This is a genomic window from Pseudacidovorax sp. RU35E (genome assembly GCF_900156165.1).
In the GTDB taxonomy this organism is placed as follows: Bacteria; Pseudomonadota; Gammaproteobacteria; order Burkholderiales; family Burkholderiaceae_C; genus Xenophilus.
The window spans coordinates 334278-388927 of record NZ_FTMY01000002.1 but is presented as its reverse complement, the minus strand read 5'-3'; the positions used below and the strand labels follow the sequence as shown (position 1 = coordinate 388927).

The 54650-nt window shown below is 69.6% G+C and carries 58 protein-coding genes and 1 riboswitch (2 of these 59 cut by a window edge); of the genes, 37 read left to right on the top strand and 21 right to left on the bottom strand.

Going from position 1 to position 54650, the window contains the following annotated elements; genetic code table 11:
- From BXA03_RS04715 to tolA, 18 genes are all read left to right on the top strand, one after another.
- Nucleotides 1-846: the 3' portion of a lytic transglycosylase domain-containing protein gene (locus BXA03_RS04715; RefSeq protein WP_076504406.1), read on the top strand. 48 nt of this gene lie to the left of the window's left edge; only the last 846 of its 894 coding nucleotides appear in the window; its start codon lies beyond the left edge, outside the window; the stop codon is at nt 844-846.
- Between the two features lie 114 nt (nt 847-960).
- Nucleotides 961-1093: riboswitch (ZMP/ZTP riboswitch) on the top strand.
- A gap of 44 nt (nt 1094-1137) precedes the next feature.
- The gene (glyA, locus tag BXA03_RS04710; RefSeq protein WP_076504403.1) at nt 1138-2382 is read left to right on the top strand and encodes a serine hydroxymethyltransferase; all 1245 of its coding nucleotides are present in this window, start codon (nt 1138-1140) and stop codon (nt 2380-2382) included.
- Between the two features lie 15 nt (nt 2383-2397).
- Nucleotides 2398-2841, top strand: a complete 444-nt coding sequence (nrdR, locus tag BXA03_RS04705) for a transcriptional regulator NrdR (protein WP_076504401.1) — start codon at nt 2398-2400, stop codon at nt 2839-2841.
- Between the two features lie 142 nt (nt 2842-2983).
- Nucleotides 2984-3550 carry a GspH/FimT family pseudopilin gene (locus BXA03_RS04700; RefSeq protein WP_083715881.1) on the top strand — a complete coding sequence of 189 codons (567 nt, stop codon included), beginning with the start codon at nt 2984-2986 and terminating at the stop codon, nt 3548-3550.
- A complete protein-coding gene (locus BXA03_RS04695; protein ID WP_076504397.1) occupies nt 3550-4101 on the top strand; it encodes a prepilin-type N-terminal cleavage/methylation domain-containing protein in 552 nt (183 codons plus the stop codon). The genes BXA03_RS04700 and BXA03_RS04695 overlap by 1 nt, the downstream gene beginning before the upstream one ends.
- Nucleotides 4098-5030, top strand: coding sequence for a PilW family protein (locus BXA03_RS04690; protein WP_143476207.1), 933 nt, complete (start codon nt 4098-4100; stop codon nt 5028-5030). The genes BXA03_RS04695 and BXA03_RS04690 overlap by 4 nt, the downstream gene beginning before the upstream one ends.
- Nucleotides 5031-5089: 59 nt before the next feature.
- Entirely contained in the window at nt 5090-5668 is a 579-nt protein-coding gene (locus BXA03_RS26500) for a hypothetical protein (RefSeq protein WP_076504391.1), read from the top strand.
- A complete protein-coding gene (locus BXA03_RS04680; RefSeq protein WP_083715879.1) occupies nt 5617-6111 on the top strand; it encodes a type IV pilin protein in 495 nt (164 codons plus the stop codon). The genes BXA03_RS26500 and BXA03_RS04680 overlap by 52 nt, the downstream gene beginning before the upstream one ends.
- Nucleotides 6108-7268 carry a bifunctional diaminohydroxyphosphoribosylaminopyrimidine deaminase/5-amino-6-(5-phosphoribosylamino)uracil reductase RibD gene (gene ribD / locus BXA03_RS04675; RefSeq protein WP_076504384.1) on the top strand — a complete coding sequence of 387 codons (1161 nt, stop codon included), beginning with the start codon at nt 6108-6110 and terminating at the stop codon, nt 7266-7268. The genes BXA03_RS04680 and ribD overlap by 4 nt, the downstream gene beginning before the upstream one ends.
- 46 nt (nt 7269-7314) lie before the next feature.
- Nucleotides 7315-7968, top strand: coding sequence for a riboflavin synthase (locus BXA03_RS04670; RefSeq protein WP_076504381.1), 654 nt, complete (start codon nt 7315-7317; stop codon nt 7966-7968).
- Complete coding sequence (gene ribBA, locus BXA03_RS04665) at nt 7965-9110, top strand: bifunctional 3,4-dihydroxy-2-butanone-4-phosphate synthase/GTP cyclohydrolase II (protein WP_076504378.1); 1146 nt, start codon at nt 7965-7967, stop codon at nt 9108-9110. Before BXA03_RS04670 ends, ribBA begins: the two co-directional genes overlap by 4 nt.
- Nucleotides 9111-9155: 45 nt before the next feature.
- Nucleotides 9156-9629 (top strand): 6,7-dimethyl-8-ribityllumazine synthase, encoded by a 474-nt coding sequence (gene ribH / locus BXA03_RS04660; RefSeq protein ID WP_076504375.1) that lies wholly within the window; start codon nt 9156-9158, stop codon nt 9627-9629.
- Complete coding sequence (gene nusB, locus BXA03_RS04655) at nt 9626-10207, top strand: transcription antitermination factor NusB (protein WP_076504372.1); 582 nt, start codon at nt 9626-9628, stop codon at nt 10205-10207. Before ribH ends, nusB begins: the two co-directional genes overlap by 4 nt.
- 59 nt (nt 10208-10266) lie before the next feature.
- Nucleotides 10267-11445 carry a pyridoxal phosphate-dependent aminotransferase gene (locus BXA03_RS04650; RefSeq protein ID WP_234983603.1) on the top strand — a complete coding sequence of 393 codons (1179 nt, stop codon included), beginning with the start codon at nt 10267-10269 and terminating at the stop codon, nt 11443-11445.
- Nucleotides 11442-11870 carry a tol-pal system-associated acyl-CoA thioesterase gene (gene ybgC / locus BXA03_RS04645; RefSeq protein ID WP_076504367.1) on the top strand — a complete coding sequence of 143 codons (429 nt, stop codon included), beginning with the start codon at nt 11442-11444 and terminating at the stop codon, nt 11868-11870. Before BXA03_RS04650 ends, ybgC begins: the two co-directional genes overlap by 4 nt.
- 14 nt (nt 11871-11884) lie before the next feature.
- Complete coding sequence (gene tolQ, locus BXA03_RS04640) at nt 11885-12592, top strand: protein TolQ (RefSeq protein WP_076504365.1); 708 nt, start codon at nt 11885-11887, stop codon at nt 12590-12592.
- 19 nt (nt 12593-12611) lie between these two features.
- Nucleotides 12612-13052, top strand: a complete 441-nt coding sequence (locus BXA03_RS04635; RefSeq protein ID WP_076504364.1) for an ExbD/TolR family protein — start codon at nt 12612-12614, stop codon at nt 13050-13052.
- Between the two features lie 27 nt (nt 13053-13079).
- The gene (gene tolA / locus BXA03_RS04630) at nt 13080-14108 is read left to right on the top strand and encodes a cell envelope integrity protein TolA (protein WP_076504363.1); all 1029 of its coding nucleotides are present in this window, start codon (nt 13080-13082) and stop codon (nt 14106-14108) included.
- An 18-nt stretch (nt 14109-14126) separates the two neighbouring features.
- Here the strand turns inward: tolA and BXA03_RS04625 are convergent, their stop codons facing one another.
- The 3 genes from BXA03_RS04625 to dnaE are packed head-to-tail and all read right to left on the bottom strand — an operon-like array spanning nt 14127 to nt 19752.
- Entirely contained in the window at nt 14127-15266 is a 1140-nt protein-coding gene (locus tag BXA03_RS04625; RefSeq protein ID WP_076504362.1) for a J domain-containing protein, read from the bottom strand.
- The gene (gene pip, locus BXA03_RS04620) at nt 15266-16228 is read right to left on the bottom strand and encodes a prolyl aminopeptidase (RefSeq protein ID WP_076504361.1); all 963 of its coding nucleotides are present in this window, start codon (nt 16226-16228) and stop codon (nt 15266-15268) included. The genes BXA03_RS04625 and pip overlap by 1 nt, the downstream gene beginning before the upstream one ends.
- 11 nt (nt 16229-16239) lie before the next feature.
- Nucleotides 16240-19752 carry a DNA polymerase III subunit alpha gene (gene dnaE / locus BXA03_RS04615; protein WP_076504360.1) on the bottom strand — a complete coding sequence of 1171 codons (3513 nt, stop codon included), beginning with the start codon at nt 19750-19752 and terminating at the stop codon, nt 16240-16242.
- Between the two features lie 112 nt (nt 19753-19864).
- Between dnaE and BXA03_RS04610 the strand changes: the two genes are divergently transcribed.
- From BXA03_RS04610 to BXA03_RS04595, 4 genes are all read left to right on the top strand, one after another.
- On the top strand, nt 19865-20032 hold the full coding sequence (locus tag BXA03_RS04610; protein WP_076504359.1) for a DUF2256 domain-containing protein: 168 nt from the start codon (nt 19865-19867) through the stop codon (nt 20030-20032).
- A 2-nt stretch (nt 20033-20034) separates the two neighbouring features.
- Nucleotides 20035-21576 carry a cryptochrome/photolyase family protein gene (locus BXA03_RS04605; protein WP_076504859.1) on the top strand — a complete coding sequence of 514 codons (1542 nt, stop codon included), beginning with the start codon at nt 20035-20037 and terminating at the stop codon, nt 21574-21576.
- A 55-nt stretch (nt 21577-21631) separates the two neighbouring features.
- Nucleotides 21632-22564: a TIGR01777 family oxidoreductase gene (locus BXA03_RS04600; RefSeq protein ID WP_076504358.1), complete on the top strand. Its 933-nt coding sequence runs from the start codon at nt 21632-21634 to the stop codon at nt 22562-22564.
- A gap of 64 nt (nt 22565-22628) precedes the next feature.
- A complete protein-coding gene (locus BXA03_RS04595) occupies nt 22629-23420 on the top strand; it encodes a sulfurtransferase (protein ID WP_076504357.1) in 792 nt (263 codons plus the stop codon).
- 13 nt (nt 23421-23433) lie between these two features.
- Here the strand turns inward: BXA03_RS04595 and BXA03_RS04590 are convergent, their stop codons facing one another.
- From BXA03_RS04590 to BXA03_RS04575, 4 genes are all read right to left on the bottom strand, one after another.
- On the bottom strand, nt 23434-24381 hold the full coding sequence (locus tag BXA03_RS04590; protein WP_076504356.1) for a pirin family protein: 948 nt from the start codon (nt 24379-24381) through the stop codon (nt 23434-23436).
- Between the two features lie 46 nt (nt 24382-24427).
- A complete protein-coding gene (locus BXA03_RS04585) occupies nt 24428-24979 on the bottom strand; it encodes a flavodoxin family protein (RefSeq protein WP_076504352.1) in 552 nt (183 codons plus the stop codon).
- Nucleotides 24980-25055: 76 nt separating this feature from the next.
- Entirely contained in the window at nt 25056-25478 is a 423-nt protein-coding gene (locus tag BXA03_RS04580) for a DoxX family protein (protein WP_076504349.1), read from the bottom strand.
- 137 nt (nt 25479-25615) lie between these two features.
- Entirely contained in the window at nt 25616-26317 is a 702-nt protein-coding gene (locus tag BXA03_RS04575) for a pirin family protein (protein WP_076504346.1), read from the bottom strand.
- On the opposite strand from BXA03_RS04575, the gene BXA03_RS26830 reads away from it, so the two are divergent.
- The 9 genes from BXA03_RS26830 to BXA03_RS04535 all read left to right on the top strand — a co-directional run bounded on the left by BXA03_RS26830 (nt 26316) and on the right by BXA03_RS04535 (nt 35077).
- Nucleotides 26316-26477, top strand: a complete 162-nt coding sequence (locus tag BXA03_RS26830; protein WP_159444703.1) for a hypothetical protein — start codon at nt 26316-26318, stop codon at nt 26475-26477. The genes BXA03_RS04575 and BXA03_RS26830 overlap by 2 nt on opposite strands.
- A 10-nt stretch (nt 26478-26487) precedes the next feature.
- Nucleotides 26488-27441: a LysR family transcriptional regulator gene (locus BXA03_RS04570; protein WP_076504343.1), complete on the top strand. Its 954-nt coding sequence runs from the start codon at nt 26488-26490 to the stop codon at nt 27439-27441.
- Between the two features lie 129 nt (nt 27442-27570).
- A complete protein-coding gene (locus BXA03_RS04565) occupies nt 27571-28629 on the top strand; it encodes an NAD(P)/FAD-dependent oxidoreductase (protein ID WP_076504341.1) in 1059 nt (352 codons plus the stop codon).
- Between the two features lie 4 nt (nt 28630-28633).
- Nucleotides 28634-29536: a tRNA glutamyl-Q(34) synthetase GluQRS gene (gluQRS, locus tag BXA03_RS04560; protein WP_076504338.1), complete on the top strand. Its 903-nt coding sequence runs from the start codon at nt 28634-28636 to the stop codon at nt 29534-29536.
- The gene (gene trmB / locus BXA03_RS04555) at nt 29533-30273 is read left to right on the top strand and encodes a tRNA (guanosine(46)-N7)-methyltransferase TrmB (protein ID WP_083715877.1); all 741 of its coding nucleotides are present in this window, start codon (nt 29533-29535) and stop codon (nt 30271-30273) included. Before gluQRS ends, trmB begins: the two co-directional genes overlap by 4 nt.
- Nucleotides 30274-30579: 306 nt before the next feature.
- A complete protein-coding gene (locus BXA03_RS04550) occupies nt 30580-31167 on the top strand; it encodes an HD domain-containing protein (RefSeq protein WP_076504332.1) in 588 nt (195 codons plus the stop codon).
- 76 nt (nt 31168-31243) lie between these two features.
- Nucleotides 31244-32017, top strand: coding sequence for a class II aldolase/adducin family protein (locus tag BXA03_RS04545; RefSeq protein ID WP_076504329.1), 774 nt, complete (start codon nt 31244-31246; stop codon nt 32015-32017).
- A gap of 255 nt (nt 32018-32272) precedes the next feature.
- Nucleotides 32273-34555 carry a glycoside hydrolase family 3 N-terminal domain-containing protein gene (locus BXA03_RS04540; protein ID WP_076504326.1) on the top strand — a complete coding sequence of 761 codons (2283 nt, stop codon included), beginning with the start codon at nt 32273-32275 and terminating at the stop codon, nt 34553-34555.
- Between the two features lie 159 nt (nt 34556-34714).
- Nucleotides 34715-35077, top strand: coding sequence for a hypothetical protein (locus tag BXA03_RS04535; protein WP_076504323.1), 363 nt, complete (start codon nt 34715-34717; stop codon nt 35075-35077).
- Nucleotides 35078-35205: 128 nt separating this feature from the next.
- Here BXA03_RS04535 and BXA03_RS04530 read toward each other — a convergent pair whose 3' ends face one another.
- From BXA03_RS04530 to BXA03_RS04495, 8 genes are all read right to left on the bottom strand, one after another.
- Complete coding sequence (locus BXA03_RS04530) at nt 35206-36156, bottom strand: Bug family tripartite tricarboxylate transporter substrate binding protein (RefSeq protein ID WP_076504320.1); 951 nt, start codon at nt 36154-36156, stop codon at nt 35206-35208.
- Nucleotides 36157-36458: 302 nt separating this feature from the next.
- A complete protein-coding gene (gene cynS / locus BXA03_RS04525) occupies nt 36459-36902 on the bottom strand; it encodes a cyanase (protein WP_076504319.1) in 444 nt (147 codons plus the stop codon).
- Nucleotides 36903-36951: 49 nt separating this feature from the next.
- Nucleotides 36952-37839 carry an ABC transporter ATP-binding protein gene (locus tag BXA03_RS04520; RefSeq protein ID WP_083715875.1) on the bottom strand — a complete coding sequence of 296 codons (888 nt, stop codon included), beginning with the start codon at nt 37837-37839 and terminating at the stop codon, nt 36952-36954.
- Nucleotides 37829-38710, bottom strand: a complete 882-nt coding sequence (gene ntrB / locus BXA03_RS04515) for a nitrate ABC transporter permease (RefSeq protein ID WP_369822393.1) — start codon at nt 38708-38710, stop codon at nt 37829-37831. Before ntrB ends, BXA03_RS04520 begins: the two co-directional genes overlap by 11 nt.
- A 13-nt stretch (nt 38711-38723) precedes the next feature.
- A complete protein-coding gene (locus BXA03_RS04510) occupies nt 38724-40100 on the bottom strand; it encodes a CmpA/NrtA family ABC transporter substrate-binding protein (RefSeq protein ID WP_076504316.1) in 1377 nt (458 codons plus the stop codon).
- Nucleotides 40101-40234: 134 nt separating this feature from the next.
- On the bottom strand, nt 40235-40933 hold the full coding sequence (locus BXA03_RS04505; RefSeq protein ID WP_234983591.1) for a response regulator transcription factor: 699 nt from the start codon (nt 40931-40933) through the stop codon (nt 40235-40237).
- Nucleotides 40930-42135, bottom strand: coding sequence for a sensor histidine kinase (locus BXA03_RS04500; protein WP_083715874.1), 1206 nt, complete (start codon nt 42133-42135; stop codon nt 40930-40932). Before BXA03_RS04500 ends, BXA03_RS04505 begins: the two co-directional genes overlap by 4 nt.
- 49 nt (nt 42136-42184) lie before the next feature.
- The gene (locus BXA03_RS04495) at nt 42185-42655 is read right to left on the bottom strand and encodes a nuclear transport factor 2 family protein (protein WP_076504314.1); all 471 of its coding nucleotides are present in this window, start codon (nt 42653-42655) and stop codon (nt 42185-42187) included.
- 112 nt (nt 42656-42767) lie between these two features.
- Here BXA03_RS04495 and BXA03_RS04490 point away from each other — a divergent pair, with 112 nt between their 5' ends.
- A complete protein-coding gene (locus tag BXA03_RS04490; protein WP_076504312.1) occupies nt 42768-43367 on the top strand; it encodes a TetR/AcrR family transcriptional regulator in 600 nt (199 codons plus the stop codon).
- A gap of 6 nt (nt 43368-43373) precedes the next feature.
- Here BXA03_RS04490 and BXA03_RS04485 read toward each other — a convergent pair whose 3' ends face one another.
- Nucleotides 43374-44411: a 2-dehydropantoate 2-reductase gene (locus BXA03_RS04485; protein WP_076504310.1), complete on the bottom strand. Its 1038-nt coding sequence runs from the start codon at nt 44409-44411 to the stop codon at nt 43374-43376.
- 43 nt (nt 44412-44454) lie between these two features.
- Entirely contained in the window at nt 44455-47079 is a 2625-nt protein-coding gene (gene alaS / locus BXA03_RS04480; protein ID WP_076504308.1) for an alanine--tRNA ligase, read from the bottom strand.
- Between the two features lie 293 nt (nt 47080-47372).
- Here alaS and BXA03_RS04475 point away from each other — a divergent pair, with 293 nt between their 5' ends.
- From BXA03_RS04475 to BXA03_RS04460, 4 genes are all read left to right on the top strand, one after another.
- On the top strand, nt 47373-48197 hold the full coding sequence (locus BXA03_RS04475; RefSeq protein ID WP_076504306.1) for a ferritin-like domain-containing protein: 825 nt from the start codon (nt 47373-47375) through the stop codon (nt 48195-48197).
- A 44-nt stretch (nt 48198-48241) separates the two neighbouring features.
- Entirely contained in the window at nt 48242-48889 is a 648-nt protein-coding gene (nth, locus tag BXA03_RS04470) for an endonuclease III (protein WP_076504304.1), read from the top strand.
- Between the two features lie 71 nt (nt 48890-48960).
- On the top strand, nt 48961-49716 hold the full coding sequence (locus tag BXA03_RS04465; RefSeq protein WP_076504302.1) for an alpha/beta fold hydrolase: 756 nt from the start codon (nt 48961-48963) through the stop codon (nt 49714-49716).
- Nucleotides 49713-50234: a nucleoside deaminase gene (locus BXA03_RS04460; RefSeq protein ID WP_076504299.1), complete on the top strand. Its 522-nt coding sequence runs from the start codon at nt 49713-49715 to the stop codon at nt 50232-50234. The genes BXA03_RS04465 and BXA03_RS04460 overlap by 4 nt, the downstream gene beginning before the upstream one ends.
- A gap of 10 nt (nt 50235-50244) precedes the next feature.
- Here BXA03_RS04460 and BXA03_RS04455 read toward each other — a convergent pair whose 3' ends face one another.
- The 4 genes from BXA03_RS04455 to BXA03_RS04440 form a co-directional block, all read right to left on the bottom strand.
- The gene (locus BXA03_RS04455) at nt 50245-50802 is read right to left on the bottom strand and encodes a histidine phosphatase family protein (RefSeq protein ID WP_076504850.1); all 558 of its coding nucleotides are present in this window, start codon (nt 50800-50802) and stop codon (nt 50245-50247) included.
- Nucleotides 50803-50816: 14 nt separating this feature from the next.
- On the bottom strand, nt 50817-51614 hold the full coding sequence (cobS, locus tag BXA03_RS04450) for an adenosylcobinamide-GDP ribazoletransferase (protein WP_076504298.1): 798 nt from the start codon (nt 51612-51614) through the stop codon (nt 50817-50819).
- Between the two features lie 7 nt (nt 51615-51621).
- Nucleotides 51622-52689, bottom strand: coding sequence for a nicotinate-nucleotide--dimethylbenzimidazole phosphoribosyltransferase (gene cobT, locus BXA03_RS04445; RefSeq protein WP_076504295.1), 1068 nt, complete (start codon nt 52687-52689; stop codon nt 51622-51624).
- A 90-nt stretch (nt 52690-52779) separates the two neighbouring features.
- The gene (locus BXA03_RS04440; protein WP_076504292.1) at nt 52780-54246 is read right to left on the bottom strand and encodes a cobyric acid synthase; all 1467 of its coding nucleotides are present in this window, start codon (nt 54244-54246) and stop codon (nt 52780-52782) included.
- 150 nt (nt 54247-54396) lie between these two features.
- Between BXA03_RS04440 and BXA03_RS04435 the strand changes: the two genes are divergently transcribed.
- Nucleotides 54397-54650: the start of a threo-3-hydroxy-L-aspartate ammonia-lyase gene (locus BXA03_RS04435; RefSeq protein WP_200803330.1), read on the top strand. Its footprint extends 730 nt past the window's final position; 254 of the gene's 984 nt are visible here — the first part of the coding sequence; its start codon is at nt 54397-54399; its stop codon lies off the right edge, out of view.

The window sequence follows — 54650 nt, the reverse complement described above, 5'->3', positions numbered from 1 at the left end:
AGCGACGTAGCCGATGGTTTCTTCGAGATCGTCCACAACGGCTTCGCGCTGATCGGGCTCGCGCTCGTGTTCGTCGTCGTAGCATTGGCCGCCCGCCCCGACCTGCAACAGGTTGGCGAAGAGCGGCTGGCCGCGTGGGTCGAATCTCGCAAGCCGGCGCCGGCCCCCACCGATCCGGCACCCAACGCCGTGGAGCGCGCCACCGCGGCACGCCCCGAAGAACTGCCCCGTCCCCAGGCGGCCGTGGCCTACTGGCTCAGCCGCAAATACAAGGTGGCCGCCGAGCCTCTGAGCGTGCTGGTGGCCGAGGCCTACGACATCGGGCGGCAGACTAAGCTCGATCCGACGCTGATCCTGGCCATCATGGCCGTCGAATCGAGCTTCAATCCCTTCGCACAGAGCCCGGTCGGCGCACAGGGCCTGATGCAGGTGATGACCCGCGTCCATGGTGACAAGTACGAGCCGGCGGGCGGCACGCTGGCAGCCTTCGACCCCATCACCAATCTGCGTGTCGGTGTGAAGGTTCTGCAGGAGTGCATCGCCCGTGCCGGCTCGCTCGAAGGCGGATTGCGCTATTACGTCGGCGCCGCCAATCTGGGCGACGACGGCGGCTACACCGTCAAGGTGATGGCCGAGCACGACCGGCTGCGCCAGGTCGCCAATGGTCGAAACGTACCCATCTTTACGCCGCCTGCGCCGGCCGCCAGCACACCGCCTCCGGCAGCGATGCCCACCCAGCCACCGCAGCGAACCCAGCCGATTCCGGTGGTTGCCCCCGCGGATGAGCCCAAGCCGACCACCCGCCCTCCGGCGACAGTGGCCCTGCTGGAACAGCCCGCCCTCTAATTGCTGCACTTCGGCATAGAAAAGGCGCCTCCTGCAAGAGGCGCCTTTTTCATTGGCGAACACCTCGCCCCGGCCTCCCTGATGCGAAAAGTGCTGCCAGGCCTCGGCTACACTCCGGCGGTGCGCGACTGGCGATAGGCGCGGCCCCTCCCCGCGAGGCGAGCCGGCGCTGACGTGGATGACCACTGGGAAGCGCACCGCCCGCGGTTCGCGCCGGGGCGATCAGCCGTTCGCCTGGGCAGCCCTTGCCGGATCCGAAGCCGCAAGGTCCCTCTTCTTCGAAGGACTGCCATGTACCAACGCAATATCCTGGTCCAAGAGACCGATCCCGAGCTGTACGCCGCCATCCTGGCCGAGACGCAGCGCCAGGAAGACCACATCGAGCTGATCGCCAGCGAGAACTACGCCTCGCCGGCCGTCATGGCCGCCCAGGGCTCGCAGCTCACCAACAAGTACGCAGAAGGCTACCCGGGCAAGCGCTACTACGGCGGCTGCGAATACGTCGACGTCGCCGAGCAGTTGGCCATCGACCGCATCAAGCAGCTCTTCGGCGCCGACGCCGCCAACGTGCAACCGCACTGCGGCGCCTCCGCCAACGAGGCCGTGTTCCTGGCCTTCCTCAAGCCCGGCGACACCATCATGGGCATGAGCCTGGCCGAAGGCGGCCACCTCACCCACGGCATGCCGCTGAACATGTCAGGCAAGTGGTTCAACGTCGTCTCGTACGGCCTGAACGACAAGGAAGAGATCGACTACGACGCGATGGAGCGCAAGGCCCACGAGTCCAAGCCCAAGCTGATCGTGGCCGGTGCCTCGGCTTATAGCCTGCGTATCGACTTCGAACGTTTCGCCAAGGTGGCCAAGGACGTCGGCGCCATCTTCATGGTCGACATGGCCCACTACGCCGGCCTGATCGCCGCGGGCGTGTACCCCAACCCGGTGCCGCATGCCGATGTGGTGACCTCCACCACCCACAAGAGCCTGCGCGGTCCGCGCGGCGGCTTCATCCTGATGAAGGCCGAGCATGAGAAGGCGATCAACAGCGCCATCTTCCCGGGCCTGCAGGGCGGCCCGCTGATGCACGTCATCGCCGCGAAGGCCGTCGCCTTCAAGGAAGCACTGACGCCCGAGTTTAAGGCCTACCAGCAGCAGGTGGTCAAGAACGCGCAGATCGTGGCCGAGACGCTGACCTCGCGCGGCCTGCGCATCGTGAGCGGCCGTACCGAGAGCCACGTCATGCTGGTCGACCTGCGCGCCAAAGGCATCACCGGCAAGGAAGCCGAGGCTGTGCTGGGCAGCGCCCACATGACCATCAACAAGAACGCGATCCCCAACGATCCCGAGAAGCCCTTCGTGACGAGCGGCGTGCGCGTCGGCACCCCGGCCATGACCACCCGCGGCTTCAAGGACGAGGAGGCCCGCGCCACGGCCCACCTGATCGCCGACGTGCTGGACAACCCTCGCGACGCCGCCAACATCGAGGCCGTGCGCGCCAAGGTGGCTGCGCTGACCAGCCGCTTCCCGGTCTACCGCTGAGACAGGCCAGGCCGCATGAAATGCCCCTTCTGCGGCCACGCCGAGACGCAGGTCGTCGAGACCCGCATCTCGGAAGACGGTGACTTCGTCCGCCGCCGCCGCCAGTGCGGCGGCTGCGAGAAGCGCTTCACCACCTACGAGCGGCCGGACGTCAACTTTCCCGCCGTCGTCAAGAAGGATGGCAGCCGCGCCGACTACGAGCCGGCCAAGGTGCGCGCATCGATGATGCTGGCGCTGCGCAAGCGGCCCGTGAGCGTGCAGCAGATCGACGAGGCCCTGATGCGCATCGAGCAGAAGCTGCTCTCTGGCGGGCTGCGCGAGATCGAGTCCAGCAAGCTTGGCGAACTCGTCATGCACGAGCTGCAGCGTCTGGACAAGGTGGCCTACGTGCGCTTCGCGTCGGTGTACCGCAGCTTCGAGGACGTCGAGGAATTCCGCCGCCTGCTGCGGGACATCTGACCCCCCGCCAACCGGGCTGCCGCCGCAGCGGCAATCCCCCTGCCCGAATCCGGCCGCTTTTCCGGAATTTTTTCGCCTTTGCACGCGCGATTCGGTGCGCCGCCGGCGGACAGCCGATTCGCGACGATTTCGCCTGCCTACCATGGCGCCCAGAACGGGCCGAGGGGGGCGCAACATGCAAAGAAAAAGAATCGCGCGAGCGGCGCGAACGCGGGGCTTCTCACTCGTCGAAGCGCTGATCTGCCTTGCCGTCATGACGATGGCGACCACGGTCGCCATGCCCAACGTGGCCAGGTGGTTGCGCGACTGGCAAAGCAGCCGGGCCGGCCAGGCGCTTCGCGAAAGCCTCGACCTGGCCCGTGTCCATGCGCTGCGGACCTCGGCCCGTGCCACCCTCTGCGTCAGTGCCGACGGCATCGGCTGCCTCGCCTCCACCGATTGGAGCGCCGGCTGGATCGTCTTTTCCGATCGGGACGGCAACGGCCTGCGCGGCAGCGACGAGCCGCTCCTGCACGTGCAGCCTCGCTTGCCGGGACTGACGCGCATCGCCGCGGCGAGTGGCAGCACGCAGCGGCTCGTGTTCCTGCCCAACGGCTTGCTGAACAGCACGCCAACGAGCCTGGCGATCACCTCTGCCCATCCGGAGGTGCCGGTACGCAGGCTCGTGCTCAATCGGATCGGCCGGGCCAGGCTGGTCACGGGCGCGTGATGGCGGCGTCGACGCTCCTCTGCCGCGAGGAGCGAGGCTTTTCGCTCCTCGAGGTGCTGGTCGCGCTGGTCCTGCTAGCAGGTGCGGCCCTTGGCGGTGCGCAGTTGGCCGCACGCACCTACCAGCAACTGCACGTCACGCAGCAGCGCGCGGCGGCCTTGCTGATCGCGCAGGACCACGCCGAGCGCGCACGCATGAATCCGAGGGGTGTCCTGGAAGGGCGCTACGCGCTCGCGCTCGACCAAGTGCCAGTCGCCGCAGGCGCGCCTGTGGCAGACCTTGCCGATGATGCCGACGCGGCCCGAAGGGTCGCCGCCCAGGACCAGCGAAGCCTGCTGGCGGCATCAGCCGCACAGTTGCCGCAGGCTCGCGCACAGGTGAAGACCTCATCCGATGGCAGCGTCCAGATCCTGCAGGTCTGGCTGGTGTGGTGGAGCCCTGCCGCGTCGTACAACGAAGGCCTGGGCGCCGCGAACCAGGCCGATTGCCCGGCGGAGTTGGGCAACCCGGCACCCGAGCAGGTCTGTCTGTTCCAGCGCTTTGCCCTGTGACGCCCACCCAAGCGCGCCGACGAACCCGGCAATCGGGCCTCAGCCTGGTCGAGTTGCTGCTGTCCTCCGCCATCGGGCTCGCACTGGTGCTGTTGGCGGTCCAGGTCTACGTGAGCACCGGACAGCCCGTTCGCCGCACCGCGGCGCAAGTGCAGTTGCACACCGACGGCGCCATGACGTTGAATCTGCTCGCGCAGCAGTTGCGGCTTGCCGGCCTGTCGGAGCTCGACGCTCAGGGCACTGCGCATTTCCAGGGCCCTTCGGTGCGAGGCTGCGCCAGCGCCTTCGCCGACACCGCCGCCGCCTTCGACGCACTGGCCTGCAAAGCGTCCACGGGCGACGTCCGCCCGCATGCCTTCGCGATCCGGCACCAGGCAGATGCGCACGTCACGGTCCCCGTCAACAGCGACCAGCCCTCCAACTGCGTGCTCGAAGGCATCGCGGCCTGGGCGACCTCCAGCGCCGACAGCACGGTGCGCTACCCCCTCGCCGACCAGCGCTACTTCATCGAGCCGGACGAAGACGGCATTCCCACGCTGTACTGCCGCGGCATGCGTGATGCCGGCACGATGGGCAGCAAGCAGGCCATCGCGAGCCAGGTCGAGGACATGCGGGTCCTGTACGCCGTGACGCGGCTTCCGGAGCCCGGCGATCCGCAGCCGGGGCAGATCACCGCCTATGTGCGGGCGGACGACCCTGCTCTGGCCGGCGCGGCCGACCGGTGGCGCCGGGTCATCGGCATGAGCCTGTGCATCGTGGTGCGCAGTGCATCGACCGTGAACACGCTGCAGCAGAGCCCCGAACCCTACGTCGATTGCGACGGCCAGACGCAGCCCTCCACCGACGGGCGGCTACGACGCAGCTTTCGCACCACCGTCTTCTTTCACGCCCTGCGGCCCTCACTCGACGCCGCAGGGGCACGCCCATGACCGCTTGCCGGCCGGGCCTCCGGCCTGCCCGCCGCCCGGGCCAGCGAGGCCAGGCCCTCGTGGTCCTGCTGCTACTGCTGCCCGTGCTGACGGCCGCGGCCGTCCTGGCGGTGCGCGGCGCCATCGTCTCTGCGCGCCAGTTGCAGGCGCAGCTGACCGCAACCCAAGCCCAGGAAGCGGCGGGCTTCGCACTGCGACAGTGCGAAGCGCTGGTCATGGCGCCGGTGCTCGACGAGAGAGCGGCCCCGCAGCCGACGCCCCTCTCCGCCGCCCAGGCAGAACAGATCTGGAACCGGCTGTCCTCCTGGCGCGTCGGCGCGGCGGGTTTGCGCACGACGAGCATTGCCGGCCCAGGCGGCCGTCTGCTGGGGCAGGGCCAGTGCCTGTCCCAGCGGCTTTCGGACGGCGCAGGAGGTCTGCGCTTCGTGGTGACGGCGCGCGGCCTCTCGGGCGACGCGCAGGTGTCGGCCCAGACCGGCATCCTGGTCGAAGGCGCCGAAGCCTGGCAGCAATCCGTGCTGCGCAAGGCACCCGACCCGTGCCCAGGGTCGACGACGCCCCCGGCCCCGACCTGTACACCAGAAGGATGGACCCGCCGCTGGCGAGTCCTCATCACCCCACCGTCGACCACCAACTGATGCGCGCCTGCGTCTCGTCCCATCCCGCTGCCGGCTTCACGCTGCTCGAATTGCTGGTGGTCCTGGCCATGGCCACGCTGCTGACGGTGATGGCGCTGCCTGCCTACCAGGATCATGTGCGGCGCACCCATCGCGCCGCCGCGCAGCTGACCTTGATGGAGGCGGAACACCACCTGCATCGCTACCACACCGCTCGCCTGAGCTTCGTCGGTGCGACGCTGCCGGACGCCCTGAGCCGCGTGCCCATCACCGGTCCCGCCGTCTATCGCGTGACACTGTCGCTGGACGCGGGCCAGCCTCAACGGTTCACTCTCACCGCGACACCTGTCGGGACCATGTCGAACGACCGCTGCGGCACCCTGTCCGTCGATCAGACCGGCCGCCGCACGATCAGCAACAATGCCGCGGACACCCTGCCGAGCGACTGCTTCAAAGCCTCATGAGCGACCTCCCCGTCCTGCCGCCCCTGCCCGACCACGACCTCACCTGGATGGGCCGGGCCCTGGAACTGGCCCGGGGTGCCATCGGCCTGTCCGATCCCAACCCCCGTGTCGGCTGCGTGATCGTGGCCGATGACGGCACGGTACTGGGACAGGGCCACACCCAGCAGGCCGGCGGCCCGCATGCCGAAGTGATGGCGCTGCGCGACGCCCAGGCGCGCGGCAATGCCGTCGACGGCGCCACCGCTTACGTGACGCTCGAACCCTGCAGCCACCACGGCCGCACCCCGCCCTGCTGCGACGCGCTGGTGGCGGCCGGCGTGGGCCGCGTCGTGGCGGCGCTGCAGGACCCGAACCCCCAGGTGGCCGGACGCGGCATGGCCCGCCTGCGCGCGGCCGGCATCGATGCCGACCTGCTCGACACCACCAGCCAGCCGGCGGTGGGCGCGCGCGCCCTCAACATCGGCTTCTTCAGCCGAATGGTGCGCAAACGACCCTGGGTGCGCCTGAAGACTGCGGCCTCGCTGGATGGCAAGACCGCGCTGCCCGACGGCACCAGCAAATGGATCACCGGCGAGGCCGCCCGCGCCGACGGTCACCGCTGGCGGGCCCGCGCCGCCGCCCTGCTCACCGGTGCCGGCACCGTGCTCGACGATGACCCCCGGCTTGACGTGCGCGGCGTGACCATCGCGCGCCAGCCCACGCTGGTGGTGGTGGACAGCCGCCTGCAGACCCCGCTCGACGCCCGGCTCTTCGCGGCCGAGCGGCCGGTCTGGTTCTACGCGGCAGCGCCGGACGACGTGCGGGCCGACGCGCTGCAGGCCCGCGGCGCCCATCTCACGCGCATGGCCGACGCCCAGGGCAAGGTGGACCTCGCGGCCATGCTGGACGACCTGGCCCGACGCGAAATCAACGAACTGCACGTGGAAGCCGGCCACAAGCTCGCCGGCTCCCTGCTGCGCGACGGGCTGGTCGATGAACTGCTGGTCTACCTCGCACCCAGACTCATTGGCCAGGGCCTCGACATGTTCCACCGTCCCACGGCGATCAGCCCGCTGGTTACCTTGGCGGAGGCACCAGCCTGGGTCTTCCACGACGTCCAACGCATCGGCGAAGACCTGCGGATCCTGGCACGCCCAGCCGCCCGCGACACCTTTTGACCCGCCGAGCGGCCTGCGCCGCGCCAGTCTGCGAAAATGGCGGGCTATGTTCACCGGCATCATCACCGGCATGGGGCGCATCGCCGCCGTCCATGACCTCGGAAGCTCCTCTCTTCACGGCAAGCGGCTGGACATCGAGGCGCCTGCCGGCTATCTGGAGGACGTCGGCCTCGGCGACAGCATCGCCCTCAACGGCGCCTGCATGACCGTCACGACGCTCGATCCGGCCGCCTCGCGCTTCACCATCGACATCTCTGCCGAATCGCTCGACAAGACTGCCGGCCTCGGCGAGGCGGGCACCGCCCTCAACCTCGAAAAAGCCCTGCGCCCGCAAGACCGCCTCGGCGGCCACATCGTCTCGGGCCACGTGGACGGCATCGGCCGCGTCAGCCGCTTCGAATCGCAGGGCGAGAGCTGGAACCTGCGCATCCTGGCCCCCGCCGCGCTCGGCCGCTTCATGGCCTACAAGGGCTCGGTCACGGTCAACGGCGTGAGCCTCACGGTCAACACCGTCCTGGACCATGCCGAGGGCTGCGAGATCGGCATCAACCTCATCCCCCACACCGTCGAGCACACCACGCTGGGCCTGCTCAAGGCCGGCAGCCAGGTCAACCTGGAGATCGACACCGTGGCCCGTTACGTGGAGCGCATGCTGCAGGCCGGCACCGCAGTCTCCGGCCTTCCCTCCCTCGCACCATGAGCGCTTCCATCAGTTCCCTGCCCGCCGCGGCCGTCACGCCCGCGCCCATCTCGCCGGTCGAGGAGATCGTCGAGGAGATCCGCGCCGGCCGCATGGTCATCCTCGTCGACGAGGAAGACCGGGAGAACGAAGGCGACATCGTCATCGCCGCCGACCACATCACGCCCGAAAGCATCAACTTCATGGCCCGCCATGCGCGCGGCCTGATCTGCCTGACGCTGTCTCGCGAGATGTGCGAGCGCCTGAACCTGCCACCCATGGTGGCGCGCAATGGCGCCAAGCATTCCACCGCCTTCACCGTCTCCATCGAGGCGGCCGAGGGCGTGACCACCGGCATCTCCGCCGCCGACCGGGCGCGCACCGTGCAGGCCGCCGTGGCGGCCGACGCCCGCGCCAGCGACCTGGTGCAGCCGGGCCACATCTTCCCTTTGCAGGCCGTGGACGGCGGCGTGCTCATGCGCGCCGGCCATACCGAAGCCGGTTCCGATCTCGCTCGCATGGCCGGTTGCTCGCCGGCTTCGGTCATCTGCGAGGTGATGAACGACGACGGCACCATGGCCCGCCTGCCCGACCTGCAGCGCTTCGCCGCCGAGCACGGCCTGAAGATCGGCACCATCGCCGCGCTGATCGAATACCGCAGCCGCCACGAGTCGCTGGTGCAGCGCGTGGGCAGCCGCGAGGTGCAGACGGCGCACGGCCCCTTCCAGCTGCATGCCTTCCGCGACCAGCCCAGCGGCGGCTTCCACCTGGCCCTGGTGCATGGCGAATGGCAGCCCGACGAGCCGGTGCCGGTGCGGGTGCACGAGCCGCTGTCGGTGCTCGACCTGATCGAGTTGCACCGGCCGATGCACACCTGGAGCCTCGACGCCGCGCTTGCCCACATCGCCGGTGCCGGCAAGGGTGTGGCGGTGCTGCTGAACTGCGGCGAAAGCGCCAGCGACCTGCTGGCCCAGTTCGAAGGCACGGCACGCCCCGCCCAGGCACCCGAGCGGGGCCGCATGGACCTGCGCAGCTATGGTGTGGGCGTGCAGATCCTGCGCGAATGCGGCATCCAGAAGATGCTGCTGATGGGCAAGCCCCGCCGCATGCCCAGCCTCGTGGCCGGCTACGGCGTCGAGATCGCCGGCTACGTGACCAAATGACCCGGAGCGGCCACGGCCGCTCTTACCCCTAAAAAAAGAATCCTCATGCTCAACGCCAACAAGGGAGCGGCCGGCCCGCTCGACGGACGCGGCCTTCGCATCGGCATCGTCCAGGCCCGCTTCAACGAAGACATCACCAACGCGCTGGCCGAGGCCTGCCTGACCGAGCTGGCCCGGCTGAACGTGCAACCCGCCGACATCGAGCACGTGCTCGTACCCGGCGCGCTGGAGGTGCCGCTGGCCCTGCAGGCCATGGCGCAGCGCGGCGGCTTCGATGCGCTGGTGGCGCTGGGCTGCATCATCCGCGGCGAGACCTACCACTTCGAGCTGGTGGCCAATGAGTCCGGCGCCGGCGTCACCCGCGTGGGCCTGGACCATCGCCTGCCCATCGCCAATGCCATCCTCACCACCGAGGACCTGCCGCAGGCCGTCGCCCGCCAGACCGACAAGGGCCGCGATGCGGCGACCGTGGCGGTGGAAATGGCACGGCTCGTGCAACGCATCGGAGCCCCGGCATGAGCACCACTGCATCCCCAGGCGACGAGCCGATGACGGGCACCGAGTTGCCGCCCGAAGGCGAAAGCCGCCCCGTGGCGGCGGCAGGCGGCGCCAAGGCCGGCACCAAATCCAACGGCGTGCGCAAGGCGTCGGCCAAATCGGCTCGCACCCGGGCCAGAGAATTCGCCGTGCAGGCGCTCTACCAGCACCTGGTCGGGCGCAACGACGCGGCCGCCATCGATTCCTTCACCCGTGACCTGTCGGGCTTCCACAAGGCCGACTCGGTGCATTACGACGCGTTGCTGCACGGATGCGTGAACGAGGCCCCCGAGCTGGACGCGCTGATCGTGCCGCTGCTGGACCGCAAGCTCGAAGAGATCTCGCCCATCGAGCACGCCGTGATGTGGATCGGCGCCTACGAATTCCGCCACTGTCCGGACGTGCCCTGGCGCGTGGTCATCAACGAATGCATCGAACTCGCCAAGGAGTTCGGAGGCACCGACGGCCACAAGTACGTCAATGGCGTGCTGGGCGGCCTGGCGCCGCAGCTGCGCGCGCCCGAGGTCGAGGCCGATCGCGCAGCGGGCAAGGCCCGATGAGCGTGTCAGCGCCTCTTCGCATCGCCCGCCGGGCCGAGCGCATCGAGCCCTTCTTCGTGATGGAGGTGGCCAAGGCCGCCAGTGCACTGGCGCGCGAGGCCGCCGCCGGCAGCCAGCCGATGCTCTACCTGAACATCGGCGAGCCGGACTTCACAGCGCCGCCACTGGTGCAGGAAGCCGCCGCCCGGGCCGTCTCGGCCGGCCGCACGCAATACACGCCCGCCGTGGGCATCGACGCGCTGCGCGAGCGCATCAGCGGCTGGTATGCCCAGCGCTTCGGCCTCGACGTGCCGGCGCGCCGCATCGTGGTCACGGCCGGCGCCTCGGCCGCGCTGCAGCTGGCCTGCCTGGCGCTGATCGAGGCTGGCGACGAGATCCTCATGCCGGATCCGAGCTATCCCTGCAACCGGCATTTCGTCAGCGCCGCCGAGGGCCGTGCGGTGCTGCTGCCGACCACGGCGGAAGGCCGCTTCCAGCTCACGGCCGAGCAGGTGAAGGGCGCGTGGAACGAACGCACGCGCGGTGTGTTGCTGGCCTCGCCGTCGAACCCCACCGGCACCTCGATCCCGCTGGACGAGCTCCGCCGCATCCACGAAGTGGTCAAGGCCCACGATGGCATCACGCTGGTGGACGAGATCTACCTGGGCCTGAGCTACGGCGCTGCGCTGGGCGATGCCGCCGAGGCCGATGCGCGCTTCGGCCACAGCGCGCTCGCATTCGACGACAACGTCATCAGCATCAACAGCTTCAGCAAGTACTTCAGCATGACGGGCTGGCGTCTGGGCTGGCTGGTGGTGCCCGAGGCGCTGGTGCCGGTGGTCGAGCGGCTGGCGCAGAACCTGTTCATCTGCGCCAGCGCCATTGCCCAGCAGGCGGCCCTGGCCTGCTTCGAGCCCGAAAGCATTGCCGAGTACGAACGCCGCCGGGCCGAGTTCAAGGCCCGCCGCGACTGGTTCATCCCGCAGCTCGACGCGCTGGGTCTGCCGGTGCCGGTCGTGCCCGATGGCGCGTTCTACGCCTGGGCCGACTGCACCGCGTTCGCACGCCATCTCGGCATCTCCGGCCCCGACACGAGCTGGAACCTCACCTTCGAGCTGATGAAGCGGGCGCACGTCACCGTGGCACCGGGCCGCGACTTCGGCACCGACCAGACCGGCCGGTTCATCCGTTTTTCCACTGCCAACGCTTTGCCACAGCTCGAAGAGGCGGTCGCCCGCCTGCGCGCCCTCGTCCGATGAACCGCTTCACCCACGACATCCGCGTCTACTGGGAAGACACCGACGCGGGTGGGATCGTCTTCTACGCCAACTACCTCAAGTACATGGAGCGCGCCCGCACCGAGTGGCTGCGCGCCATGGGCGTCCAACAGCAGATGCTGCGCGACGAGACGGGCGGCATGTTCGTCGTCACCGAAACCCAGGTCCGCTATCAGCGGCCCGCGCGGCTGGACGACCTGCTGTGTGTCTCCGCCGAGCTCAAGCACATGGGTCAGGCGTCCATCGTGCTCACGCAGCAGGTCGTGATGGCGGCGGACCCCGCCCACAAGCTGGCCGAAGGCACCATCCGCATCGGCTGGGTCGAGGCAAACACGCTGCGACCCCTGCGCATGCCGGCCACGTTGCTGGGAACCCTCGAACGCCATCGCGCTCCATCCAACGCATAACCACACCGAAGAACATGAACCAGGATCTGTCGATCGTTTCCCTCATCCTGCAGGCGAGCTTCGTCGTGCAGCTCGTGATGGCGCTGCTGGTCTGCGTCTCGGTGGCCAGCTGGGCCGCCATCATCCGCAAGTTCTTCGCCCTGAGACGCATGCGTGCGCTCAACGACGCGTTCGAGCGCGAGTTCTGGTCGGGCTCCAGCCTGAACGAGCTCTACGCCGCTGCCGCGCAGAACGCCAAGCTGGCCGGCCCCATGGAACGCATCTTCGCCTCGGGCATGCGCGAGTACCAGAAGCTGCGCGAGCGCCGCATCGGTGATGCCAACACACTGCTGGACGGCACCCGCCGCGCCATGCGCGCGAGCTACCAGCGCGAGATGGATGCGGCCGAGTCCAACCTGTCCTTCCTCGCGACCGTCGGTTCCGTCAGTCCCTACGTGGGCCTTTTCGGCACGGTGTGGGGCATCATGCATGCCTTCACGGGCCTGTCGACCATGACGCAGGTGACCCTGTCGACCGTGGCGCCCGGCATTGCCGAAGCGCTGGTGGCCACGGCCATCGGTCTGTTCGCTGCCATCCCTGCGGTGGTGGGCTACAACCGCTTCGCCCGCGACATCGACAAGGTCTCGATCGCGCTGGAGACCTTCACGGAAGAGTTCTCCAACATCCTGCAGCGCAACCTGTCCACCGCGCCCGCCACCGCCGCCACCGCGGCCGGTCATTGAACCGACAGGAGAGCCAAGCATGCCCGCCGTCGCTTCCCGCGGCCGAGGTCGCCGCACGATCAACGAGATCAACATGGTCCCGTTCATCGATGTGATGCTCGTGCTGCTGATCATCTTCATGGTCACGGCGCCGCTGATCACGCCCAGCGTCATCAACCTGCCCACGGTCGACAAGGCCAACCGCCAGCCCGACAAGCCGCTGGAGGTCACGATCAAGAGCGACGACCTGATCGAGTTCAAGAAGGATCCGAGCTCCGGCTCGTCCGGTCTGCAGGTGCCCATGAACCAGATCGGTCAGGCCGTAAAGGCTGCACAGAACGGCGACGACCAGCGTCCGGTCGTCATCAGCGCCGACAAGTCGGTGAAGTACGAGACCGTCGTCAAGGCCATGAACCAGCTCAAACGCGCCGGCATCGAACGCGTGGGCCTGTCGGTGCAGGCCACCGGCAGCGGCCGCTGAGCGGCCTCGCGCGAGGACCCCGATCCGATGTCCCTGGCCTCCGAACGCTCAGAGTTCAATCCCCCCCCGCAGCGCGGCACCGCGCGGGCCGTGGTACTGGCGCTGATCGCGCATGCCCTGCTGATCGCAGCGCTGACCTGGGGCGTGCGCTGGAAGCGCGAGGGCGACGACGAGCCGGTCGAGGCCGAAATCTGGTCGGCCACCGTGCAGCAGGCACGGCAGAACGTCACCCCCACGCCACCACCGCCCCCTGCCCCGGCACCCACGCCCGCGCCGCCGCCACCACCGCCGCCTCCGCCGCCCCCAGCCCCTGCGGTGGCGCCGACGCCGCCGCCCCCCAAGGCACCGGACATCGCCCTGGAGCGCGAACGCAAGCAGCGCGAGCAACAGGCCCAGCGCGAGGAAGAGCAGCGCCAGGCTGAGAAGAAGCGCCAGCAGGAGGCTCAGCGCAAGGCCGAGCAGGACCGCAAAGAACAGGAAGCCCGCAAGCGCGAGCAGGAAGAAGACCGCCGCCAGAAGGAACAGCAGCGTCTGGCCGATCAGAAAAAGCAGGAGCAGGCCGAGAAGGCAGCCGCCGACAAGGCGGCGGCACAAAAGGCTGCAGCAGCCGAAAAGGCGGCTGCCGACAAGCGCGCCAAGGAAGCGGCCGCGGCCCGCGCCGCCGCGCTGGAGAAGGAGCGGCAGGACAACATCCGCCGCATGCTCGGCCAGGCCAACGGCGGTGCCGACCAGTCGAGCGGGCCGCGCTCGGGCAAGGGCAATGGCAGCGGCGGTGTGTCCGCCGGCTACCTGGGCCGCGTGGCCGCGCTGATCAAGCGCAATGTGGTCTTCGACCCCAACTCGGTGCCAGGCAACCCGGCCGTCGAGATCCAGATCCAGACCTCGCCCGACGGCACCATCGTCGGCACGCCGCGTATCACGAAGTCCAGCGGCAACCCGTCCTGGGACGACGCCGCGGTGCGCGCCGTTCAACGTGCCGAGGTCATGCCCCGGGACACGGATGGACGGGTGCCCTCGCCCTTCCCCATCATCGTGATGCGCCCCAAGGACTTCTGAGTCCGCGCGCTCGCCTGTTCAGCGGCGAGCGCGGCGCGACGGCTTGGCTGTCGCCGCTTCCTCCCGCTCCCAGGCCCTTTCCTGCCGCAGCCATTCGCGCAGCGCGCCGGGCGCTTCCAGGGCTTGCAGCACTTGCCGCAACCCCTTCTGTGCCGCAACGAGCGATTGCTTGCGCGCGCGCAGGTCAGCCTCGAAGCTGGCTGCCGTGAGGGTGGGATGCGAGGGCAGTCCGAACGCTGTCGCCAGTCGCTGCTGCTCGGCCCGCCATTGCGACTGCAGGTCGGCCAGCTGGCTTTCGAGCAGGCGGTTGTAGCGGGCGACGGCCTCGTCGTTCGTCAGCGCGAGCCGCTTCGATTCGGCAGTGGCCAGCGCCTGCTGGATCTCCAGCAGTTCGAGCAGTTGGCCCGCCTGGTAGGCGCGGTTGATCCGTTGCATGAGTGCGGTCTTGCGCTCGCGCTCCGCAGGGTCGGGCTCGCGGTCGGGATGCAGCTGGCTGGCCAGGCGGCGGTAGACCTCGCGCAGCGGCACGGCCGTGTCGCGCGCCTCGGCCTGTGCCACACGCTCCCTGGCCTGGCGCGTGCGGCGGGCCCGGTGAGCGGCGCGGGCGGCCTCGGCCTGCTCGGCGGCGGCACGGGCCTGGGCTTCGGCGCGGTCGGCGAGCGTGGCGGGGTCGTCGTCGGGCGGGGCGCCGGCGTCTGCCGTTGCGGCAACCCCGTCGTCGGACGGGCGCGCGCGGCGGTCGGGCTCCACATCATCTGACCAGCCCTCGTCTGCCTCAGGCGCGTAGTAGGCCCGCAAGCGCTGCATCGCCGCGCGCCGCGTCGCGTCCCCGGTCTCTTCGAGTTCGCCCGCCAGTTGCGCGATCAGTCCATGCAGCCGCATGCGCTCGGGATGCGACAGGCGCTCGCCGCCGGAGGCAAGCGCATCGAGGCGCTCGACCAGTTCCGCCCTCAGCGCGTCGTAGGCCTCGTGCAGTGGCGCCACGTCGCGCGCGTACTGCACGCCCAAGCGCTCCGACAGCGCCTGCCACTCCGCCAGCCGCGCGCGTGCGGCCTCGATGTCGGCCAGCAGCTGCGCGAAGGCCGCACGCGGCGAGGCGTCCGGCGCGGCCTCGGGTCTCGCCAGGTCCTGCCGACGTGCGACGTCTCCGCCCGCCATCAGCGCCGGTCCGCCAGGCGGTCGGTCTCGCGGATCAGCGCGTCGAGGATGCCGGGCTCGGAATAGGCATGCCCCGCGCCTTCGATCAGATGGAAGTTTGCGTCCGGCCAGGCCTGGTGCAGCGACCAGGCGTAGCGCATCGGGCAGGGCATGTCGTAGCGGCCATGGACGATGGCACCGGGAATGCCCTTCAGCCGGTGCGCATCGCGCAGCAACTGGCCTTCCTCCAGCCAGGCGCCGTGCACGAAGTAGTGGTTCTCGATGCGCGCGAAGGCCAGGGCGAAATGCGGGTCTCTGAAAGGTTCGCTGAAGGCGGCGTCGGGCAGCAGCGTGATGGTCTCGCCCTCCCAGATCGTCCAGGCCTGCGCACAGGCCAGTTTGGCGGCCTCGTCATCGCCGGTCAGACGGCGGCGGTAGGCCGCGATCATGTCGTGCCGCTCACCGGGCGGAATAGGTGCCTGGAAGCCTTTCCACTTGTCCGGGAACATCTCGGAGACGCCGAACTGGTAGTACCACTGCAGCTCGGGCCGCGTGACGGTGTAGACGCCGCGCAGCACCAGCGCACTCACCCGCTGCGGATGGGTCTCGGCATAGGCCAGCGCCAGCGTCGAGCCCCAGGAACCCCCGAAGACCTGCCAGCGCGGCACGCCGGCGATCTCCTCGCGCAACCGTTCGATGTCGGCGACCAGGTGCCAGGTGGTGTTGGCCGCGAGGCTGGCATGCGGCGTCGATTGGCCGCAGCCGCGCTGGTCGAAGAGCAGCACGTCGTAGCGCGCCGGATCGAAGAGCTGGCGATGCGCGGGCGAGATGCCCCCACCCGGCCCGCCATGCAGGAAGACCACCGGCGTGGCACCGGGCGTGCCGCAGCGCTCCCAGTAGATGTGGTGGCCGTCGCCCACGTCGAGCATGCCCGTGGCGTAGGGTTCGAGGGCCGGATACAGCGTGCGCAATGCAGTGCCCATGGTGGATGCGTTCAGGCCGATTCGTAGACGATCGCCGCCTGCCCTGCCTCGGCCTGCGCCATCCAGCTGGCGAGCGCCGCATCCACCGGGAAGAAGCGCGCCGATTCGCCCAGCTGCAGTTCGACCTGCGCCCCCCCGCGCTTGAGTGCGAGCCGCACCGGTAGCCCGCGGTGCACATCGCCCTTCTCCGTCGCCTCCACCCGCGCCGGATGGTCGCGCACGATGCGGGCGATGTCCGGCAGCTTGCCGTTGACGGCCACGCGCAGGTACTTGCCGAAGCGGCAGCGGGCGGTGGCCAGGTCCCACACCTGCTGCACGTTGAAGCGCGGCTCGAAGCCGCCGCGGCCCGGCTGCAGGCGGCCGCTGACGATCACCAGTTCGTCTTCCTTGAGCAGGTTGCGCGCCGCGTCCAGCACGGCCTCGTCGGCCACGGCCTCGATGGTGGCGGTCTTGTCGTCGAGCGCGAAGATGGCCAAGCGTCCGCGCTGGCCGCTGATGACGCGCAGGCCGCTGACGATGCCGGCGATCATCTGTGGCTCGCGGCTGTCGATCAGCTCGTCGATCTGCCGGCGCGCGAACTGGCGCACCTCGCGCGAGACTTCGTCGAACAGGTGGCCCGACAGGTAGAAGCCGATGGCGGTCTTCTCGTGCGTCAGCCGTTCCTTCACGCCCCAGGGCGTGACCTCGGCCAGCGGCGGCGCCTCGGTGCTGCAGCCGGGGCCGTCGTCCATCATGTCGAACAGGCCGCCCTGGTTGGCGTTGGCCTCCTGCGCGGCGGCGTAGTCGAAGGCACGGTCCAGCGAGGCCACCAGCGCCGCGCGGTCCGCGTGCAGCGTGTCGAAGGCACCGGCCTTGATCAGGGCCTCGACGGTGCGCTTGTTCATGCGCTGGCGGTCCACCCGGGCGCAGAAGTCGAACAGGCTCTGGAAGGGGCCGCCCTCCTCGCGCGCGCGGACGATGGCCTCGATGGCCAGCTGGCCGGTGCCCTTGACGGCGCCCAGGCCGTAGCGGATCACCTTGTCGCTCACCGGCTCGAAGCGGTAGCGGCCGCGGTTGACGTCCGGCGGCTCGAAGCTGATGCCGAAGTTCTTGACCGCGTCCTCGAACAGCACCTTCAGCTTGTCGGTGTTGTCCATTTCGACCGTCATGTTGGCGCAGTAGAACTCGGCGGTGAAGTGGACCTTGAGCCAGCCCGTGTGGTACGCCAGCAGCGAGTAGGCGGCCGCGTGCGACTTGTTGAAGCCGTAGCCCGCGAACTTCTCCATCAAGTCGAATATCTCGTCGGCCTTCTCCTGCGGAATGCCGTGGGTGGCGAGGGCACCGGCGCGGAACTTCTCGCGGTGCTCGGCCATTTCCTCGGCCTTCTTCTTGCCCATGGCCCGGCGCAGCAGGTCGGCGCCGCCGAGCGAGTAACCGCCCAGGATCTGCGCCGTCTGCATCACCTGCTCCTGGTAGACCATGATCCCGTAGGTCTCGGAGAGCATCTCGGCCACGGCAGGGTGCGGGTACTCCACTTCTTCGCGGCCATGCTTGCGGGCCACGAAGCTGGGGATCAGGTCCATCGGGCCCGGGCGGTACAGCGCGTTCAGGGCGATCAGGTCTTCCAGCCGCGTCGGCCGCGCATCGCGCAGCATGCCCTGCATGCCGCGGGATTCGAACTGGAACACGGCCTCGGTCTTGCCCTCCTGGAACAGCCGGTAGGTGGGCTTGTCGTCCAGAGGGATGTTCTCGTAGGCGAAATCCTCCCGGCCCTTGTGCCGCTGCACGATGAACTCGCGCGCGATCTCCAGGATGGTCAGCGTGGCCAGCCCCAGAAAGTCGAACTTGACCAGGCCGATGGCCTCCACGTCGTCCTTGTCGTACTGGCTCACGGCCGATTCGCTGCCCGGCTGCTGGTAGAGCGGGCAGAAGTCGGTGAGCTTGCCCGGCGCGATCAGCACGCCGCCGGCATGCATGCCGATGTTGCGCGTCATGCCTTCAAGCTTCTGCGCCATCTCGACGACGGTCTTGACCTCTTCTTCCTTCTCGATGCGATCGGCCAGCTGCGGCTCGGCGGCGATGGCGTACTTCTCCTTGTCGGCCTCGGAGAGGTCCTTGGGCGGGTACTGCAGCGTGACCGGCTTGCCCGGCTTGTTGGGAATGAGCTTGCTGATGCCGTCGCAGAAGTTGTAGCTCATGTCCATCACGCGGCCCACGTCGCGGATGGCGGCGCGGGCGGCCATGGTGCCGAAGGTGGCGATCTGGCTCACCGCATTGCGGCCGTACTTCTGCTTGACGTACTCGATGACGCGGTCGCGGTTGCCCTGGCAGAAGTCGATATCGAAGTCGGGCATGGACACCCGCTCCGGATTCAGGAAGCGCTCGAACAGCAGGTTGTATTCGAGGGGGTCCAGGTCGGTGATCTTCAGCGCATAGGCCACCAGCGAGCCGGCACCCGAGCCCCGGCCGGGGCCCACCGGGCAGCCGTTGTTCTTGGCCCAGTTGATGAAGTCGCCCACGATCAAGAAGTAGCCCGGAAAGCCCATCTTGAGGATGGTGCCGATCTCGAACTCCAGCCGCTCGACGTAGCGCGGGCGCTGCTTGTCGCGCTTGGCCACGTCGGGGTACAGGTGCACCAGGCGCTCTTCGAGGCCCTCGAAGGAGGCCAGGCGGAAGAATTCCTCCATGGGCACGCCGCCTGGCGTCGGAAAGTCCGGCAGCTGCGGCTTGCCGAGCACCAGCGTCAGGTTGCAGCGGCGGGCGATCTCCACCGTGTTGGCGATGGCGCTGGGGATGTCGTCGAAGAGCGCGCACATCTGCTCGGCACTCTTGAAGTACTGCTCGCGGGTGAAGCGCCGCACGCGACGCTGGTTGCCCAGGATCTCGCCTTCGGAGATGCAAACGCGGGCCTCGTGGGCCTCGAATTCGTCGGGCTCCAGGAACTGCACCGGATGCGTGGCGACCACCGGCAGCGACAGCCGCGCGGCAAGCTTGACGGCGGCCACGACATGCGGCTCGTCCTCGGGCCGGCCGGCGCGCTGCAGCTCCAGGTAGAAGCGGTGCGGGAACAGGCCCGCCAGCCGCAGCGCCACTTCGCGCGCGCGCTCGTCGTTGCCGGCGGCCAGCGGCGTGCCCAGCGGGCCGGCCTGCGCGCCAGACAGCAGGATCAGCCCGCCATTGAGCTCCTCCAGCCAGGCCCACTTGGCCTTGGCCTGGCCTTCGCCGCGGCCGACGTTCTGGGTCCAGCCGCGGGCCAGCAGCTCGCACAGGTTGAGGTAGCCCTCACGGCTTTGCACCAGCAGCACGACGCGCGAAGGCGGCGCGTCGGCATCCAGGCCTTCCATGGCCACTTCGCAGCCCAGGAGCGGCTTGACGCCCTTGCCGCGGGCCTGCTTGTAGAACTTGACGCCTCCGAAGAGGTTGTTGAGGTCGGTGATGGCCAGGGCGGGCTGGCCGTCCTTGGCCGCAGCCTTGACGACTTCGTCGATGCGGGTGGTGCCGTCGACGACGGAGAACTCGGTGTGCAGGCGCAGATGAACGAACATTCCCTCCATTGTAAAAAGCCCCCCGGTCGGCAAGGTCGCCAGTGATCGGAGCAGCCTCGGACTGCGTAAGGCCAGGGTAGCCGCACTCCACCCGCTTCCCGCAGCGCCACCCATGACCGAACCTCGAGGCTTCAAGGGCAACAAGGCCGCCCTGCCCGCCAAGCCCTGCGCCGTCTGCGGCCGACCGATGACCTGGCGGAAGGCCTGGGCCCGCAACTGGGACGCCGTGCGCTATTGCTCCGAGGCCTGCCGGCGCCGCCGCGCGGAGGCGCCGAAGTGAAGTTGCGCCATCTGGTGCTGGTGCTCGGCGACCAGCTCGACCTGGAGGCCAGCGGCTTCGACGGTTTCGATCCCGCGCAGGATGCGGTCTGGATGGCCGAAGTGGACGACGAGGCCAGCCATGTCTGGTCGATCCAGCCCCGCATCGCCATCTTTCTGGCCGCCATGCGGCATTTCGCCCATGCACTGGTGGAAGCCGGTCGCACGGTGCACTACACCCGACTGGACGGAGAAGGCAATCGCGGCAGCCTGGCCGCCGAGCTGGAACTGGCCATCCGCACGCATCGGCCGCAGGGCCTGGTGATGACCGCGCCCGGCGAGCACCGGGTGCTCGAGGCGCTCCAGGCCGTGGCCGCCGCCGAGGGCGTGCCGCTGCAGATTCGGGAGGACCGAAATTTCTTCTGCACCGTGCGCGAATTCGCCGCCCATGCGCGCGGTCGGCGCCAGTTGCGCATGGAGTTCTTCTACCGCGAACAGCGCCGGCGCCATGGCGTGCTGATGGACGGCGAGGAGCCTGTCGGCGGCCAATGGAACTACGACGCCGACAACCGTGCGGCGTTCGGCAAGCAGGGGCCTGGCCTGGTGCCGGAAGCACCGGCCTTCCGCCCCGACGCGCTCACCCGGAGCGTCCTCGACATGGTGGCCGAAAGGTTTGCCGACCGGCCCGGAAACCTGGCGAACTTCGCCTGGCCCGTCACCCGCGCCCAGGCCCTGGAAGCCCTGGACGACTTCGTGCGCCACCGTCTGGCCGACTTCGGGCATTGGCAGGACGCCATGTGGCCGGGCGAGCCCTGGCTGTGGCATTCGCGGCTGTCTGCCGCCATGAACCTCAAGCTGCTGCACCCGCGGGAGGTCGTGGCGGCCGCGGAAAAGGCCTACCGCGCCGGGCACGTGCCGCTCGCCAGCGCCGAGGGCTTCATCCGCCAGATCCTGGGCTGGCGCGAATACGTGCGCGGCATCTACTGGACGCGCATGCCGCGTTACCTGGAACTCAACGCCCTCGATGCGCAGGAGACCCTGCCCGCCTTCTACTGGACAGGTGAGACGCCCATGGCCTGCCTGGCCGACGCCATCGGCCAGACGCTCGAACACGGCTATGCGCACCACATCCAGCGGTTGATGATCACCGGCCTCTACGCGCTCCTCTTCGGCGTGGAGCCCCGACAGGTGCATGCGTGGTACCTGGCCGTCTACGTGGACGCCGTGGAATGGGTGGAGTTGCCCAACACCCTGGGCATGAGCCAGTTCGGCGATGGCGGCCTGATGGGCAGCAAGCCCTACGTCGCCACCGGCCGCTACATCGAGCGCATGAGCGCCGGCAGCCTGTGCGGGCGCTGCCGGTTCAAGCCGGCCGAGCGGCTGGGCGACGACGCCTGCCCGTTCACCACGCTGTACTGGGACTTCCTGGCCCGGCACGAAGAACGCCTGTCCGCCAACCCGCGCATGACGATGCAGCTGCGCAACCTGCAGCGCCTGGATGCACACGAGCGCCAGCGCATCGCCGAGCGCTCGGCCGCGATCCGGCGCGGCGAGATCGCGGGCTGACGCCACCACACTGCCCCGGTCCTCTGCAATCTCTCCACGACGATCCCCCGCCCTCATGTCCAAGACCCTGCTCCTCACCGGTGCCACCGGCTTCGTCGGACGCCATCTGGTGCGCCGACTGCTCGCCGACGGGCATTCGGTCATCGCCCTGACCCGCGACCCCGCGCGCGCTACCGATGCGCTCGGCCCACAGGTCCGGGCCGTCGCAACGCTGGGCGATCTATCGGCGGACACCCCGGTCGACGCCTGCATCCACCTGGCCGGTGCGCGGGTGATCGGACATCCCTGGACCGAGGCGCGTCGCGAGGAACTGCTGCGCAGCCGTGCCGGACCGGCTGCGCAGTTGCTCGCCTTCATGCACCGGCTGAATCGGCCGCCCCGTGCGCTGCTGGTGGCCTCGGCCATCGGCTGGTACGGCAAGGTCGAGACCGGTGCAGACCTTCCTTGCGACGAGAACACGCCACCGCAGCCGGGGCAGTTCCAGTCCGACCTCTGCGCTGCCATCGAGCGCGACGCGCAATTGGCCGAGGCGCTGGGGGTGCGCGTGGTGCGCATGCGCTTTGGCGTCGTGCTGGGCGCGGACGGCGGCGCCTACCCACCCCAGTCGCTGGCGGCACGCCTGGGCCTGGGCGCCGTGCTGGGAGACGGCCGACAACCGGCACCGTGGGTGCATGTGGACGACGTGGTCGGGCTGGCCCGCCACGCCTTGGCCCACGAGACACTGGCGGGCCCGGTCAATGTGGTGGCGCCGCAGACGCCAACGCAAGCCCAGTTCGCTCATGCGCTGGCCGCTTCGTACGGCCGAAGGGTGTTGTTGCGTGTGCCAGGGTTCGCCTTGCGTCTGGCCATGGGCGAGATGGCGGACCTGCTGCTCAGCGGCCGGAACGTGGTTCCCGCTGCCGCGCTGCGTGCCGGCTACAGCTTCCTCCATCCCACGCTCGAACACGCACTGGCCGAGCTGGCGGGGCGCCGGCCCCGCGAGGGTTGACGCCCGTCAATCCTCGCCCGGGGTCGCGGGCCAGGGCACGGACCGGCTTCCTACAATCCGCGCCGTGTCCGAATCCGTGCTCAACATCTCCGCCTATCTCTTCGTGCCCATCGACGACCGCGACAGCTTGCGGCCGCACCTGCTGGCGCGCTGCCGCGCGCTGGGGCTGATGGGCACCATCCTGCTGGCCGAGGAAGGCATCAACCTCTTCCTGGCCGGCGCACCCGAGGCGGTGCGCAGCTTCGTCGCCGAGCTGCGTGCCGACCCGCGCTTCGCACCCCTGGCGCCCAAGGAAAGCTGGTCCGCCCACCAGCCCTTCCGCCGCATGCTGGTGAAGAACAAGCGCGAGATCATCCGGATGGACCACCCCGCCATCCGCCCCGCGGTCGGCCGCGCGCCGGCGGTGGATGCGCCGACGCTGCGCCGCTGGCTGGACCAGGGGCACGACGACGCCGGCCAACCCGTGGTGATGCTGGACACCCGCAACGCCTTCGAGGTGGACTACGGCACCTTCGAGGACGCCATCGACTGGCGCATCGGCAAGTTCAGCGAGTTTCCCGCGGCGGTGCAGGCGCATCGCGACCAGCTGGAGGGCAAGACCGTGGTGAGCTTCTGCACCGGCGGCATCCGCTGCGAGAAGGCCGCCATCTACATGCACGAGCTGGGGCTGACCAACGTGCTGCAGCTCGAGGGCGGCATTCTCAAGTACTTCGAGGAAGTCGGCGGCGCGCACTACCGCGGCGACTGCTTCGTCTTCGATGGCCGCGAGGCCCTGGCGCCGGACCTGAGCGCGCGCTCGGCGCATGCAAGCGCCCGGGCCTTCGAAGACCCGGACCTGTCGGTCAAGCAGGGCTGAAAGACGCGGCCGGTCAGGCCTTCGAATTGCCTTCCGGCTCCGCAGCACTCGTCTGCGCTTGCGTCTTGAAGGGATGGTCGGGCAGCGGGATGAATTCCGTCTCGCCGGGCACATGGCCCATGCGCTGCGCCTCCCAGTCCGCACCGGCCTGCAGGATGCGCTCGCGGCGGCTGGAGACGAAGTTCCAGCTCATGAAACGCGGCCCATCCAGCGGCGCGCCGCCCACAACCACCAGGCGACGGGCGCCATCGGCCGTGATGCGCACCGGGGCGCGTTCGCCGGCCGCGGTGTCCTCATCGGTCAGCACGCCCATCGTGTGCCGTGGCAGCGGTTCGCCGTCCAGCATCACGTCGCCATCGACGACATAGACCGCCATCTGCGGCGCCAGCGGCGGCAGCGAGAAGGCGCCGCCCGCGGGCAGCGCGATGTCGAGGTAGAGCGTCGGCATCAAGGTGGGCACGGGCGAACGCAGGCCGAAGGCCTCGCCGACCAATACGCGCACGGGCACGCCCTCCACTTCGGTCGCTGGAATGTCCGCGGCGGCCGTGTGCGAGAAGCTGGGCTCGACCTCCTCGTGCTCGCGCGGCAACGCGCACCACAGCTGCAGGCCGTGGTTGACATAGGTCTCGGTCTTGAGCGCCTCGGGCTTGCGTTCGGAATGCACGATGCCGCGGCCGGCGGTCATCCAGTTGATGGCGCCGGGACGGATCTCCTGTTCGGTTCCCAGACTGTCGCGGTGCATCATCGCGCCCTCGAACAGGTAGGTCACCGTCGCCAGGCCGATGTGCGGATGGGGACGCACATCGTGCTGATCCTGCGGCGTCTCGGTGGCCGGACCGAAGTGGTCGAAGAAGACGAAGGGGCCGACCGCGCGGCGTTGCGCGGCCGGCAGCACGCGCCGGACCTTGAAGCCACCGCCCAGGTCCTTCTCATGCGGATGAAGGGTGAGAAGGTCGGACATGGTGGCTCTCCGGTTCGGTTGGCGTGGATGGGGACGAAAGAAAGGATCAGGCCAGCAGCTTCAGCGCACCCTGCAGGCGCTCGCCGAAGGCGCGGGCGGTCTGCAGGTCGCCAGCCGGGATCTCGGCGGGGCTCGCATCCGCGGGCGAGGTGGTCATCAGGCCACCGAAGCCGCCCACATAGTTGAGCGAGTCGCGCGTCGACTCCTTCTTGTTGCTCGGCACGATGCCCAGGCCGGCCCACAGGCCGCCGTGCTGCATCGCCAGCTGCCAGAAGTAGGCGATGGTGGCGAACTTGTCGCCGTTCATGGTGGCGCTGTTGGTGAAGCCGGCGAAGAGCTTGTCCTTCCAGCCCTGGACGAACCAGACCTTGGACGAGGCGTCGGCGAACTTCTTGAACTGCCAGCTGGGCGCGCCCATGTAGGTCGGCGCACCGAAGACGATCAGCTTGGCCTGGGCCAGGGTGTCCCAGGCGCCTTCGGGCAGGTTGCCGTCGGCGTCGATGGCGATCACGGCGGCGTTGGCACCTTCGGCGACGGCCTGGGCGACGCGCTGGGTGTGGCCGTAGCCGGAGTGGTAGACGATGGCGATGTCGGTCATGGGAAGTACTCGTTCGTGGAGGAAAGAAAGACGAAGGCCGGCGCGGCCACCGTGGCGCGCGACGGCCGAGGCGCCGTCAGCGCTTGTCGACGCTGAAGCGGCCGGGGCCGAAGGCGAAGAAGGCCAGGAAGCCGCCGGCGATGGCGAGGTTCTTGAAGAAGTTGGTCTTCTGGGCCATCAGCATTTCCGGCGGCACGTTCCAGAAGGCATGGCCCAGGAAGGCGGTGGCGACGGTGAACACGGCCAGGATGATGGCCATCAGGCGCGTCTTGAAGCCGACCAGGAACAACAGGCAGACCAGCAGTTCGACCACCACGGCGATCACCGCCGCGACCTCGGGCATGGGCACGCCGATCTTGCCGAAGTAGCCAACGGTGCCGGCGAAGCCGGTGAGCTTGCTCCACCCCGCGGGAAGGAACAACAGCGAGATGAGCACGCGGCCGACCAGGGCGGCAGCGTCCTGGGTCGGGGTGGTGTTGGAGGTCTGGGTGATGGCCATGGGAAGTAGCTCCTTGCGTTGAAAAAATCGGTCGGACGGATTGGAAACAATGGGCGGGGCCGCCGCATGACGGACGGCACCGCGAAGGGTATCGGTTGCGAAGCGGCCCGCACAGGGCGGGCCGCTTCATCGCGCAATCAGGGCGCCAGGTCGAACACCAGCACCTCGGCGTCCTGGCCGCCGGTCAGGCTCAGCTGCGACTCGGCCGCGATCATCACCGCATCGCCGCCCTGCAGGCGCTGGCCGTTGACTTCCAGCGCGCCGCGGATCAGGTGCACATAGGCCTTGCGGGCCGGGTCGAGCTTCAGCTCGGCCGACTCGTCGCCGTCGAACAGGCCGGCATAGAGCCGCGCGTCGGCATGCATGCTCACCGAAGCGGCCTCGCCCTCGGGCGCCGCCACCAGGGCCAGCTTGCCGCGCTTGTCGGTCACCTCGACCGCCTTCTGCTCGTAGCCCGGCGCGATGCCGCGCACATTGGGCTCGATCCAGATCTGCAGGAAATGCGTGGTCTGGTCGGCCTTGTGGTTGAACTCGCTGTGCATCACACCCCGGCCGGCGCTCATGCGCTGCACGTCGCCGGGCGGGATGGATTCGACGTTGCCCATGCTGTCCTTGTGGGCCAGTTCGCCGTCGAGCACGTAGCTGATGATCTCCATGTCGCGGTGGCCATGGGTGCCGAAGCCGGCACCGGCGGCCACGCGGTCCTCGTTGATCACCCGCAGGTTGCCCCACCCCATGAAGGCAGGGTCGTAGTAGCCGGCGAACGAGAAGCTGTGAAAGGACTTGAGCCAGCCATGGTCGGCATAGCCACGTTCCTGGGACTTGCGGATCTGCAGCATGATGTTGAACTCCTTCGAATGGGGCGGGCGGTGGCGCCAGTTGCGCCGGCCTTCCCCGGTAGGCGGCACCGATCTGCGCCGCGATGGAATGAACTTTAGGCCGGCGGACCCGGCTTTAAACCGCAGTGCATTGAAGACGTCGTTCAAATTTTTTGAATGACAATCCTGCCATGCCCACCGCACGCGAAGTCCTCACGCCCGACGCCCTGGCCATGCTGCAGACGGTGGTCGACCGCGGCAGCTTTGCCGCCGCCGCCCGCAACCTGGGGCTGGTGCCTTCTGCCCTCACCTACCGCGTGCGGCAGATCGAGGACGCGCTGGACGTCCTGCTGTTCGACCGCAGCGCCCGCCAGGCGAAGCTGACCGAGGCCGGCCGCGAGCTGCTGCGCGACGCTGCGCGGCTGCTGGGAGAGATCGACGCCGTCGCCAACCGCGTGCGCCGCATCGCCACCGGCTGGGAGCCGCAGCTGACCATCGCCATCGACAGCGTGATCGCCCGCGACCCGCTCTACGACCTGGTCGGCGCCTTCTATGCGTTGTCGCCGCCCACGCGGCTCAAGCTGCGCGACGAGACGCTGCTGGGCACCATCGAGGCCCTGACCAGCGGGCAGGCCGACCTGGCCATCGGTTCGGTGCTCGACGCCGACGGGCTGGGCTTCACCGGCACCGGCATCCGCAGCTGCGTGCTGGGGCAGCTCTCCTTCGTGTACGCGGTGGCGCCCAACCATCCGCTGACGCGCACCAGCCTGCCCGTCACCGAAGCCATGATGCGACAGCACCGTGCCGTCGCGGCCGCAGACTCGGCGCGGCTGTCGCAGGGCATGAACGTCAACCTGCAGGCCGGTCAGGACGTGCTCACGGTGCCGACGATGCAGGCCAAGCTGCATGCCCAACTGCACGGGCTGGGGGCCGGCTTCCTGCCCGAGCCGATGGCCCGGCCCTACCTGGAAGCGGGGCACTTGGTCGCGCTGCCCACCGAGCGGCAGCCGCCCACCACCAACATGCACGCAGCCTGGCGCGTGCGCAGCGCGGCGCAGCCCGGGCTGGCGCTGCAATGGTGGCTGTCGCAGTTCGAACACGCTGGCACACGCGAGGCGCTGTTGACGCGGCATCGGGGGCGCTGAACCTTCGGACCCACATCGGCGCGAGGCAGCACAGGGACAAACCCGTGCGCCCTGCTTTGTCGCAGCATCGGCGGCCATGGCTGCGGTTAGAGTCGGACGCCTATCCCGCTGCCTGCACGACCTGCCGCCATGCCTCTCACCGCCAACGACGCTCCCGAATCCCAAAGCCGCCGCATCGCCATCGTGGGCGCCGGAATCGCCGGCCTCACAGCGGCACGCACGCTGGCGCAGGCCGGCCTGGAGGTGGCGGTGTTCGAACAAGATGCTGCCCCGGGCGGACGTCTGGCCGGCCTGGACAGCCCCGTCGGCAGCTTCGACACCGGCGCCCAGTACTTCACCGTGCGCGACGCCCGCTTCAAGCAGGCGCTTGAAGCGACCGGCGCACCGTGCCGGCCGTGGAGTGCCAACGCCGTGCGCGTGCTCGACGCGCTGGGGCGGGTGGTCGAAGCCTCGCTGCCGGGCCTGGAGCCGCACTGGGTCGCCCTGCCCCGCATGGACGCCGTGGCCGCCCACTGGGCCGCGCCACTGGGCGATGCCCTGCACCTGGGCACGACCGTCTCCCAGCTGGAAGACGACACGCTGCAGCCCGGCCGCTGGCAGCTGCGCACGACCGGCGACGCCGACGATCACGCGGTGCATGCCGGCTTCGATGCCGTGCTTCTGGCCGTGCCGGCCGGCGTGGCCCGCGGGCTGCTGCAGTCGGCAGCCCCAGCGCTGGCCGCGCCGCTCGCGCCCGTGCGCATCGCGCCCTGCTGGTCGCTGCACATCGCCTTCGCGCAGGCCAGCCAGCCCGGCTTGCCGCATCTGGGCCCGCAGTGGAACTGTGCCCGCTCCACCCACCATCGCGTGGCCTGGCTCGCGCGCGAGTCGTCCAAACCCGGCCGCGGCCGCATCGAGCGCTGGACGGTGCAGGCCAGCGCGGAGTGGTCGGCCGAGCACATCAACGACGACGCGGCACGCGTGCAGGCCAAGCTGCTGCGCGCCTTCGCCGAGATCACCGGCATCCGCGTCGAGCCCTCCTTCGCCCAGGCCCGCCTGTGGACCGAGGCCAAGACCGAGAAGCCGCTGGGCCGCAGCCACCTCTGGAACGCCGCGTCTGGCATCGGGATCGCTGGCGACTGGTGCATCGGCCACCGGGTCGAGGACGCCTTCGTCTCGGGGCTGGAGCTGGCGCTGGCCGTGATCTGAGAACGTGGCCGGCTACATCGGCCGCTTCGCGCCCTCGCCCACCGGGCCGCTGCATGCGGGCTCGCTGGTGGCAGCGCTGGCCAGCTGGCTCGATGCGCGCGCCGCTGGCGGCCGCTGGCTGGTGCGCATCGAGGATGCCGACACCGAGCGCTGCCTGCCCGGCATGGGCGAGCACATCCTGCAGCAACTGGCCGCCTGCGGCCTGATCCCGGACGAGGCGCCGGTCTGGCAGACGGCGCGTGTGGGTCGTTATCAGGCCGCGCTGGCACGTCTGATCGACGCCGACCTGGCCTATCCCTGCGGCTGCACCCGCCGCGAGATCGACGCAGTGCTGGCCGCCCAGGGAATCGGCCATGACCGGCATGGCGAGCGCGTCTATCCCGGCACCTGCCGCCACGGCCTGAACGGCAAGCCGGCGCGGGCCTGGCGCTTCGCCACCTGGCGCATGCCCGTATCCATCGTCGAATGGACCGACCGCCGGCTCGGTCCTCAGCGACAGGACGTGCTGGCTGACGTTGGTGACTTCGTACTGCGCCGCGCAGACGGCCCCTGGGCCTACCAGCTCGCGGTCGTCGTGGACGATGCCGAGCAGGGGATCACCGACGTGGTCCGCGGCGCCGACCTGACCGACAACACGCCGCGCCAGATACTGCTGCAGCGCGCGCTGGCCCTGCCCACGCCGCGTTACCTGCACACGCCGCTGGTGGTGGGCGCCAATGGCGAGAAACTGTCCAAGCAGAACGGCGCGGCGGCTCTCGGCACCGGCACGCCCAGCGCGGCCCGGTCGGCGCTGGATGCCGCCGCGCAGGCCCTGGGGCTGCCCGCAGCGCGATCGGAAGACGGCATCCGACAGGCCCTCGCCGGCTGGGTCGCCCCCTGGGCCGCTCTCTACAATCCCGCCCCGTGACCGCCGACGAAACGAACGACTCCCCCGCTGCACCGCCTGAAGCCGGCGACACCGAACATCCCCACCGCCGCATCCGCAGCTTCGTGCGGCGCGCCGGCCGCACCACCGATGCGCAGGCCCGCGCCTATGCGGACTTCGGCCCGCAGTACCTGATTCCCTACCGCCCTGCCCCGCTGGATTTCGCCCAGGCCTTCGGCCGCGCGGCGCCCACCGTGCTGGAGATCGGCTTCGGCATGGGCGAGGCCACGGCGCACATCGCGCGCGTGCGCCCCGACGACAACTTCCTCTGCTGCGAGGTGCACGAGCCCGGCGTGGGCGCGCTGCTCAAGCGCGCGGGCGAACAGGGCCTGGCCAACATCCGCATCGTGGCGCACGATGCCGTGGAGGTGCTGCAGCACATGATCCCGCCCGGCAGCCTGGCCGGCGTGCATGTGTTCTTTCCTGACCCCTGGCACAAGAAGCGCCACCACAAGCGCCGGCTGATCCAGCCGGGCTTCGTGCGCCAACTGGCCGAGCACCTGGCCCCCGGCGGCTACCTGCACTGCGCGACCGACTGGCAACCCTATGCCGAGCAGATGGTCGAGGTGCTGGCCGCCGAGCCGCTGCTGAGCGACACGGCCGCGCCCGATGCGGGCGGCTTCGCGCCCAAGCCGGACTACCGGCCGCTGACCAAGTTCGAGAACCGCGGCATCAAGCTCGGCCACGGCGTGTGGGACGTGGTGTTCAAGAGAATTTGACACCCCCCATGCCGCTTCGCGGCTCTGGGCGGCCGCCAGAGGCGGCTGCTCTTCGGGCACGTCCAAGCCTGCACTCGCAGGCTCGGAGCCGCGGCCCTCAGCCCCTCTCTGGCGCCTTCGGCTGGGAGGGGGGCGCACCCGGAGGCCTGGCAAAGGCAGTTCCTCGGGTGCCCTGGCATGGCCTGCTCCGCGGCCTTTTGATGGTTCGTTGACCCTGGCATCAGGCTCCTGTCGTCTGCCGGACAGACGCCGCCCGCCGCGCAGGCCTACAGTGCCGTCTCCCCCACGACAACGACGGAGACGACCATGGCCCACAGGGCGACTTTCGTGCGCATGCAGGACAGCACGCGCGAGGACTGGCAGGCCATCAGCGGCGAGTTCATGCACTTCGCCGGCGGGCTGCCCGAGCGGGTCATGGCGCACCTGAAGCTGCTCGAGGGCGACTACGGCGGCTTCCCGGTGGACCGCTACACCCACAGCCTGCAGACCGCCACCCGCGCCCTGCGTGACGGCCGGGACGAGGAATACGTGGTCTGCGCCCTGCTGCACGACATCGGCGACACGCTGGGCGCCTTCAACCATCCGGACATCGCCGCGGCCATCCTGCAGCCCTTCGTCAGCGAAGAGAACCACTGGATGGTCAAGCACCACGGCATCTTCCAGGGCCACTATTTCTTCCACCACATCGGGCTGGACCGCGACCTGCGCGAGCAGTTCCGCAACCATCCGCACTTCGAGCGCACGGCGGAGTTCTGCGAGCGCTACGACAACCCGGCCTTCGACCCCAAGGGCGAGACACTGCCCATGGCCGAGTTCGAGCCCATGCTGCGCCGCCTGATGGCCGAGCCGCGCCAGAGCCTCTACAAGAAGGCCCTGACGTCAGAAGCGACTTGAGGCGGCGCCCTGCCGCCGCTGCCCAGTACCGCGACGATCCGAACCTGCCGCCCGCGCGGCCCACCAGGAGACACCCATGAACGCCACCACCCAAGCCGAACTCAGCGAAGTCCGCCGCCTCGTCTCCGACGAGGAATGGCAACTGCGCGTGGACCTCGCCGCCTGTTATCGCCTCGTGGCGCTGTACGGCTGGAGCGACCTGGTCTTCACCCACATCAGCGCACGCATCCCCGGGCCGGACCATCACTTCCTGATCAACCCCTACGGGATGATGTTCGACGAGATCACGGCCTCCAGCCTGGTCAAGGTCGACATGGACTGCAACAAGCTGATCGACTCGCCCTACCCGGTCAACCCGGCCGGCTTCGTGATCCACAGCTGCATCCACGAGGCCCGGCACGACGTGCAATGCGTGCTGCACACCCACAGCCGCGCAGGCGTCGCCGTCAGTGCCCAGAAGTGCGGCGTGCTGCCGATCAGCCAGCAGAGCACCTTCGTGCTGGCCTCGCTGGCGTACCACAGCTACGAAGGCGTGGCCGTGCGCGACGACGAGAAGCCGCGCCTGCAGCAGGACCTGGGCCGCAACAACTACATGCTGCTGCGCAACCACGGTCTGCTCACCGTCGGCAAGACCGTGGCCGACGCCTTCCTGCACATGTACACCTTCGAGAACGCCTGCCGCATCCAGATCGATGCTCAGGCGGGTGGCGAGCTGGTGACGGTCAACCCGCAGATCATGGAAGGCATCACTCAGGTGATGAAGAAGGTGACCACTGGCCAGGGCGCCAACATCGCCTGGCCGGCGCTGCTGCGCAAGCTCGACCGCGAGAGCCCCGGCTACAAGGACTGAAGTGAGAAGGCACCCCCCATGCCGCTTCGCGGCTCCCCCCTCCCTTGCGCCTGCGGCTTGGAGGGGGGCGCACCCCGCGGCCTGGCCAAGCCAGTTCCGCGGGTGCCCTGGCTTGGCCTGCTCCGCGGCCATCTGATCGGAGGGCAGGCGTCCGTTACGTGTCGTGCGGTTGACGCGTCCGCGCCATGACAAGCCCCGAGAGGCGGTGTCCAAGCTTGGGCGGGGGGCTTTTGACCTTTGTTGACAATTGGCGGCATGCATCGCCGCCAAGCCCTGCTCCGTCTCGCCTCGCTTCCCATCGCCACCGGCTTCGCCGGCTGCGCCGAGATCCAGAAACCCGCCGAAGCCCTCGCCGAATCGCTGGCCGCCGACGCCCGCATCGAGGCGCTGATCCTGCGCATGACCATCGAGGAGAAGGTCGGCCAGCTCAGCCTGTACGCGCCTGCCGCGGATGAGATCCTCGGCAATCCCCAGACGGGGCAGGTGAGTCTGCGCCAGCAGCTCGACGACATCCGCGCCGGCCGCGTGATGGGCCTGTTCAACGGCGAAGGCATCGCCGGCAAACGGCGCGCGCAGGAGGTGGCTGTGCGCGAGTCGCGCCTGGGCATTCCGCTGCTCTTCGGCGTGGACATCATCCATGGCTTCCGCACCGTGTTCCCGGTGCCTCTGGCCGAGGCTGCGAGCTGGGATCCGTCCCTGTCCGAACGCACTGCCCGCGCCGCCGCGCGCGAGGGCACGGCCGATGGCTTCCGCTGGACCTTCGCGCCCATGATCGACATCGCCCGCGACGCCCGCTGGGGCCGCGGAGTCGAGGGCTATGGCGAGGACGTGCTGATCACCCGCCGCTTCGCCGCCGCCCGCGTGCGGGGCTTCCAGACCGCCGACCTGTCGCGCGCCGACGCCATGCTGGCCACGCCCAAGCACTTCGCCGGCTATGGCGCCGCCGAGGGTGGGCTGGACTATGCGGCGGTGGACCTGTCGGAGCGCACGCTGCGCGACGTCTACCTGCCGCCCTTCAAGGCCGCCATCGACGCCGGCGCGCTGTCGGTGATGGCCGCCTTCAACGAGATCGGCGGCGTGCCCTCCAACGCCAACCCCTGGCTGCTGACGCAGGTGCTGCGGCGCGAATGGGGCTTCGAGGGCTTCGTGGTGTCCGACTACACCGCCGATGAGGAACTGATCGCCCACGGCTTTGCCGCCGACGAGCGCGAGGCCGCCCGCCGCGCCTTCCTGGCCGGCACGGATGTGAGCATGCAGAGCGGCCTGTACATGCGCCATCTGCCCGAGCTGGTGCGCAGCGGTGAAGTGCCCATGGGGCGGCTCGATCAAGCCGTGCGGCGCGTGCTGCGCGTCAAGCAGCGGCTGGGCCTGTTCGAGCAGCCCTTCCGCGGCCTGCAGGAGGACGCGCCCGGCGCGCCGCCGCGATTCGACGGCACCGCCCACCGCCAGCTGGCCCGCGAGGCAGCGCAGCGCGCCATCGTGCTGCTGAAGAACAGCGGCGACCTGCTGCCGCTGCCCAAGTCGGGCAAACGCATCGCGCTGATCGGGCCCTTTGCCGATGCGCAGTCGCTGTTCGGGCCGTGGCGGCCCTTTCCGGGCCAGTTGCCGCCGGTGGGCATCGAGGACGCGATCCGCGCGCAACTGGCCGATCCGTCGCTGCTGAGCGTCGTGCGCGGCAGCGACGTGGAATCGCCGCTCGATGGTGGCATCGCGCAAGCCGTGGCGGCGGCGCGCCAGGCCGACGTGGTGGTCATGACGCTGGGCGAGAGCGACCAGATGTCCGGCGAATCGCGCTCGCGCACCGACATCGAGGTGCCGCAGGCCCAGCAGCAGCTGGCCGAGGCCGTGGCGGCCACGGGCAAGCCGGTGGTCGTGCTGCTGCGCAACGGCCGGGCGCTTGCCCTGCGCGGCGCAGTGCGCAACGCGCAGGCGCTGCTGGTCACGTGGTTCCTGGGCACCGAGACGGGGCCGGCCATCGCCGACATCCTGTTCGGCGACGTGTCGCCGTCGGGTCGGCTGCCGGTGAGCTTCCCGCAGACGCCGGGGCAGGTGCCCTTCTACTACGCGCACAAGCGCACCGGCCGGCCCGATGCGCAGGGTGGCCCCGGGCGCTTCCGCACCCGCTACCTGGATGCGACCAACGAGCCGCTCTATGCCTTCGGGCATGGCTTGGGCTATTCGCCGGTGCACTACGGCGCGCTGGAGCTCAGCCCCGGCCGTCTGGCGTCCGGCGATCCCTTGACGGCGACGGCCACCATCACCAACACCGGGGGTCGCGCTGTCGACGAGACGGTGCAGCTCTACATCGGCGCCCGCGCTGCAAGCTTCACGCGGCCGGTCCGGGAGCTGAAGGACTTCCGTCGCGTGCGCATCGAGGCCCGGCAAACGGTGCAGGTGCGCTTCACGCTGACGCGGGACGACCTGCTCTTCACTGGCGCCGACATGCGGCCCACCGTGGACACGGGCGAGTTCGACCTCTGGGTCGGGCCTTCGGCCATCGCCGGGCTGCACACGACCTTCATGCTGGTGCCGGGGTGAGACGCTGCCGGCGGGTGGCCGGCTCGGACGGAGAAGGGGCATTCATCGCCCCGTGCCCCTGACAGCCCTGATCGGCCCCTTCCGACATGGCGGCCCGGGACGGCCGCGCAAGGTGCATTCACCGGCCGGCGCATCGCCGGCCTCCAGAAGGAGCACCCCATGGCCAGAAGCAGCATCCTCGGCAATGCCGACAACACCCTGCCCCACGACGACGACACCACCCTGCTCGGCCCGAGCGACAACTCGGACAGCGGCAGCGACACCGTGGGCGAAGACGCCTTCCTCGCGCGTCCGGAGGACAGCCCCGCAGGTCCCATGCTCGAGCCGCTAGGCGGCGCCACCGACGCCTCGGGCACGGGCGAGCGCGCGGATGTGGAGGGCACGGCCATGCCCGATGCCGACATCCTGCCCGACCGGATCATCGGTCCCGACGACGGCATGACGGAGGACGATGTGCGCGTCGCCGTCGGCGAGATGGTGGACGACGATCCCGCAGAGGACGGCGAAGACGAAGACGCCTGACCCCACTGGCGCGCCGCGCAGCGCCGCAGACGCCCGCTGAGTTCATGGACGAAGGGCGGTCCGACTTGCGTCGGACCGCCCTTTCTTGCGTGCATGCCCGCCACGTCGCGCGGGCTGCACGGCTCCCCTCAGTCGGCCTGGATGCCCAGTTCCTTGACCACGCGCGTGAAGCGCTCCAGGTCGGCCGCGGTCGTCTTGGCGAGCACATCCGGCGCGCCGCCCACGGGAATGGTGCCCAGGGTCTTCATCTTGGCCGCCACATCGGGCATCTTGATGATGTCGTTGAACTGCGCGTTCAGCGTCTTCACGATCTCCGGCGGCAGGCCCTTGGGACCATACAGCCCATTCCAGGCCGTCACCTCGACGTTCTTGTAGCCCAGCTCGGCCAGCGTCGGCACATCGGGCGCCAACGGGCTGCGCTGGGCCTGGGCGACTGCGAACAGGCGCATCTTGCCGTCGGCGAGGTAGGGCGCGATGGGGCCGTAGGTGATCCAGGTCAGGGGCACATGACCGCCGGCGATGTCGGTCAATGCCGGGGCCACGCCGCGGTAGGGCACGTGGCGGAAGTTGGCGCCAGTGCTCTTGTTGAACATCTCGCCCAGCACATGCATGGGCGAGCCGCTGCCGGGGCTGGCATAGGCGAGCTCGCTCTTCTTGGACTCGTCCATCGCCTCCTTGAGCGACTTGGCCTTGGTGCCCGGACCTGCGGCGATGAACAGCGGCTGCGCGCCGGTCTGGATGATGGGCGTGAAGCCGCCCAGCACGTCATAGCCGGCCTGGGGCGTGGTCTTGAGCACCAGTTGCGCCATGGCGAAGGTGTTGGGTGCCATCAGCAGGGTGTAGCCGTCGGGCTGGGCCTTGCCCACGAAGGCGCTGCCGATCACGCCGCTGGCGCCGGGCTTGTTGTCCACCAGCACCGGCTGGCCCAGGCGCGGGGCCAGCTTCTCGGCGAAGACGCGCGCCAGCGCGTCGGTGTCGCCGCCTGCCGGATAGGCGACGACGATGGTGATCGGCTTGGACGGCCAGTTGCCCTGCGCCAGTGCGGCGCTGGCGGCACCGACCAGTCCCAGGCCCAGCATCAGGGAGCGGAGGAGTTTCGTGGGAAAGGACATGATTGATTAATAGGTGAAACGACGATTCTTTTCTGAAATACGACAGCGAGATTAAGGGCTGCCAAAGGCTTTGCTATGCGGGTTGTTCCCAGGTAAGAGTGTTTGTTTGATTCACTAATGAATCAACGATCTATTACAGGAACATTTTATGCAGGAAGCATGCCCAAGCAAAACGCCCCGGCGCATGTGGCGGCGGGGCGTCTTCGGGGGAAGTTGGGCAGACCCTGGTGCGTCCAGCCTGGCAGCCGCACCGTGCGGGTGCGCGCGCCTCAGTAGGTTTTGTAAGGCAGGAACTTGCCCGACAGCACCACGTTCACGCGGTCGCCCTTGGGATCAGGCTCACGCACAATATCCATCTTGAAGTCGATGGCGCTCATGATCCCGTCGCCGAATTCCTCGTGGATCAGCTCCTTGATGGTGGTGCCGTAGACGTTGACGATCTCGTACCAGCGGTAGATGAGCGGGTCGGTGGGCACGGGCGTGGGCAGCGAGCCCTTGTAGGGCACGACCTGCAGCCACTTCTGCTCGTCTGCGCTCAGGCCGAAGATCTCGCCGATGGTGGCGGCCTGGGCGGCGTCCAGCGTCATCTGGCCCAGGCAGGCGGCCGTGACCCATTCTTTCGAGAGGCCGACCTGCTCGGCCACGGAGGCCCAGGTGATGCCCTTGGACACCTTGGTGGCGATGATCTTCTCGGTGACGTCGTTGCGGTTCATGCGATGGCTCCTTGTGCGGAAAACTGGGGTTGGAAAAAAGAGAGAGGTGTCAGGCCGCGTGCGCGCGGCTGACCAGGAAATCGACGATGTGGTTGCGCAGTTCGTAGTAGCCGGGCAGCCGGTGCAGGCCGGCACGGGTGCGCTCGCGCGGCAGCGAAACCTGCACCGATTCGGCGATGCCGCCCGGCCGCCATTGGCCGCCCGGCAGTTCGACGCCGTTGCGCATCAGCAGGATGCGGTCGGCCAGCAGGACGGCTTCGTCCACGTCGTGGGTGATCATGAACACCGTCTGCTGCGTGCGCTGCACGATGGCCAGCAGCTCGTCCTGGATCGTGCCGCGGGTGAGCGCATCCAGCGCGCCGAAGGGCTCGTCCAGCAGCAGCATCTTGGGCTCGATGGCGAAGGCCCGGGCGATGCCCACGCGCTGCTTCATGCCGCCCGACAGCTGCGAGGGCTTCTTGTCGAGCGCGGCCGACAGGCCGACCAGGGCCACGTACTTCTCGACATGGGCGGCCACCTGCGCCCGGCTCCATTGCGGCCAGCGCGATTCGACGGCGAAGGCGATGTTGCGGCGCACCGTCAGCCAGGGCATGAGCGCATGGCCCTGGAACACCACGCCGCGCTCCAGGCTGGGCCCGCGCACCTCGCGGCCGTCCATGAACACATGGCCCTCGCTGGCTTCGTCCAGCCCGGCCAGCACATTGAGGATGGTGGTCTTGCCGCAGCCGGAGTGGCCGATGATGCAGACGAACTCACCGCGGGCGACGCCGAAACTCACATCGGCGAACACCGGCCGCCCCGGCTGGAACACGCGGCCCAGGCCCTGGACCTGCAGGAAGGCGCCGGCGACCGACGACGCCACGGGCGCAGACGCCGCCTCTGCGACAGGGCCGGCCTGGACCGGGGGCATGGACATCATGGCGGGCTCACTCCACATAGGTCACCTTCTTCTGCAGCGCCGCGAAGCCCAGGTCCAGCAGCATGCCGACCACGCCGATCAGCAGGATGGCGAAGATCACATGGGTCAGCGACAGGTTGTTCCACTCATTCCACAGGAAGTAGCCGATGCCGGTGCCGCCCACCAGCATCTCGGCTGCCACGATCACCAGCCAGGCGATGCCCATGCTGATGCGCATGCCCGTGAAGATGGTGGGCGCCGCCGCCGGCAGGATCACCCGCAGCGCCCGGCGCATCGGCCGCACCTCCAGCGTGCTGGCCACGTTGAGCCATTCGCGCTTGACCGAGGCCACGCCGAAGGCGGTGTTGATCAGCATGGGCCAGACCGAGCAGATGAAGATCACGAACACGCCCGACACCGACGAATCCTTGATGGTGTAGAGCGCGAGCGGCATCCAGGCCAGCGGCGAGATCGGCTTGAGCACCTGGATGAACGGGTCCAGCGCCCGCCGCATGAGCGGCGACATGCCGATCAGGAAACCCGCCGGCACCGCCACCACGCAGGCCAGCGCGAAGCCCAGGCCCACGCGCAGCAGCGACCAGCCGAGCTGGATGGCGATGCCCTTGTCGTTGGGGCCGTTGTCGTAGAAGGGGTTGGACAGCTCCTGCACGATGGTGCGGCCCAGTTGCGCCGGCGTGGGAAAGCCGCTCGTCTTCTGCGCTTCGCCCCCCGGGTCCTTGCCCATGAGCTTGAGGTAGTCGATCTGCTCCTGCGTCAAGCCGGCGGTGCTGGCGGTCGAAGCCACCGGCGCGGTGGCCAGGTGCCAGCCGCCCAGCATCAGCACGAGCAGCAGCAGCGACACGATGCCCGCGCGCACGGCGAGCGAGGTCGAGGTCCTGTTCATGGCCATGACGACGCCCGCCTCAGGCCATCTTCGCGATGGCGAAGCTCTTGACGTACTCCTCGGGCCTGGCGGGGTCGAACTCCTTGCCCATCACCTTGAAGCGCGGATACGCGCCCTCCGGCGCCTTCCAGCCGGCGGCGGCCATCTGCTTCTTGGCGTCCGTCAGCAGGAAGACCTTCTCGGCGATCTGGCGGTAGTCGATGTCGCCCTTGACGTAGCCCCAGCGCTTCATCTGCGTGAGCATCCACACGGCCATGCTCTGCCAGGGCACGGGGTCGAAGTTGGCGCGGTCGGGCACGTTCTTCACCGCGCCCAGCCCGTCGGCAAACTTGCCGGTGAGCACCTGCGCGATCACGGTCTCGGGCTGGTTGAGGTACTGCGTGGGCGAGATCACCTTGGCGATCAGCTCGCGGTCCTTCGGCTGGCTGGCCATGAACGACGCATTGATCACCGCGCGGTACAGCGCCGCGAAGGTGGCCGGGTTCTGCTGGATGAAGGCCTCGCTCACGCCGAAGGCGCAGCAGGGGTGGCCGTCCCAGATCTCCTTCGACAGGATGTGGATGAAGCCCACCTCGTCGTACACCGCGCGCTGGTTGAACGGGTCCGGCCCCAGGAAGCCGTCGATGTTGCCGGCGCGCAGGTTGGCCACCATCTCGGGCGGCGGCGTGACGCGGATCTGCACGTCGGTGTCGGGGTTCACGCCATGCTCCGCCAGGTAGTAGCGCAGCAGGAAGTTGTGCATGCTGTATTCGAAGGGCACGGCGAACTTCATGCCCTTCCACTGCTTCGGGTCGCGCTTGTCCTTGTGCTTGACGTGCAGCGTGATGGCCTGCCCGTTGGTGTTCTGGATCGTCGCCACCTTCATCGGCACCTGCGTGGAGCCGAGGCCCATGCTGATGGCCAGCGGCATGGGCGACAGGAAGTGGCTGGCGTCGTGCTCGCGGCTGAGCATCTTGTCGCGGATGAGCGCCCAGCCTGCCGTCTTGTTGAGCTGGACGTTGAGGCCTTCCTTTTTGTAGAAGCCCAGCGGGTCGGCCATGATCAGCGGCGTGGCGCAGGTGATGGCGATGAAGCCGATCTTGAGGTCCTTCTTTTCGGGCGGGCGCTGCTCCTGCGCCATGGCCTGCAGCGAGGCCACCGGCAGCAGCGAAGCGATGGCCGCGCGGGCGGTGCTCGCGCCGACGGCCTGCAGGAAGCGCCGGCGCAGCGGCTCGTGCGGGAAGAGCGCCTTCACCAGGCTGGCCTCGACGAAGTCGCGCGAGGCTTCTTCCACCGACGCGGCGGCGGTCGCGTGGTCGCCGGGCGCGTGGTCCTGGCCGCAGGCGCAGCGCAGCATCAGCGGCCGGTCGGCGTCGTAGGGGTCGGAGCGGCGGTCGTTGGCAGGCAGACGGGACATGCTTCACCTCGTTGATGGAATGTCCTCGCCCTTGCAACGCGCGGGCCGGAATGGGCCAATGCCGCCACGCCGTCGGCAAATCGTGCCCGCACCGTCGAGCCCCTGTAGGGCTGCCACTACACGGGCGGCCCGAATCAGGGCCGGGTGCCGCCCTGGGCCAGCCTTTCGGCGTAGAGCGCGAGCTCGACGTCGTTCTTGGTGCCGGTCTTTTCGAGCACGCGCGCCCGGTAGGTGCTGACCGTGTTGGGCGCCAGGCCCAGGCGCGCACCAATCTCGCTCACGCTGTGCCCCGTCGTGAGCAGGCGGAAGACCTGGTGCTCGCGGTGCGACAGCGCTTCGGTGGCGGCGCCACCGCGGCCCACGGCCGCCGCCAATGCCTCGGCCGTGGCGGCACTGACGTGGATGCCACCGGCCGCCGCCTTGCGCACCGCCGCCACCATCTCGTCCGCATCGGCGCTCTTGTTGAGGTAGCCGGCCGCACCCAGGCGGATGCAGCGCACGGCGTACTGCCGCTCCGGGTAGGTGGAGATCATCACCACCGGCAGCGTGGGCCAGTCGGCGCGCAGGGCCTGCAGCACGTCCAGCCCGTCCCGGCCGGGCAGCGCGATGTCCAGCAGTACCAGGTCGATGCCGGCGCGTCCGCCCAGGGCGGCCACCTGCGCCAGCACTTCGGGCCCGGTCACGGCCTCGGCGGCGACCACGATCTCGGGCGCGCCATTGGCCAGGTCGCCCAGCACCTGGCGCAGGCCTTCGCGCACGATGCGGTGGTCGTCGCCGATCAGCACGCGCACGGCGGCGGGGCGGACAGCGGTCGTCGGGGTGGTTGGCATCATGGCGCCGGCATGCGAAGGTGCAGCGTGGTGCCCTGCCCCACCGTGCTGTGCACGTCCACGGTGCCGCCGAAATGCAGGGCGCGCTCCCGCATCCCACGAATGCCGTAGGAGCCCGGCGCATGGAAGGCCTGCACAGGCGCACCGACGCCGTCGTCGCTCACCATCAGGTGCAGGCTGCCGCCGACGATGCGGATGTCGATGTCGACCCGAGTGGCGCGGGCATGGCGGCCGACGTTGCTCAGCATCTCCTGGAAGATGCGGAACACGGCCATGGCCGTGGGCTCGGGCAGCTCTGGCGCATCGTCGATGGCCATGCGCCAGCCCAGGGCCAGCTCGGCCGACTGCACGAATTCGTTGGCCTGCCATTCCAGCGCGGCCCACAGGCCCTGGTGGTCGAGGATGCTGGGCCGCAGGTCGGTGATGATGCGGCCCACGTTGTCCACGGCCCGCTCGATGAGCTGGCTCATGTTGTCGCACTTGGCGCGCAGCTGCAGGCGCATGGCCTCGGCCTCGGCGGGCTCGCGCGCCTTCTGCTCGCCCAGGCGGCGGTTGACCCAGTCGACGTCCATCTTCATGCCCACCAGCAGGCTGCCGAGCTCGTCGCGCACCTCTCGCGCGATGCGCGTGCGCTCCTCCTCGCGCACCGAGTCCATCCAGGCCGACAGCGCACGCACCTGGCTGAGCGCGGCGCTCAGTTCGGCCGTGCGCTCGGCCACGCGGCGCTCCAGCTCGTCGCGCGATTCGCGCATGGCCTGCGCCGCGCGCTTGCGCTCGGTGATGTCGACGAAGGTGATGACGGCGCCGCGCACCGTGTCGCCGTCCACGATGGGATAGCTGGAGTATTCGACCGCGAAGCAGCTGCCGTCGCGCCGCCAGAACACCTCGCTGTCGATGCGGCACGGCAGGCCGCGGCGGAAGGCGTTGAAGATCGGGCAGTCGGTGTCGGCATAGACCGAGCCGTCGGGATGCGAATGGTGCGTGAGCTCGTGCATGTTGCGGCCCAGCACCTCGGCTGCGTCATGGCCCAGCAGCTCGGCCCCGGCCCGGTTGATGAACATGCAGTGGCCGTCCAGGTCGATGCCGAAGATGCCCTCGCCGGTGGACTCCAGCAGCAGGCCCAGGCGCTGATGCCAGGGCGTGCCTTCGCCCAGGTCCAAGGTGGGGAACGCGCCGGCGAAGGCGCCAGGATCGTGCACAGCCATGCACCAGCGGCATGCAACCGCCGTGCCTGCAAGGTGCACGGCGTGTCTCTCAGAGGCCGAGATCTTCCAGCCCCGGATGGTCGTCGGGCCGGCGCCCCAGCGGCCAGTGGAAGCGCCGGTCGCTTTCGGCGATCGGCAGGTCGTTGATGCTGGCGAATCGCCGCTGCATCAGGCCCTGTTCGTTGAACTCCCAGTTCTCGTTGCCGTAGCTGCGGAACCAGTGGCCCGAGTCGTCGCGCCATTCGTAGGCGAAGCGCACGGCGATGCGGTTGCCGCCGAAGGCCCAGAGGCCCTTGATCAGCCGGTAGTCCAGCTCGCGCGCCCACTTGCGCTGCAGGAAGGCGCGCGCGGCCTCGCGGCCGACCGGGAACTCGGTGCGGTTGCGCCACACCGTGTCCTCGGTATAGACCTGAGCCACCCGGTCGGCGTCGCGGGAGTTCCAGGCGTCCTCGGCGCCGCGCACCTTCTGGATGGCGGATTCGAGCGTGAAGGGCGGCAGGGGTGGGCGGGTGTCGGTCATCAGAGTCAGGCTCCTGGGGTGGCAAGGGTGGAAGATGGCCGCAGTAGACAGACCTGTCTACAAAGGCGGTCGCACGATACTGCATGTAGACAGACCTGTCTACAATGGCGGCATGCCCTCCCCTGCCCCCCAGGATTCCGAGTTGCCTGCGCGCGACCGCATCCTCTCGACCGCCCACGACCTGTTCTACCGCGATGGCATCCGCGCCACCGGCGTCGACCGGCTGATTGCCGAGTCGGGCGTGGCCAAGCTCACCTTCTACCGGCACTTTCCGAGCAAGGACGCACTGGTGCGCGCCTTCCTGGACCACCGGCATGCGCGCTGGATGGCCTGGTTCATCGACGCGCTGGGCCGCCATGGCGCCAGCGAGGCCGCGCACGGCAGTGCGCACCTCCTGCTGCTCGCCGACGTCCTGGACGAATGGTGCGCGCAGCCGGACTTCCGCGGCTGCGCCTTCATCAACACCGTGGTCGAGCTGGCGCCAGCCCTGCCCGAGGCCGTGGCAGTGGCGCAGGGGCACAAGGCCGAGATGACGCAGGTGATCGCGCAACTGCTGCCGGAAGGGCCGCTGCAGGGCCTGCTGGCCGATGCCGCGGCCCTGGCCTTCGACGGCGCCATCGTGCGGGCGCAGATGGCCACCGACGAAGCCGGACGGCAGGCGGCCGTCGCGACGCTGCGCGCCGTGCTGTCCGCACTGGTCGCGCGGCGCTGAGCGCCCTCAGAGCGCCAGCGCCTGGCGCAGTTTGGCTGAACCCAGGCGCGGCGGCGGCGCGGGCCAGCCGCCATCCATCAACGCGACCATGCGGGCGTTGCGCGGCGCATCCAGGCCGTGGCCGCGGGCCAACCGGACGACGGCGCCGCACAGCGCATCGACCTCGGTGCGCCGGCCCAGCGCCACGTCGTCGGCCATGCTGGAGCGGGCCTTGGCGTCGACCTTGAGCATCGGCGCCGCCACGCGGCGGAACAGCCAGTCCGGCAGGCGCAGCAGCCCGGGAAGCCGGCGGGCCGGAACGGCCGTCATCTGCGCAGGCTCGATGCCCGCGGCGTGCAGCACGGCCAGCGCTTCGTCGATCAGCGCGGCGAAGCAGCGACGGTAGCCGCGGTCCAGCAGCTCATCGCGCAGCGGCAGGCCCGACAGCGCGTTGACGGGATTGTTGAGGTTGAGCAGCAGCTTGCCCCACTGCACGCCGGCCATGTCCGCATGCAGGTCCAATGGCACGCCGGCGGCTTCGAACACCGGCAGCCAGGCCCGCAGCGCTGCTTCGTCCCGGGCTGCCAGCCGGCCGGGCGTACCGCGGTGGTAGGCACCGGGCGCCAGCTCGGCGATGTTGTAGGGCACCATGCCCGGCAAGGCGCGCAGCGCAGGCGCGGCCTCTTGCACCACGCGGTCGTTGCCGATGCCGTTCTGCAGCGAGAGCACGGGCGTGCCGGCCGGAAGGCTCACCGCCAGTTCGGCCGCCGCCTGTGCGGTGGCGCCGCCCTTGACCGTGAGAAGCACCAGGGCCGGTCGCGCATCGGAGGCCACGGCTTGGGACAGGCGCAATCGGGATGCGGCAACGGCGCGGCGTGCGCCATCGCGATCGGTCAGCGTGAGCCCGTGCGCTGAGAGCGCCTCCATCACGCGCGGCCGGCCGATGAAGGTCACCGGCACGCCTGCGGCAGCCAGGCAGCCGCCGACGTAGCAGCCGACGGCGCCCGCGCCCATGACCAGCACCTCGCCCGGCACAGGCAGCTCGGAGGTGACCGGCACGTTCATCGAGCGTGAGCGAGCAACACGGCTGCGCCGGCGCGGATTGGGATCAGACCCGCTCCGCCACCCAGCCCTGCACCGAGGCCAGGGCCTGCGGCACGGCTGCGGCATCGGTGCCGCCGGCCATGGCCATGTCGGGCTTGCCGCCACCCTTGCCACCCACCTGCTGGGCGACAAAGTTGACCAGCTCGCCGGCCTTGGCCTTGGCCGTCAGGTCGGCCGTGACGCCCGCGGCGATCTGCACCTTCGCACCGTCCACGGCGGCCAGCACCACGATGGCGCTCTTGAGCTTGTTCTTGAGCTGGTCCATGGTGTCGCGCAGCGTCTTGGCATCGGCGCCATCGAGCTTGGCAGCCAGCACCTTCACGCCCTTGACGTCCACCGCCGAGCCGGCCAGCTCGTCGCCCTGGCTGGAGGCCAGCTTGCCCTTGAGCGAACCGATCTCCTTCTCGAGCGCACGCACCTGGTCGAGCACCTGCGCCAGGCGCGGCTGCACCTCGGTGGCGGGCGTCTTGAGCGTGGCGGCCACGCTCTGCACGGTGCCTTCCAGGCCCTGCAGGTAGGCCAGCGCGTTCAGGCCGGTGACGGCCTCGACGCGGCGCACGCCGGCGGCGACGCCCGATTCGCTGACGATCTTGAACAGGCCGATGTCGCCGGTGCGCTGCACATGGGTGCCGCCGCACAGCTCGCGGCTGGTGCCGATGTCCAGCACGCGCACGGTCTCGCCGTACTTCTCGCCGAACAGCATCATGGCGCCGGTCTTCTGCGCTTCTTCCAGCGGCAGCACGCGGGCCTGCGTGGCGGCATTGGCCAGCACCTCGGCATTGACGCGCTGCTCGATCTCGGTGATCTGCACGGCGGTCACGGGCGCGTTGTGGGCGAAGTCGAAGCGGGTCTTGTCGGCATCCACCAGCGAGCCCTTCTGCTGCACATGCGTGCCCAGCACTTCGCGCAGGGCCTTGTGCATCAGGTGGGTGACGCTGTGGTTGCGGGCGGTGGAGGCGCGGCGCTCGCCGTCCACGGCGGCCGTCACCGCATCGCCCACCTTGAGCGTGCCCTGCGTCTGCATGCCGTGGTGGCCGAACACGTCGGCCTTGATCTTCTGCGTGTCCTGCACGCCGAAGACCACGCCCTCGGCCGTGATCAGGCCCTGGTCGCCGACCTGGCCGCCGCTCTCTGCGTAGAAGGGCGTGGTGTCGAGCACCACGATGCCGGCCTGGCCGGTTGACAGCTGCTGCACGGCCGCGCCTTCGTGGTACAGCGCGACCACCTTGGCGGCCTCCTGCAGGTGCTCATAGCCGGTGAAGACGTTGCCGGCGCCAGCGTATTCGACGGCGCGCTCCATCTTGAACTTGCCGGCCGCGCGGCCGGCGGCCTTCTGGCGCTCCATGGCGGCATCGAAGCCGGCCTCGTCGACCGTGACGTCACGCTCGCGGCAGACGTCCTGCGTCAGGTCGAGCGGGAAGCCGTAGGTGTCGTGCAGCTTGAAGGCGACCTCGCCCGGCAGCGTCTTCTGGCCGCCGGCCAGGGCCGTGTCCAGGATGTCCATGCCGTGGGCCAGCGTCTCGTAGAAGCGCTCTTCCTCGGCCTTGAGCGTGTCGGTGATGTGCTGGGCCTGGGCCTGCAGGCGCGGGTAGGCGGCGCCCATCAGCGCGACCAGGTCGGCCACCAGCTTGTGGAAGAAGGGTTTCTTCTGGCCCAGCTTGTAGCCGTGGCGGATGGCGCGGCGGATGATGCGGCGCTGCACGTAGCCGCGGCCCTCGTTGCTGGGCACCACGCCGTCGCTCACCAGGAAGGAGGTGGCACGGATGTGGTCGGCGATGACCTTGAGCGAGGGGTTGGCCAGGTCGGTGCAGCCGGTCTCGCGCGCGGCGGCCTTGATCAGCGCGTCGAAGATGTCGATCTCGTAGTTGCTGTGCACGTGCTGCAGGATGGCCGCCAGGCGCTCCAGGCCCATGCCGGTGTCCACGCAGGGCGCGGGCAGCCTGACCACGCTGCCGTCTTCCTTCATGTCGAACTGCATGAACACGTGGTTCCAGATCTCGATGAAGCGGTCGCCGTCTTCCTCGGGGCTGCCCGGGGGGCCGCCGGGAATGTGCGCGCCGTGGTCGTAGAAGATCTCCGAGCAGGGGCCGCAGGGGCCGGTGTCGGCCATCATCCAGAAGTTGTCGGACTTGTACTTGCCGCCCTTGTTGTCGCCGATGCGGATCACGCGCTCGGGCGGCAGGCCGATTTCCTTCGTCCAGATGTCGTAGGCCTCGTCGTCGTCGATGTAGACGGTGGCCAGCAGCTTGTCGGCCGGCAGCTTGAAGACCTGCGTCAGCAGCTCCCAGCCCCACTTCAGCGACTCGCGCTTGAAGTAGTCGCCGAAGCTCCAGTTGCCCAGCATCTCGAAGAAGGTGTGGTGGCGGGCGGTGTAGCCCACGTTCTCGAGGTCGTTGTGCTTGCCGCCGGCACGCAGGCAGGCCTGCACCGACGCGGCGCGGACGTAGGGCCGCTTGTCCTCGCCCAGGAACACGTCCTTGAACTGCACCATGCCCGAGTTGGTGAACATCAGCGTCGGGTCGTTGCCCGGCACCAGCGGGCTGGACGCGACCACGGTGTGGCCCTTGGATTCGAAGAAGTCGAGGAAGGTCTTGCGGATGTCCGCAACCGTGAAGGTGGGCTGGCTCATGTGGTGTGGTCGCTCTGTACCGCGGTGCGCCGCGGCTTGGGGGCGCCTGATGCAGGCCCCGATGGCCGGCCCAAGTGCCTGATTTCGCAGAACATTCGATTATAGGTTTGGGGGGTATGGCCAGCGCGGCGCAAGGGAGCCGGGGAGTTGCTGGTCACGTTCACGTCAGCATGCCAGCGCGATACCTGCAAAAAGGCCACCGCTCGTGACGATTTCCTACTGAAAAAAATCAGGAAAAACCATAGGGTATGCGACCACCACCGTGGCCTCTGCCACGGCTGCCAGGAGAACCCATGCCGGACGTGCACAACAAACCGCACTGGACACTCGACGACCTCGACTTCGCACGCATCGACATCGACCAGGCACGCGGCGACGACACCCTCTTCTATCTCGCCTGCTCCGCCTCCTTCATCGAAAGCGGCTCCGACCTCTACACCCGCAACCTCATCGACTATTTCGAGGGCGACGACGAGGTGGCCGGCTGGCTGCGCAGCCAGTGGGAGCCCGAGGAACTGCAGCATGGACGTGCCCTGCGCGCCTATGTCGAGCATGTGTGGCCCGACTTCGACTGGCAGCCGGCCTACGACGCCTTCCTGGCCGAATACGCCACCTACTGCAAGGTGGAGCTGCTGGCCCCCACGCGCGGACTGGAGATGTCGGCCCGCTGCGTCGTCGAGACCGGCACCGCCACCTACTACAAGGCGCTGGCCCGGTTCACGCGCGAGCCGGTCTTCCACGACCTGGCCACGCGCATCGCGGCCGACGAGGTCAACCACTACAAGCATTTCTACCGCTACTACCGGCGCTACCGGGCGCAGGAACGGCTGGGCCGCATGCGCGTGTTCGGCACCGTGGCCCGCCGCACGCTGGAGCTCAAGAGCGAGGATGCCGACTGTGCCATCCGCCACATCGCGCCCGCCCGCGCGCCGGCCCAGGGCCATGATCCGCAGTACCTGCGCAAGGTCAGCCAGGACCTGAACCGCGTGATCCGCACGAATCTCGAAGTGGGCCCCACCCTCAAGATGCTGATGCGTCCGCTGGAGCTGCCACCCCGCGTGCAGGCGGCCATGCAGGTGCCGGTGGCCCAGTTCATGCAGAAGGTCTTCCTGCGCTGACCCTGCGCCCGAGCCGCGGGGCGGCGCCCCATAATCGCCGCCCCATGAAAGTCGCCGACATCGGTCCCTTCTTCGCCACGCTCCAGGCCGCCAACCCGGCGCCCGCCACCGAGCTGGAATACACCACCCCCTTCGAGCTGCTGGCGGCCGTGCTGCTGTCGGCCCAGGCCACCGACGTGGGCGTCAACAAGGCCACGCGCAAGCTCTACCCCGTGGCCAACACGCCGCAGGCCATCCTGGACCTGGGCCTCGAAGGCCTGGAGGGCTACATCAAGACCATCGGCCTGTACCGCAGCAAGGCCCGCCACCTGATGGAGACCTGCCGCATGCTGGTGGAGCAGCACGGCGGCGAGGTGCCGCGCAGCCGCGAGGCGCTGGAGGCCCTGCCCGGCGTGGGCCGCAAGACGGCCAACGTGGTGCTCAACGTGGCCTTCGGCGAAGCCACCATCGCGGTGGACACCCACATCTTCCGCGTCAGCAACCGCACGGGCCTGGCGCCGGGCAAGACGCCGCTGGCAGTGGAGCTCAAGCTGGGCAAGCGCGTGCCGGTCGAATACCGCCTGCATGCGCACCACTGGCTGATCCTGCACGGCCGCTATGTGTGCGTCGCGCGCAAGCCGCGCTGCTGGGAATGCGCCGTCGCGGCCTACTGCGACTTCAAGCCGAAGACGCCAGCGCCCGCCACGAAGTAGCGCCGGGCGCCTTCTCAACCAGCTGATCCACCCAGCCCGTCCATCCGCCCTTTCACCCGACGACCGCCGCCTTGACTCGTCACATCGTCCTCATCCACGGCGCCTGGCAAGGCGCCTGGGCCTTCGACGCCTGGCTGCCGCTGCTGCGCGAACGCGGCTGGCAGCCGCATGCCGTCGACCTGCCCGGCAACGGCTGGCCGCCGCTGGGCGATGCGCCCGCCAGCCTCGACAGCTACACCGCCCATGTGGCGGGCGTGATCGACGCACTGGGCGAGCCGGCCGTGGTGCTGGGCCACAGCGGTGGCGGCCTCACCGCCTCGCAGGTGGCCGAGGCGCTGCCCGAGCGCGTGGCCGCACTGGTCTACCTGGCCGGGATGATGTTGCCTTCCGGCATGGGCTTTGGCGAACTGGTGCGGCAGGTGCAGGCCGAACAGCCCGGCCGCGATTTCTCCGGCATCACACCCTGGCTGCAATGGAACGCCGACCGCAGCGCCAGCAGCGTGCCCGCCGAAGGCGCGCTGCGCTGCTTCGTGCACGACTGCGAGCCCGCTGCCGCCGCACGGGCCGCGGCGTTGCTGCGTCCCCAGCCCGAAAGCGGACGCGCCATGGTCAACCGCCTGAGCGCCGAACGCTTCGGCCGCGTGCCGCGCTTCTACGTGGAATGCCTGGACGACCAGTCCGTCTACCACCCCTTGCAGGCGCGCATGCAGCAGCTCAGCCCCGGCGCCCGCCGCCTCACCCTGCCCTGCGGCCATGTGCCGCAGCTGGCCGCCCCGCAGGCCCTCACCGACCTGCTGATGCCCGAACTCGAAGCTCTGCTGCCATGACCGACACCACGCCGACGACCTATCCGCCCCAGGGCCTCGCTCCCACGCACGAACAGATCCTGCGCCACCTGCGCCGCTCCAACGACGTGGCGCGGCGCGCCATGGCGCTGGGCCACCATCCCTTCGGCGCGATCCTGGTCGGCCCGGACCAGGAGACGGTGCTGCTGGAGCAATGCAACATCGACACGGTCAACCATGCCGAGTCGACGCTGGCGCGCGTGGCGGCCACCAACTTCACGCCGGAGTTCCTGTGGAGCTGCACGCTCTACACCGCCGTGGAGCCCTGCTGCATGTGCGCCGGCACCGCCTACTGGGCCAACATCGGGCGCGTGGTGTTCGGCATGACCGAGCACCAGCTGCTCGAGGCCACGGGTGACCACGCCGAGAACCCGACGATGAGCGTGTCCTCGCGCTATGTGTTCGACCACTGCCAGAAGGCGGTCGAGCTGATCGGGCCGGTGCCGGAGATCGCGGAGGAGACGGTGGCGATGCAGAAGGCGTTCTGGGCGGGGCGCTGAACCCCGGGGCTCAGGGCGCTGCCCACACGGTGCATTGGCCAAAGGCCACGGGGGTGGCCGGCCAGTCCGCCGCAGCGGCGATGCGCCGCCGGCCCTGACCCAGCAGCTCGACCGCGCGGATCACGCCGGCATGGGTGATCCAGAGTTCGGGCCGGCGGGCTCGATGCCACTCCTCCCACGCGGCGCCAATGCGGTCGAGGAAGCGATGCACGCTCTCGCCATGCAGGCCCGGAGGCGTCTCACCGAAGTCCCGGGTCCACGCCTCCATCGCCTCTCGGCCGATGTCGGACCACGGCCGACCCTCCCAGGCGCCGAAGTCCATCTCGGCCAGGCGCGGATCGGTGCTCGGCGCGAGGTCCGGGCGCAGCGTGTGAAGCGCACGCGCCAGGTCCTGGCAGCGCCGGGCGGGCGAGCAGCGCACGGCCACGTCACCTGGCAACAGCCGCGCCGCCTCCGCCGCGGCCTCCTGCGTGGCCACCGGATCGGCCTCGACCTCGGTGATGCCGTAGCACAGGCCCGGCGCGACCCGCACACGCGCATGCCGCATCAGCCAAAGCGGGGGCGTCATGGCATCGGGACCGCTCACCAGGGCCGCCATGCCAGCGCGAAGTAGATCGCCAGCTCGCCCAGCTGCTGCGTAGCCCCCAGGCCGTCACCCGTGAAGCCGCCGAGCCGGCGCCGCAGCAGGCGGAACATCCACGCCGCCGCGGCTGCGCCCAGCAGCAGCGCTGCGAGCCCGTGCAACAGGCCTTGGGCAGCCAGCAGCAACAGCGCGGCAGGCACGGACCAGGCCAGGCCCACCATCAGCGCCCCGGCCGGCAAGGCATCGGCCAGCGGCATGGACTTGGAGGTCGCGCTGTCTCCCACATGCGGCAGCGCGCGGATGATGAACAGCGGCGCCAGCCGCGACAGCACATGCGCCGCCAGCAGCGAGGCCACGGCAGCCGCCGCGCCCTGCTCTGCCAGCGTGGCCAGCAGGGCCGCCTTGAGTCCCAGCGCCAGCACCAGCGCCAGCGCGCCGAAGCTGCCGATGCGCGAGTCCTTCATGATCTCCAGCGCGCGCTCGCGCTGCGACGAACCGCCCAGCCCATCGGCCGTATCGGCCAGCCCATCCTCATGAAAGCCGCCGGTCGCCCAGACCGTCACGGCCGTGGCCAGCACGGCGGCAGCCAGCGCGCCCATCGGGCCCCGCAGGCCGGCGAGCCCCAGCGCGAACACCACGGCCGCGATCAGCCCGACCACCCAGCCGACGCCGGGGAAGTGCGCAGCGCTCGCCCGCAGCATCTGCGAGCTGTAGCCCACCCACGCGGCCAGCCGCCCCGTGACCGGGATGCGCGTGAAGAACTGCAGCGCCAGCAGGAAGTGCCGCACGCCGTTCATGCGGGCCTCATTCCGACTGGCGCGAAACGCCGGCCGATTCGAAGCTGGCCATCTCGCCCAGGATGCGGCAGGCCGATTCGAGCAGCGGCCAGGCCAGCGCGGCGCCCGATCCTTCGCCCAGGCGCAGGCCCAGGTCCAGCAAGGGCTGCAGGCCCAGCGCCTGCAGCAGGCGCGCATGTCCTGGCTCGGCCGAGCCGTGGGCCGCGACGCAGCGCTGCACCACCTGCGGCCGCAGGCCCTGCGCCACCAGCACGGCAGCGCTGGCGATGAAGCCGTCGACCACGATCACCCGCCGCTCCTCGGCCGCCTGCAGCACGGCGCCCACCAATGTGGCGATCTCGAAGCCGCCGAAGGCGCACAGCACGGCCAGCGGGCCTTGCGCATCCGCATGCAGCGCCAGCACCTGGCGCAGCACGGTGCGCTTGCGGGCCAGCCCTGCCGCATCGAGGCCGGTGCCCGGGCCGGTGCAGGCGTCGATGTCGGCGCCCGTCAGCCGCGCCAGCAGCAGCGCGGCGGCCGAGCTGTTGCCGATGCCCATCTCCCCGAGCAGCAGCGCATTGCCGGGCAGGCCGCGCACCACCTCTCGGCCGTTGGCGAGGGCCTGCGCGCATTGCTGCGGGGTCATGGCCGGGCCTTGGGAGACATCGGCCGTGCCGGCACCGAGACGGCGCGACAGCAGGCCGGTCGCCGCGTCGAAGGGCTGGCGCACGCCGCAGTCCACCACGGTGAGCGCCAGCCCGTGCTGACGGGCGAGCACGCTGACGGCCGCGCCGCCGGCCAGGAAGTTGTGGACCATCTGCCAGGTCACGTCGGCCGGATAGGCCGACACGCCCTGCTGCGCGAGGCCATGGTCGGCGGCGCAGACCAGCACCTGGGGCTGCTGCAGCGCGGGCGCGGTGCTGCCCAGGATCAGCCCCAGGCGCAGCGCCAGGGCCTCCAGCCGACCGAGCGCGCCCAGGGGCTTGGTCTTGTTGTCGATGGCCGCCTGAAGGCGTTCTGCCAGGGCAGCGTCGTGCAGGTCGGCGACGGGGGGCAGGTCGAGGTCCTGCAGCAAGGAGTCTGATGGGAAGGTCATGTCGGTTTCAATGGCGCCGACCAGCGTGGGCGTCTGTCAGTCAGTGTGAGGCAGGGCGCTGTGCGTGGCCAAAAGGTCTGCCCCGCAGGCTCAGGGCTCGATCAACCCGGCCAGCACGCCGGGCGCGAAGTGTCGGTCGATGTAGTCGGCCAAGCCGTCGAAGGTGGCATCGAGCGTGGGCACCTGCGCGCCGAACAGCGCGCGCACCACGTCCGGGTCCTCGAACAGGCCGTGCAGATAGAGGCCCAGCACATTGCCCGCGGTGTTCTGCCAGCCGAGCCCGTCCGGCAGAACGGCCCGGCCCTGGGCCGCCAGTTGCGGATGCACGCCGGTCTGGCCGTGGTGGATCTCGTAGCCTGACAGCGGTACCTGCGCCAGCGCGGACCACGGACCGCTCACGGCCTCGAAGCGGGTGCGGCGCAGGCGCACGGTCTTCTCGCGCGCGAACACCGTGACCAGCGGCAGCAGGCCCAGGCCGGGCCCATTGCCGTCGATGCCATGCGGATCGACCAGGGCCTCGCCCAGCATCTGCAGGCCGCCGCAGATGCCCAGCACCCGGCCGCCCGCCGCGGCATGCGCGGCGATGGCGCGGTCCAGGCCCTGCGCGCGCAGCCAGGCCAGGTCGCTGGCGGTGGCCTTGGAGCCGGGCAGCACGATCCAGTCGGCGCCGGCCAGCGCCTCGGGCGTTCGGGCCCAGACGAGCCGCAGGCCCGGCACCTTCTTGAGCGGCTGGAATTCGTCGAGGTTGCTGATGCGCGGATAGGCGACCACGGCGACCGTGAGACCGCCGGGTGCACGGTCGCCGCTCGGCCGGTCGTCGAACACGCCGTCTTCCTCCGGCAGGCCGTGCTGCCACCACATGGGCAGCGTGGCGACGGTGGGCACGCCGGTCAGGCCCTGCAACTGCTCGGGCCCGGGCGCCAGCAGCGATGCGTCGCCGCGGAAGCGGTTGAGCACGAAGCCCGCCAGACGTGCGCGGTCGGCTTCGGGCATCAATGCCCAGGTCCCGTAGAGATGGGCGAAGGCGCCGCCACGGTCGATGTCGGTGACCAGCAGGCAGCGCGCATCGGCATGGCGGGCCATGCGCAGGTTGACGATGTCGCTGGCCATCAGGTTGATCTCGGCGGGGGAGCCGGCGCCTTCGAGCACCACCACGTCGTGGTCGGCGGCCAGGCTGTCGAAGGCTTCGGCGATGCGGGGCCACACGGCGGCGCTGCGTTCGCGCCAGGGCGTACGGGTCAGCGCGTCGTGCACCTCGCCCATCAGGATCACCTGGCTGGCGGTATCGCGCTCGGGCTTGAGCAGCAGCGGGTTCATGCGCACGTCGGGCACTGCACGCGCGGCCAGGGCCTGAAAGTACTGGGCACTGCCGATCTCGCCGCCCAGGTCCGCGTCATGGGGGGCCGGCACCACGCGGGCGTTGTTGCTCATGTTCTGCGCCTTGAAGGGCGCCACCCGCAGGCCCTGCCGCGCATACCAGCGGCACAACGCCGTCGCCAGCCAGCTCTTTCCGGCACCGCTGGTGGTGCCGAGGACCATCACGCAACGGGCGGCCATCAGCGGGGCGCGCCGTTCGAAGGGAAGGTTCGGGAATGTAGTCGGTGGCAGGCGCAGGGCATCGAAAAATCATAGCTGCAGGCTGTTGTGCCACGACGGGCCCCCAACTGTTCCGGTCCGCGGCCTGCGGCGCATGGCATGCTCCGCCGCATGACCGACCTGACCCTCCCCACCTACGACGACGTGGCCGCTGCGGCCGCGCGGCTCGACGGCCATGCCCACCGCACGCCCGTGATGCGCTCGCGCACGGCCGACGAGGAATTCGGCGCCGAGGTCTTCTTCAAGTGCGAGAACCTGCAACGCATGGGCGCCTTCAAGTTCCGCGGCGCATTCAATGCTTTGGCCAAGCTGGACGCGGCGCAGCGCCGCGCAGGCGTGGCCGCCTTCTCCTCGGGCAACCATGC

What these genes read in the sequence shown, in the direction of transcription:
- glyA (WP_076504403.1), top strand. Translation starts at nt 1,138, where the DNA reads ATGTACCAACGCAATATCCTGGTCCAAGAGACCGATCCCGAGCTGTAC.
- nrdR (WP_076504401.1), top strand. Translation starts at nt 2,398, where the DNA reads ATGAAATGCCCCTTCTGCGGCCACGCCGAGACGCAGGTCGTCGAGACC.
- BXA03_RS04700 (WP_083715881.1), top strand. Translation starts at nt 2,984, where the DNA reads ATGGCGCCCAGAACGGGCCGAGGGGGGCGCAACATGCAAAGAAAAAGA.
- BXA03_RS04695 (WP_076504397.1), top strand. Translation starts at nt 3,550, where the DNA reads ATGGCGGCGTCGACGCTCCTCTGCCGCGAGGAGCGAGGCTTTTCGCTC.
- BXA03_RS04680 (WP_083715879.1), top strand. Translation starts at nt 5,617, where the DNA reads ATGGACCCGCCGCTGGCGAGTCCTCATCACCCCACCGTCGACCACCAA.
- ribD (WP_076504384.1), top strand. Translation starts at nt 6,108, where the DNA reads ATGAGCGACCTCCCCGTCCTGCCGCCCCTGCCCGACCACGACCTCACC.
- BXA03_RS04670 (WP_076504381.1), top strand. Translation starts at nt 7,315, where the DNA reads ATGTTCACCGGCATCATCACCGGCATGGGGCGCATCGCCGCCGTCCAT.
- ribBA (WP_076504378.1), top strand. Translation starts at nt 7,965, where the DNA reads ATGAGCGCTTCCATCAGTTCCCTGCCCGCCGCGGCCGTCACGCCCGCG.
- ribH (WP_076504375.1), top strand. Translation starts at nt 9,156, where the DNA reads ATGCTCAACGCCAACAAGGGAGCGGCCGGCCCGCTCGACGGACGCGGC.
- nusB (WP_076504372.1), top strand. Translation starts at nt 9,626, where the DNA reads ATGAGCACCACTGCATCCCCAGGCGACGAGCCGATGACGGGCACCGAG.
- BXA03_RS04650 (WP_234983603.1), top strand. Translation starts at nt 10,267, where the DNA reads ATGGAGGTGGCCAAGGCCGCCAGTGCACTGGCGCGCGAGGCCGCCGCC.
- ybgC (WP_076504367.1), top strand. Translation starts at nt 11,442, where the DNA reads ATGAACCGCTTCACCCACGACATCCGCGTCTACTGGGAAGACACCGAC.
- tolQ (WP_076504365.1), top strand. Translation starts at nt 11,885, where the DNA reads ATGAACCAGGATCTGTCGATCGTTTCCCTCATCCTGCAGGCGAGCTTC.
- BXA03_RS04635 (WP_076504364.1), top strand. Translation starts at nt 12,612, where the DNA reads ATGCCCGCCGTCGCTTCCCGCGGCCGAGGTCGCCGCACGATCAACGAG.
- tolA (WP_076504363.1), top strand. Translation starts at nt 13,080, where the DNA reads ATGTCCCTGGCCTCCGAACGCTCAGAGTTCAATCCCCCCCCGCAGCGC.
- BXA03_RS04625 (WP_076504362.1), bottom strand. Translation starts at nt 15,266, where the DNA reads ATGGCGGGCGGAGACGTCGCACGTCGGCAGGACCTGGCGAGACCCGAG.
- pip (WP_076504361.1), bottom strand. Translation starts at nt 16,228, where the DNA reads ATGGGCACTGCATTGCGCACGCTGTATCCGGCCCTCGAACCCTACGCC.
- dnaE (WP_076504360.1), bottom strand. Translation starts at nt 19,752, where the DNA reads ATGTTCGTTCATCTGCGCCTGCACACCGAGTTCTCCGTCGTCGACGGC.
- BXA03_RS04610 (WP_076504359.1), top strand. Translation starts at nt 19,865, where the DNA reads ATGACCGAACCTCGAGGCTTCAAGGGCAACAAGGCCGCCCTGCCCGCC.
- BXA03_RS04600 (WP_076504358.1), top strand. Translation starts at nt 21,632, where the DNA reads ATGTCCAAGACCCTGCTCCTCACCGGTGCCACCGGCTTCGTCGGACGC.
- BXA03_RS04590 (WP_076504356.1), bottom strand. Translation starts at nt 24,381, where the DNA reads ATGTCCGACCTTCTCACCCTTCATCCGCATGAGAAGGACCTGGGCGGT.
- BXA03_RS04585 (WP_076504352.1), bottom strand. Translation starts at nt 24,979, where the DNA reads ATGACCGACATCGCCATCGTCTACCACTCCGGCTACGGCCACACCCAG.
- BXA03_RS04580 (WP_076504349.1), bottom strand. Translation starts at nt 25,478, where the DNA reads ATGGCCATCACCCAGACCTCCAACACCACCCCGACCCAGGACGCTGCC.
- BXA03_RS26830 (WP_159444703.1), top strand. Translation starts at nt 26,316, where the DNA reads ATGATGTTGAACTCCTTCGAATGGGGCGGGCGGTGGCGCCAGTTGCGC.
- BXA03_RS04575 (WP_076504346.1), bottom strand. Translation starts at nt 26,317, where the DNA reads ATGCTGCAGATCCGCAAGTCCCAGGAACGTGGCTATGCCGACCATGGC.
- BXA03_RS04570 (WP_076504343.1), top strand. Translation starts at nt 26,488, where the DNA reads ATGCCCACCGCACGCGAAGTCCTCACGCCCGACGCCCTGGCCATGCTG.
- BXA03_RS04565 (WP_076504341.1), top strand. Translation starts at nt 27,571, where the DNA reads ATGCCTCTCACCGCCAACGACGCTCCCGAATCCCAAAGCCGCCGCATC.
- BXA03_RS04550 (WP_076504332.1), top strand. Translation starts at nt 30,580, where the DNA reads ATGGCCCACAGGGCGACTTTCGTGCGCATGCAGGACAGCACGCGCGAG.
- BXA03_RS04545 (WP_076504329.1), top strand. Translation starts at nt 31,244, where the DNA reads ATGAACGCCACCACCCAAGCCGAACTCAGCGAAGTCCGCCGCCTCGTC.
- BXA03_RS04540 (WP_076504326.1), top strand. Translation starts at nt 32,273, where the DNA reads ATGCATCGCCGCCAAGCCCTGCTCCGTCTCGCCTCGCTTCCCATCGCC.
- BXA03_RS04535 (WP_076504323.1), top strand. Translation starts at nt 34,715, where the DNA reads ATGGCCAGAAGCAGCATCCTCGGCAATGCCGACAACACCCTGCCCCAC.
- BXA03_RS04530 (WP_076504320.1), bottom strand. Translation starts at nt 36,156, where the DNA reads ATGCTGGGCCTGGGACTGGTCGGTGCCGCCAGCGCCGCACTGGCGCAG.
- cynS (WP_076504319.1), bottom strand. Translation starts at nt 36,902, where the DNA reads ATGAACCGCAACGACGTCACCGAGAAGATCATCGCCACCAAGGTGTCC.
- BXA03_RS04520 (WP_083715875.1), bottom strand. Translation starts at nt 37,839, where the DNA reads ATGTGGAGTGAGCCCGCCATGATGTCCATGCCCCCGGTCCAGGCCGGC.
- ntrB (WP_369822393.1), bottom strand. Translation starts at nt 38,710, where the DNA reads ATGGCCATGAACAGGACCTCGACCTCGCTCGCCGTGCGCGCGGGCATC.
- BXA03_RS04510 (WP_076504316.1), bottom strand. Translation starts at nt 40,100, where the DNA reads ATGTCCCGTCTGCCTGCCAACGACCGCCGCTCCGACCCCTACGACGCC.
- BXA03_RS04505 (WP_234983591.1), bottom strand. Translation starts at nt 40,933, where the DNA reads ATGATGCCAACCACCCCGACGACCGCTGTCCGCCCCGCCGCCGTGCGC.
- BXA03_RS04500 (WP_083715874.1), bottom strand. Translation starts at nt 42,135, where the DNA reads ATGGCTGTGCACGATCCTGGCGCCTTCGCCGGCGCGTTCCCCACCTTG.
- BXA03_RS04495 (WP_076504314.1), bottom strand. Translation starts at nt 42,655, where the DNA reads ATGACCGACACCCGCCCACCCCTGCCGCCCTTCACGCTCGAATCCGCC.
- BXA03_RS04490 (WP_076504312.1), top strand. Translation starts at nt 42,768, where the DNA reads ATGCCCTCCCCTGCCCCCCAGGATTCCGAGTTGCCTGCGCGCGACCGC.
- BXA03_RS04485 (WP_076504310.1), bottom strand. Translation starts at nt 44,411, where the DNA reads ATGAACGTGCCGGTCACCTCCGAGCTGCCTGTGCCGGGCGAGGTGCTG.
- alaS (WP_076504308.1), bottom strand. Translation starts at nt 47,079, where the DNA reads ATGAGCCAGCCCACCTTCACGGTTGCGGACATCCGCAAGACCTTCCTC.
- BXA03_RS04475 (WP_076504306.1), top strand. Translation starts at nt 47,373, where the DNA reads ATGCCGGACGTGCACAACAAACCGCACTGGACACTCGACGACCTCGAC.
- nth (WP_076504304.1), top strand. Translation starts at nt 48,242, where the DNA reads ATGAAAGTCGCCGACATCGGTCCCTTCTTCGCCACGCTCCAGGCCGCC.
- BXA03_RS04460 (WP_076504299.1), top strand. Translation starts at nt 49,713, where the DNA reads ATGACCGACACCACGCCGACGACCTATCCGCCCCAGGGCCTCGCTCCC.
- BXA03_RS04455 (WP_076504850.1), bottom strand. Translation starts at nt 50,802, where the DNA reads ATGACGCCCCCGCTTTGGCTGATGCGGCATGCGCGTGTGCGGGTCGCG.
- cobS (WP_076504298.1), bottom strand. Translation starts at nt 51,614, where the DNA reads ATGAACGGCGTGCGGCACTTCCTGCTGGCGCTGCAGTTCTTCACGCGC.
- cobT (WP_076504295.1), bottom strand. Translation starts at nt 52,689, where the DNA reads ATGACCTTCCCATCAGACTCCTTGCTGCAGGACCTCGACCTGCCCCCC.
- BXA03_RS04440 (WP_076504292.1), bottom strand. Translation starts at nt 54,246, where the DNA reads ATGGCCGCCCGTTGCGTGATGGTCCTCGGCACCACCAGCGGTGCCGGA.